Below are 57,671 nucleotides of genomic sequence, written 5' to 3'. Positions count from 1 at the left end.
TGTTAATTCTAAAATTTCTTTATCATCAAAGTGATGGCGTATACCATTCACCTCTTGATATTTCTCATGTCCCTTTCCTGCTACTACAATGATATCTCCTGGTTTTGCCAATTGATATGCAACTCGAATTGCCTCTTTGCGATCAGCAATAGAAAGAACTTTACTTCTTTGTTCAACGGCAACACCAGCTTCCATTTCTTTAATGATGGTAAGCGGATCTTCCGTTCTCGGATTGTCAGATGTAATAATCAAACGATCAGTATAACGCAATGCAGCTTGTGACATTTCTGGACGTTTAGTTTTATCACGATCTCCACCACATCCCAATACAGTAATGATATGTTGGCTTTGATTACGTAATTTTTCAATCGTCTGCAAGACATTCTCCACAGCATCAGGTGTATGTGCGTAATCCACAATTCCAAAAACACCATTTGCTGCCTTTAAAGTCTCAAATCTACCCTCAGCACCAGTCAGTACACTCATAGCTGTCAATACACGAACAGTCTCTTGCTCCAACAAAATTGCTGCACCATACACTGCCAATAGATTGTAGGCATTAAATCCTCCCACCAATTTCACCCACACATCATGTCCGTCGATATTCATCAACATACCATCGAAATGACTCTCGACTATACGCGCACTAAAATCAGCTCCTGAATGTAGTCCATAAGTTTTTTTATGAGCAAATGTATTTTGCAACATGACCTGACCATTACGATCATCTTCATTGGTCAACGCAAAAGCAGCCGTATCTAAATCATCAAAAAACTTCTTCTTTGCCTTAATATAGCTACTAAATGTTTTGTGAAAGTCAAGATGATCATGTGTGATATTCGTAAAAATAGCACCCGTGAATTTCAAACCTGCTATTCGCTGCTGTACAACCGCATGCGAACTTACTTCCATAAAACAATAATCACAGCCTTCCTCAATCATCTCACTCAATAAGTGATTCAATTGAATGGGGTCTGGAGTGGTATGCGTAGCAGGAATAATCCTATCGCCAATTTGATTCTGTACGGTAGACAAAAGTCCAACATGGTATCCCAACTGTGTAAATAGTTGAAATAATAAGGTCGCGACAGTTGTTTTACCATTCGTACCTGTTACACCGACCAACTTCATTTTCTTTGATGGATTATCATAGAAGTTGGCAGCCACTATACCCAATGCAAGAGCAGAATCCGCTACAACAATATAGACAACAGAGTCCAATGTCTCCAAAGGCAACTCTTCGACAATAACTGCTCTAGCTCCAAAAGCAATCGCTTTATCAATAAACAAATGTCCATCTGTATGGACACCTCTGACAGCAATAAACAAACTTCCGAATACAACCTGACGAGAATCGAAGCAAAGCGATACTACCTCAACATCTAGTTGACCCACTACCTCCTGTACAGGAATAGCATGTAATATTGATTTTAAATTCTTCATTCTATTTCAGTTCTATTGTTACAGCTGTACCAATTGGTAACTTTTGACTTGCAATCAAAGATTGCCTGATCACCTTTCCTTTTCCAATCACGCTTGTTTTAAATCCAGAATTCTCTAGCGCAAACAATGCGTCAATCAATCCCATTCCCATAACATTTGGCACTACACCTTCTTTTATTTGATATTCCACAAAAGGAACCCCAAGTGTTGAACTTGTTGAATCATTCTGTGCAATTGTATTCCAATTCACAATTTTCAACCCCAGCTGCTCATACACTTTTTGCGTCGCTTCGCGTGAACCTTTTAGAGTAAGCGCCTTCGTGTTTAATGCTGAAGTGTTCAATTTTTTCTTATTAAAGGCACTATGCATATTCAAATCATTTGCATACACCATATCAGCCAACTCTTTAAAAACTGGTCCCGCAGTTGAAGCACCATAGTATCCATTTCTTGGATTTCGAATCACAACAATGATCGAATACTTTGGATCTTCAGCAGGAAAATATCCTGCAAAAGAAGATTGGTATTTCCGATTACGATATCCCATCGCTCCGTCAGCCATTTGTGCAGTTCCGGTTTTACCACCTGAAGTATACAATGGATTTCTTAGGCTCTTCCCTGTTCCATCTTTCATTGTCCCTTCAAGCATTCCCCTAATTTGACCTAAAGCTTTATCAGAAGCAATCTTTTCATTAATTACTCGAGCTTCAAATTTTTCAACCGTATTACCCAGATGTCTGATCTCCTTAACAAATAATGGGGAGATCATCTTACCGTTATTAGCCACTGCATTATATAAAGTCAGCATCTGTAATGGTGTCAACTTCAACTCATAGCCATATGCCATTTGTACAAGAGACAACCCACTCCAGCTTTTACTCTTTGGAGTTTTTATTAGAGGAGCTCCTTCTCCCGTTATTTGCAATCCCAATTTACGATCCAAGCCAAAAGCATGTAGTTTAGACGTAAATTTAGCTGGATTATCTTTGTAATGCTCGTATATCAACTTCGTAATCCCTACGTTTGAAGATTGCTCAAAAGCCTCTTGCGCACTCATCACAGATTTTTTTGGAGCATGTGAATCTTTAATCGTGTGACGATAGATAGGCCAATTACCATTCCCAACGTTTACATGAGTACTTGAATCAATCACCCCGTCATCAATAGCAGCAAGATAAGAAGCCAACTTAAACGTCGAACCTGGTTCAGCACTTTGTGCAATTGCGATATTCATCTTTTCACGATAGACACCATCTTTGTCTTTCGTAAAATTGGCCACTGCACGAACCTCTCCAGTCTTTACCTCCATCATCACCACACAACCCTCATCAGCATTACTCGCTATCATCTGCTTTTCCAAGGCTCTTTGTGCCATGTCTTGCATATTAATATCAATCGTCGATATAATATCTGCGCCATCAACAGGAGCCACTTCAATATCACGGTTTACTGGAATCCATACACCACCCGCAATACGCTGCATCAAACGTTTACCGCTTTTACCGTCAATATATTCACCATACGCACCTTCCAACCCGACATGAATATTCTCCTTGACATTCTTATATCCAATAGTACGAGCCGCCAAATTGACAAATGGAAGAATACGTTTATTCTGACGTTCTGTAATCAAACCTCCAGGATAACGCTCTTTCCCCACACGCACCGATTTAAACAAAGGGTAATTTTTAAGCACCTTTAAATCTTGATGCGAGACTGCTCGCTTAATCAAAACATAACGTTGCTTTTTATTTCTAGCCTGTTTCAATAATGTCAAATACTGCCTAGAAGATTTATCTTTAAAAAATCCAGACAATTTAATTGCTAAAGAATCGACCTTTAAATTGAAATAATCGTTTTCTTCTTCAGGAATAGCCATTGCATCGAATCGCAATTCATATTCAGGAACCGAAGTTGCCAATAAACTGCCATCATTGGAATAAATATTACCCCGAGCAGCTTCAACTTCACGCTCTTGAATGGACAAACTATCCGACAGTGCGCGCCATTTATCTCCATCGACATATTGTAAATGAAAAAGCTTCGCAAACACAGCAAACGCCACAAGGACGATTAAACCGAATGCGATATAAACACGAAATAGAATGGTAGTTCTGATATTCATAAACGTCTCCTACTTCTTTTTTTCTTTTACAATTTCAATCTTAATAGGCGGCTCCACCCGCTCTTTCAGACCTAAAGAATCAACACGCTTCGCAATCTCCGTTTGAGTAGACATCTTCATGAGCTCTGCTGAGAGCGATTTATGATCCCAACTCAACTCTTTAACCTCTTTACCTAACTTATCTATATTACGAATCGTACGTTCTGCAAAATGCCTGTTTGTAATGTAAAGCAACATCAATAAAGTAACAAAACCAATAAATGGCAAGTAATTCACAATGGAGTAAATAGACAAATTACCAGCAGTAAGTAAAGTCCTAAGAAACTTTTGCGTTTCCTCAGCTTTTTCCTCAACCGCTTCTTGTAGTTCCTCTTGAACTTCTTCGCTTAATCCCTGCTGTTTTATTGTATTTTTACCCATATCGATACTTCGATTAAAGCATTAAGCTATTTCCAACTTTTCAGCAATACGCAGTTTCGCACTGCGCGATCTATTATTTTCAACCAATTCCTGATCGTCAGCAGTAATTGCCTTACGACTGATCACATGAAATGGCTTGATTTCATTTCCAAAAAAATCTTTCTCTACATCACCCCTAAACTTACCTTTAGCCAAGAAATTCTTCACCAAACGATCCTCTAAAGAATGATAAGACATCACGACCAAGCGACCTTCCGCCTTCAAAACATCTACCGTTTGTAGCAAAAATTCCTGTAGAGCTTCCAATTCCTTATTAACCTCAATGCGTAAAGCTTGAAATACTTGCGCATGGTATTTATGCTCCTTTCCTCTTGGTACCAATTTTTTGATAACCTCTTTCAACTCCGCTACCGTATTGATAGGCGTTGTCAAGCGAGCAGTTACAATTGTTTTAGCCAAAGTTTTGGCATTCACAATTTCTCCGTACATGCCAAAAATGCGATGAAGATCCTCCTCCGAATAAGTTGACAACACCTTGCGGGCATCAACATCAGAAATTTGATCCATTCGCATATCCAAGTCTGCATCAAAACGTATGGAGAAACCACGATCAGCGGCATCAAACTGATGAGAAGAAACTCCCAAATCAGCTAAAATACCATCTACCTGTTTCACACCATTTAGACGAAGATTATTTTTTAAAAAACGAAAGTTTTGATGAATCAACGTAAACCTTGAATCATCAATCACATTATTCAATGCATCTGGATCTTGATCAAAAGCAAACAACTTGCCTTCAGGACCCAAGTGTTTCAAAATCTCCCTCGAGTGCCCTCCCCCACCAAAAGTAACATCCACATAAATACCATTTGGCTTAATCACCAAAGCATCCATGCATTCTTTCAACATCACTGGTACGTGGTAAACATTATCCATTCGCTAATCCTCCTAAATCAAAACCTCCCATTACCTGTTCAGCCAAAGCAGAGAAATCCTCTCCCAAATCACCATTCATAAAATCCTCATACCCATCTTTGGACCAAACTTCAATTTTATTAACCTGACAAGCCAAAACAACTTCTCCTGTGATACCCGAATAATCCAACAGACCCTTTGGCAACAAAACACGACCAGCAGCATCCAAACTCAACTCCGTTGCTCCCCTTGTGAAATTTCGAATAAACATTCTATTTTTCTCAACGTACTGATTCAACTGAGCCAACCGTGCTGTTATCGCATTCCATTCCTCGCGCGTATAGATCACCAAATGTTTTTCAAATCCACGATTGATTACAAGCCCCTCACGCTCAACATCAGGCAATTGCCTTTTGAGCGCAGCAGGCAACACCATTCTTCCTTTGGTGTCTAACTTGCATTCATATTCGCCAATTAAAAAACTCATTTTGTACACATTGGTTTCAAATTCAATGTAAAAGTATACACTTTCACCCACTTTTACCCACTTTTACCCACAAAAAAGTTTTCCACATAGTGGAAGCGCTACATTTAATTGACTAAAGCTTGACATAATAGCAAACAAAAAGCTAGATATCAGCGGTTAAATTAGGTTTTTGAACCGTTATTCAAAATGGTTCAATAAGAAATAAATCACTAATTTAGAGTTGCTTTTTTTCTTCAAACAGGAAGATAAATACGCTAAAAAACAAATTTTTTACAAAAATATGATCAACCAGGGGAGAAAGTGGGGCTTTCACCCATCAAAAAAAGTAAGTATAAATAAAGATTAAATTTCTGAATTTCTGACCAAAATTGGATCTATAAAAAGACCTAAAATCGGCGAATATTTTGCGCAATAATTTCAAAACTTGACCATGTGTAATCCAAAACTAGTTCGCATTTAAAAATTAATCTATAACCTATTCAGAGGAAACCTAGAAAAATACCTCGACTTTTCTTTTAATAAAACAAAATTGCCATTCGTTATTCTCCCTAAAAACAGATAATTTTGTACAAAATTAAAATTGAGCGTATGCATAGAACAAACACGTGCGGAGAATTAACAATAGCTGACTTAGGTAAAACAGTTACACTGAGCGGTTGGGTTCAAAAATCTCGCGATTTAGGCGGAATGACTTTCATAGATGTAAGAGATCGCTATGGCATTACACAATTAACTTTTAATTCGGATGACGATGATTCTTTACGCGCTAGTGCACGTGAATTAGGTCGTGAGTATGTGATTAAAGTTACCGGAACAGTAATTGAACGTTCTAGTAAAAATCTAAAAATTCCAACAGGAGAAATTGAAATCAAAGTTTCTTCTTTAGAAATATTAAATTCGGCAAACACGCCACCATTTACTATTGAAGACGAAACGGACGGGGGCGAAGATATCAGAATGAAATTCAGATATTTAGATTTACGCCGCAAACCTGTTCGTGAAAACTTAATATTACGTCACAAAACGGCACAGGAAGTACGTCGTTTTCTAGACGAGCAAAATTTTATCGAAGTAGAAACTCCGGTATTAATCAAATCTACACCTGAAGGTGCACGTGATTTTGTTGTTCCTTCACGTATGAATGCAGGTGAATTTTACGCATTACCCCAATCACCCCAAACCTTCAAACAACTATTGATGGTATCCGGTTTTGACCGTTATTTTCAAATTGTAAAATGTTTCCGTGATGAAGATTTACGTGCAGATCGTCAACCCGAATTTACACAGATTGACTGTGAAATGTCTTTTGTTGAACAAGAAGATGTATTAAATATATTTGAAGGTCTAGCAAAGCATATCTTCAAAAAAATCAAGAATATTGACTTGGGAGAAGTTCCGCGTATGACCTACGCTGATGCGATGCGCTTATACGGATCTGACAAACCAGATATTCGTTTTGGTATGCAATTCGTGGAATTAAATGAAGTGGCTAAAGATAAAGGATTTCCTGTATTTGATGCGGCTGAATTAGTTGTTGGTATCAATGTTGAAGGTTGTGCGCATTACACCCGTAAACAATTAGATGCATTGACCGATTTTGTAAAACGCCCTCAAGTAGGTGCCACCGGTCTTGTCTATGCACGCTATAACGAAGATGGTACGGTAAAATCTTCTGTTGATAAATTCTACACGCCAGAGCAATTATTGGACTTTGCAAAATTATTTAATGCTAAGCCCGGCGATTTATTCTTAATCATGGCTGGTCCAACAGATAAAGTACGTAAACAGCTGAATGAACTTCGTCTTGAAGTCGCCAATCAATTAGGGCTACGTGACAAGAACAAGTTTGCCCCTCTTTGGGTGTTAGACTTTCCTTTATTAGAATGGGATGAAGAATCTGAACGTTACCATGCGATGCACCACCCTTTTACTTCTCCAAAACCTGAAGATATCGCATTATTGGATACAAACCCAGGTGAGGTAAGAGCAAACGCATACGATTTTGTCCTTAATGGTACTGAAGTAGGCGGGGGATCGATCCGTATTCATGATCGTGAATTGCAATCTCTCATGTTCAAACACTTAGGATTCACTCCGGAAGAAGCCCAAAAACAATTTGGCTTTTTAATGGAAGCATTCACCTATGGAGCTCCTCCACACGGCGGATTAGCATTTGGTTTTGACCGTTTAGTAGCGTTACTAGCAGGAATAGATTCCATTCGTGATGTCATCGCCTTCCCTAAAAACAATTCAGGAAGAGATGTGATGATCGACGCTCCTTCCACTATCCACCAAAATCAACTGGATGAACTAAGCTTAAATTTGAATTTAAAAGTTAAATAATTTGATCGCATCATGCGATAAATAATTTATAAGCGTTATCTTTAAAAGTTGGTAATTTATTACCAACTTTTTTTGTAAAATTAAAAGAATTGGATGTCAGTAAGCTCTGCAGATAAATTTTTAAAAGAAAGTGCGACAAAATCTTTCGACAGTAAACATCGCGATATTATCAATTATAATATCGACAAGTATACCCTTGCTTTCGAAAAAGGCAAGAGTAAATTTATGGATCTGGAGAACTCGCGTTTAGAAGCCAATCTAACAAAATGGAGAGCTATTGAAAACTTAGATAAATATCTATTAGAATTCGAAAGCAAATTTATAGCACGAGGTGGTAAAGTAATTTGGGCGAATGATGCCGCTGAGGCACGTCAAGAAATTTGGAAGATCATGGAACGAAATAACGCCAAGAGCGTTATCAAATCCAAATCTATGGCCACAGAAGAAATAGAGCTCAACCATTTTTTGGAAAATAAGGGAATCGAAGCATTAGAAAGTGACTTAGGCGAGTTTATTATCCAGTTACTAGATCAAAAACCGTATCACATCGTAACACCTGCGATGCATCTAAGCCTCGCAGATATCGCTCAGTTATTCAACGAGAGATTTGGCACACCCCTAGAAGCGACTGCTGAAGAGTTGACGATGAAAGCCCGTGAATTATTACGTGAAAAATATAAAACTGCAGATATCGGCATTTCAGGAGCCAACTTTTTAATAGCTGACACGGGTAGTATTGCCATTACTGAAAATGAAGGAAATGCACGTTTGACAACAGCTTTTCCAAAAATTCATATTGCTATTGTTGGAATTGAAAAAATCCTTCCATCAATCAATGACCTTGATCTATTTTGGCCATTACTTGCTACTCATGGAACAGGTCAAAATCTGACTGTTTACAATACATTACTCAGCGGTCCAAGACAAGCCTACGAGTCTGATGGACCCGAAGAGATGTATGTCGTTTTATTAGATAATGGCCGCACCAACCTATTGGCTCAAAAAGAGCAACGCCAAGGACTTTATTGTATCCGATGTGGAGCTTGCCTGAATGTTTGTCCTATTTATCAAAATATTGGAGGACACACCTATGAAACCACTTATCAAGGCCCAATTGGTTCCTTGATATCACCACACTTAAGTGGAATGAAAGAGTTCAAGCACTTAAGCTACGCCTCTTCGCTCTGTGGTAAATGTACAGAAGTGTGCCCTGTTGGTATAGATATTCAACGTATGCTTTTGTTAAACAGAAGAGATGCTGTAGCAGAAGACTTAGCACCATCAATAGAGAAAAAGGCTTGGAAAGGATTTACCTATCTCATACAAAGAAGAAAATTGATCGATTTATTCGGAGGAAAGATCAAAAACTTCTTTCTTGGAAAATTTTTCAAAAAGACTTGGGGAAGTAATCGACAATTGCCCAAACTCGCAGATAAATCCTTTTCCAAACAGTGGAAAGAGCAACAAAAAAATAAAGATTAACAAAACTGTGTCAATTGATTTCATTGATACGAAGATTTAATTAAAAAAAGATGGTCCGCTCTCACAAGCGGACCACCAAAAGACCAAAAACTAAAATTAAAACTAAAACCTAAAAAACACGTTAACTATTTTTCAAAGACACTTCCTTACTCACTTCTATATTATTTTTACCATCTTTATGATTTTTATCGCTGCGATCACGACGCATTGGGCGATCATCTGATTTACGCATACGGTGTTGTTTACGATTCTCAGCAAAAGATTCTTTATATAGTTTTTGTTGATCAGGACTCAAATTTTTCATCAACTTTTCACGTTGAACCATACGATCTTTTTTCATACGCTCCATGGATTCTTTGCGATCCGCGGCGTGCATTTTATCTTTTTTAGCTTGATCCAATTGCAATGCATAAATTTCCTTGCGCTGTTTATCCGTGAATTTTAATTTTTTATCCATACGATCAGTGCGCAATTGTGCAATTTCTTCTGCCGATTTTTTATCTAACTTAAATTCCTTTTTTGCAGAACGACGACCATCTCGGTTTACCCCCTCTTTAACATTTGATTTTTCTTGTGCAAAACCAGCAAACATAATTCCTGACAGCAACAAACTTAACACTAGCTTTTTCATGATATTTTTCCTTTTAGTACGATAAACATTTATTTCAGTCTGTTTCATTTTTAATATATGATTTTACAGACATTTGTTAAGTAAGATGCTAAAACCGCATTAAAGTTTAAATCAACCACTGTTAAATAAAGTTAAACTATCAAGAAGTATCCAATTTATTGTGAGATTGTATTCAAACGAATAGGCAATGTATAAGCCACTCGAACCGGACGACCATTTTGAATTCCAGGTTTCCACTTCTTAGCTTTGCCGAGCAATTCCACAGCAGCCTTCCCTGTTCCATGGGAAACATCACGTTTGATATTGATATCCGTCAACGTACCATCCTTTTCTACGACAAATGAAACTTCCACTACACCATTCACCCCCTGTTGCAATGCCGATTCAGGATATTGATAATTTTCACCTACCCATTTCATAAAAGCCTTAATCCCACCTTGCGGTTGAGGCTGTATTTCTATCGCTTCAAAATCAACTATCGCATCTGGATTTCCATGTATTGCTCCCTCTTTACTAGTACCTGTAATACCACCATCACGTTTTACAGTGCCAAACTCCCCTCGAGCAACAGAAGTGCCATTTGCGCTGGCTTTCAAACTCATCCGTCCAGCCAATTTATTCGTTTTATTAAGCGCGTCTTGCGTCACAACATCTTCAGTCACCATATGCTTAGGAGCCACTTTAGGTTCAACAAAGCGGACCACTTCCTGCTTCGGTAAATCCATAGCAACCTGTTGTGGCGCTTTTTCTTGAACAGGAATTGGTTCCTCAACTTTCTCTGGCTCTTGATGTTTCTTTTCTAATTCCTCTAGTACTCCCATATCATATTCCTTCATGTACTGAGCAACAGGAAGCTCAGCCTTTTTAAAATACCGATTATAGATCCCATTACTACCAACACCTATCGTAACCACAGCTAGGACAATCACTATAGACCAGTTGGTCGCTTTAGTAGATAGATTACGCAATTCAAAAGCGCCATAAGATTGGTTACGTCCTGCAAAAACAACCTCTAACCATTCTCTTTTGTAAATATTCAATTTGGAGTTTAGCATAGCTTTAAAAATTAAGTTTATATTTTAAACTATGATGCACAACAATTAAAATTCCACAAAAAATGAAAATTTAATTTTCACAAAATTTACCGTATTTTTAAAATATAGAGAACAAGAAAAATATGAGAACAAGAATGAGAACAGCCTTTAATATAGCATTTTCAGCAGGTTTAATTATCTTAATATCAATAAGTTGTACGCAAGAAAAACCAAAAGAAATCAAGCAAGAAGAAAAACAAAGAAATCTCAAAACAGATACTAATCAAGCTTTCATAACTTTTGCTTTTCTTAATGAAAATAAAGATTCTTTAGTTAGTTTGCCTGTCGAAGATGAAAAAATAAAACCAGAACTAGCAACGCATGCGATTATTGAAAATAAGGTCATTCCCATTATTTTTTCGAATACAAAACTAGAAAGTCAAACATCCAATGGAAGACAAACAAGTCGTAATTTCGCAAATAATGGCGGTTCATTTTTCACATTTAAAGAGCCCGTAAAACAAGGAGATTTTGCATTATTAGTCAATCAGGACTTCATTGATCACAACAAAGTCATGTCTTTCATCAAGAAAGACAAAAAGACCGATGAACCGACAACATCCATATTATCAAAAAAATATAATCGAAAAATAGCAAAAAGTGCTACCATCGCTGAATTAGAGGATCAATCACAAATCATCTTAACATTATTTGAGGTTAAAAATGATTCCGCATTAGCAGTGCTCTCTTACCTGCATCATGATCAGTTAATCACATTAGATTTTCCGGCGAAATATGATGAAATGAGTACTTGGCGCGTAGATGATGGAGGAGTATTCGACTTCGAAAATCTGCAGGTATTGTCTGTTTTTCAATCGGATAAATCCATCAAAATAGCAACGGTATTTTGGGGAGCCGAAGGGTACAATCTCAATTTCTACGAATCAACAAACGGAGTTTTTAAAAGTATTGCAGAGGCATATGGTTACAGTGCTCCCCTGTAAAATAGAAAAGACAAGTTAACCAACTTGTCTTTTCTATTTTACAGCATTTGTCCCTATTTTACATATGCATACGTGCCAATGGTCCAACATCTTGTCCAACAAAATCTTGAACCAAATATTTTTGATATCCCGCAATAGCAATCATTGCTGCATTATCGGTACAATATTCAAATTTAGGGATAAATACATTCCAACTATAACGTTCCCCCATTGCAATCAATTCCTTACGCAAACCAGAGTTTGCAGAAACTCCACCAGCAATAGCAATATCTTTGATACCGGTTTCCTTTGCAGCTTTCTTTAACTTATTGAGCAATATAGACACAATACGTGATTGAACAGATGCACAGACATCATCCATATTATTTTTTAAAAAATAAGGATCTGATTTCTCTTCTTTTTGCACCATGTAAAGAATTGCGGTCTTTAATCCTGAAAAACTAAAGTCCAGGCCCTGAATTTGAGGTTCAGGAAGTTTATAAGCGTCAGGATTACCTAACTGCGCATGTTTATCGATCAGTGGTCCACCTGGATACGGCAAGTTCAAGATTTTTGCCGTTTTATCAAAAGCCTCTCCGGCGGCATCATCCAAAGTTTGTCCTAAAATTTCCATTTCAAAATAATCTTTGACCAATACAATCTGTGTATGACCTCCAGATACTGTAAGGCATAAAAATGGAAAACTTGGTTTTGGATCTTCAATAAAATGAGCTAAAATATGCGCTTGCATATGATTGACATCAATCAAAGGTATATTTCTGGCCATTGCAAAAGACTTGGCAAATGAAGTTCCAACCAGTAAAGCACCTAATAATCCAGGACCTCGTGTAAAAGCTACTGCATCTATTTGATTTTTATGTATTTTTGCAATGCGAATGGCTTCTTCAACTGTTGGTATAATATTTTGTTGATGTGCACGCGACGCTAATTCTGGAACGACACCTCCATATTTAGCATGAATCGCCTGAGTAGCAATAACATTAGAAAATATTTCACCGTCGATACAAATTGAAGCAGATGTTTCATCACAAGATGATTCAATACCTAAAATAACAGCCATAGCTTTGGGGTAATTAATATTGTACAAAAGTATCAAAAAAATAATTAAAATAGCACTGATTACATTGGCTAGCATACTCGTTTTGCTAGGTGCATTGATGCTATCGTTACAATTAGAGCTTGTTCAAAATTTTATTTCCAAAAGAGTTGTTTCTTACCTCTCAAAAGAATTAAATACAAAAATTGCTTTAAAAAGAATTTATTTCAAACCTTTCCAATCATTAGTCCTAGAAGGTTTTGAATTATACGATACCAAAGGCGATACCATTCTGATTGCTGAAAAATTAAATGCAACCGTCAATCTAAATCAATATTGGGATCACAATAAAATTGTAATCAATAAACTGAGCTTAGAAAATACAACGGCCTATTATCAGGTATATAAAGATAGTTCCAATATTAAATTTTTATTAAATTACTTTAGCTCTCCTAAAAAAAACGATCAAAAATTAAGTAAAAAACTAGATATTGATTTAAAACAATTGAAATTGGTCAATAATCAATTTCGTTATATCGATCATACCAAGAAGCACTATGCGAAAGTGGTCGATTTTGGAGATCTTGACGTTAAACAATTAAATGCTGATTTTCAAAATATAAAGCTTGCAGACAATTCCATCCAAGTTGATATAAAGCAATTAAATCTACGTGAAAAAAAAGGATTACAGGTTAAAGGATTAGTTGCAAACGCATTGGTAAGCAACAAGAAAATTGAATTGAAGAAACTTTTATTAATCACGAATAAATCCACTGTAAAAGACTATGTAAAATTAGAGTTTAATACTTTCGATGACTTTTCAGATTTTAACAATCGTGTTGATGTCAGTTTACGGATCAAAAATTCAGTACTACATTCGGAAGACATTGCTTTCTTTTCTTCTACCATGCATCGTGTCAAGTTTGATCTAAAAATAAAGCAGGCGATTGCACAAGGTAAAGTAAATCATATTGACGCTAAAAATGTACATATTGAAACTGAAAAATCTACTCAATTAAAGGGTAATGTTAGGATTTTGGGACTTCCCGATATCGATCAAACCCATTTTAAATTAACGAATCTCAAAATACAATCTACGTTCGAAGACTTACAGTCTATTCTGCCCAACCTGAGTAATAACAAAAACTTCAAGCTTCCACAACTTGTAAAATCATTAAATACAATTTTATACCAAGGAGATTTGGATGGATTATACAACCATTTTCAAATTCATGGAGAATTAAAAACAGATTTAGGTACCATAAGCACAAAATCTTCCTTAAATTTTCAAAAAGAGATTGATTTTTCGGGTCTTTATCAGTCCAAATCTTTTGATTTTGGAAAATTATTGAACAATAATCTTTTAAAAACTACTGGTTTTAATCTTGATCTAAAAGGCAGAGGCAGCAGCTCAAAAACACTTTCATTAGCAGTAGATGGAAGCTTAGAAAATTTTGATTTCCGAAATTATCGCTATCAATCCATTCCTGTTAAAGGATCAATCGTCAACGAAAAGTTTACAGGGTCTGGTGCTATACATGACCCTAATGCTAAAATTAATTTTCAAACAGATATAGATTGGTCCAATCCCGCTATTCAATATAATCTGGATGCAACTATACAGGAGACAGACCTCTATGCGCTACATCTGGTACAACAACAAGGCATCCTTATTCACAACACAGCAGTCCAAACTAATCTAACTGGAAGTTCAATCAATAATCTAGTCGGAGATTTACATGCTAATAATGTTCAATTCAGCACCAAAAAAGGCAACTTTGATATTAAAGAAATTATATTTAAAGCTGTAGGAGATGAGCGAAACAGGGCATTAACTTTATCCTCAGACGTTGTAGACGCAACTCTTAATGGTCAGATTGACCTCAATACGATCACACCCTATTTTAAGATGCTTGCTATGCGTTATGCTCCAGCAATTGGTTTTGAAACAGAGTCTTATAATAATCAGAACTTTGAACTGAACCTCAACATCAAATCTTTCCAGCCTATCGCTACTTTCTTTAAAAAAGAAATCAGCCTAGATAGCGGCGCCACCCTTCATGCCAAATTTTCAAGTGAAGAACATCATGCGCAATTCAATTTATACAGTCCTATTTTCAACTATAATGGAATAAAGATTTCTAACCTGATTATTGATCAAATTTCAAATACAGAATCCATGGCTGTATCTGCTTCTGCAGACCGTATCAATCTAACCGATAGTACTTATATAAACAATATCAATATTGCGAATATACTTTCCAGCGATAGCTTACGTTTCAACGTCAAATTATCAGAACTCGATGCGAGTAATAATTTAGATCTGAATGGTGTAATTCGTTTTGCACATCAAAAACCCGCGTTCATTAACTTTGATCCATCGACCATTATTATCAATAAAAACAAATGGGCGCTCACACAAGGATCCGAGCTCAAAGTATCCAAAGGGAAATGGTTTCTTCAAAATTTAACCTTAAAACATGATGAACAAACCGTATTACTGAATGGTGTACTGTCCAATGAAGAAAGTGATCAGTTAAATATTTTATTCAAAGATTTCAACCTCAGTTCTTTAAATGGAATCACAAAACCACTTGGTATTAATATGCTTGGTGAGATGAATGGTAATCTTGAAATTAATTCGCTATTCAAATCACCGTATTTTATTGCCAACCTACAGACAAGCCCTATTATTTACAATCAACTTCCAATCGGTCAATTGAGTTTAAAAGCTAATTATGACCAAAACGCTAATGTTGTTCATCTTGACAGTAAAATTGAAGATGGTAACAAGCAGATAACACTGGCTGGAACATATAATATCAAAGAAGAAAATGATAAAATAAATCTAAAGGCTTCTTTACAAAATACAGATCTCATTCTTTTTCAGCCATTTCTTAAATCACTGGTTTCAAATTTACATGGAAAAGCGAATGCCGAACTCGAGATTAAAGGCGATATCAATAAACCTAAAATAAGCGGAAATGCCAGTTTTAATGATGCCACATTTGTTATTAATTATTTAAAAACGCCCTATCACCTCACCGATAAGGTTATCGTAGTTTCCAATGGCATTTTTCTTAAGAACCTAAAAATTCTAGATCCGAAAAACAATGAAGCTATCGTAAATGGAATGGTAGATTTAAATCAACTTTCCGATCCCAATATCGACATCAAAATTAAAGCAAATAACTTCTTAGCACTCAATACTACCCTCAAAGATAATGACCTCTATTATGGTACAGCCTATGCGAGTGGTGATTTCAATTTCAAAGGATTAACATCAGCAATCAATATAGATATCAAAGCAAAATCCAATGATAACACCATCATAAACATTCCATTTAATAGTGCCATGACAATCACGGATAATGATTTTATCTATTTCATTTCTCCGGATAGTTTAAACAGTTCCAAGCAGATAAAACGAAAGAGTTTCAACGGTATTACGATGAATATGGATCTTTCCTTAAGCCCAAATGCGGAGATGAATTTGTTTACTTCTTTAGGCGGTGTATCTGGACGTGGAACTGGTAATATCACGATGAACATCACTTCTTTGGGCGATTTCGGAATGTTTGGAGATTACATCATTAGTTCTGGAAAATTCAATTTTAAAGCACAAGATTATTTAAACAAAATTTTTGATCTCAAAGAAGGGGGAACGATTCGATGGGCGGGAAAACCTGCTGAAGCCAACATTAATCTAACCGCGGTCTACCAACAAAGAACTTCCTTATCTCCTCTTTATAATGCTGCAGGACAAACGGACAATCCGCAACGTATACTAGCGCAAGCAGATATGAATTTAAAAGGATTATTGAGTCAACCTGAAATAAATTTCGACCTCAATTTCCCACAAGATCCATATGTCAAAGATGAACTTCAGGGTTATCTTTCAGATGTCAATAATATCAATCAACAAGCCCTCAGTTTAATTGTTCGAAGAAGCTTTACACCAGGCTCTCAGACCGATTTTGGAAAAGAGGTCAATAATACCCTACTATCCGCTGGTACCGAGATTGCTTTCAATCAATTGAACAATATCATTGCAGAATCTTTAAATATTAATTTTTTCGATATCAATATTAAATCTCTTAATGATGCCTCAGCATCGCTCAGACTCTTTAATGACCGTTTAATTTTGACCGGAGGTATTACAGACAATAGAAGTAATCAATTGACTGACTTAAATGTATTTTCAGATCGTGTATCTACTGATGCCGAAGCTTTGTTTTACCTTCGTAAAGACGGTCGACTTTTATTAAGAGGCTCCAATCGCTTAAATACACGAAACTTTCTTATCAATCCCAATAGTGAGGATTATGTGAGCGCAATAGGTTTGGTATACCGTCAAGAATTTAATTCATTTTCGGAATTCTTAAAACGGATGTTCCCTTTCAGAAAAAAGAAAAAAGAGACACCATAATACATCTCCAAAACACGACGTCCAATTTGTGTAATGCCGATCTCTTCTTAATCACACATGAAAAATAGAACAGTATTTAAATATTGCGGCATCACAACTAAACCTTTATAAATATAAAAGCAGTGTATCATCAGCATGATCCTTCAGAATCAAACTGAACGTAAACAACAAAAGCCTTTCCAAAAAATGGAAAGGCTTTTTTATAATAATCAGAAGTTAACTAGCTTACGCTAATTTTTCGAATGCTGCGTACTCGATCTCTTCTTTATTGATTTTAATTTGACCTTTTAAGAATTCAAACACTTTAAGTGCTTTTGCTTCTTCAAACAAACGGTTACCTTGTTCTTTATCTTGCAATAACTGAATCGCATATTGTGACAATTGCTCATCACTAGGCTCTTCGTTGATATTGTACATTTTGATTTGTGCATAGATACGTTCTTTTGCTAAATTGATGACTTCATCATATTTAACTTCAAGACTATTTTCAGTAACTACACGGTTTTCAATGATTGTCCATTTCAAGTTGTTCAAGAAATCAGCAAAACCTTCATTCAACTCTTCATCCGAGATGCTAGGGTTAGTTGCTTTTAACCATCTTTTCAAAAACTCTTCAGGGAAAGCTACATCAACTTTTTCCATACCGAACGTATACATATCATTACGTAGACGTTGATCAGAATTTTGTTTGAATAAGTTTTCAACTTCTTCTTTTACCTTTGTTCTGAATTCAGCTTCTTCAGTAACTTCTCCTTCAGCAAACAATTTATTAAAGAATTCCTGATTTAGATCAGACTCTTCTAAACGGTTAATGTTTTTTACCGTCAAATCAAATTTAGTTACATCTAATGCTTCAACTTCTTCTGGAGTAATACCTAAGATACGAGCAATGTCCTCATCTTTGAATGCTTTTTTGATATCAATTTTAACAACATCATCTTGTTTAAGACCTACCAAAGATTTTTTAATCTTTGCATCTTCGATGATATCAGTACGTACTGAAGTTGTTTTCTCAATACCTTCTTCTTTATCTTGTTTCAATGTAGCATATAGTACATCACCTTCTTCAGAAACTTCTGGGTTGGTCATTTTACCGTAGCTACGACGTAAATTTTTGATACGAGACTCTAAAGTTTCTTCATCAGCTTTAATATCATACTCTTTAAATTCAGCGTCTTTTGTAAAAGGATTTACAAATTCTGGAGCTAAACCAATTTCGTAAGTAAATTGGAAGTTATCTTTATAATCCCAGTTATAGTTAGCAGTTTCTTCTACCGGAAGAGGTTGTCCTAAAACTTCTAATTTATTCTCGCCGATGTAAGCTGTAATTTTATCATTGACAATTTTGTTGACTATATCTAACAAAATTGATTTACCATAAGTACGTCTAATGTGTGCAGCAGGCACTAAACCAGGACGGAATCCAGGTAATTTCGCCTTTTTAGCTTGATCCTTGATTTCTTTGTCTACTTGTGGGTTATAATCTTCTGGCGCTAAATCAACTTTAATTACTGCGTTGATCGCGTCAACTTTTTCGTGTGAAATGTTCATACTCTTTCTAAACCGTTACGCATTATTTTGATAAAAAAAATCCTCCCGAGGATTTAAATTCGGGAGGACATTCAAGTGCGGAAGAAGGGACTCGAACCCCCACGTCTTGCGACGCCAGATCCTAAGTCTGGTGCGGCTACCAATTACGCCACTTCCGCATTAGGATTTCTTGTTGGCACAAAGATAGAAACGATATGCATACTATGCAAGTCTTTTCTCAATAAATTTTCATTATTTTTTTATTTATTTTGTTGAGCAAAAAATAAATTTGCATAATTCATTCTTATTCATTTACTTTGAAAAACAAAGTACTTTTATGAAACAAGAAGATTTAGTAAAAGAAATAGCAAGTATTCGAAATTTGATGGAAAAATCCAGCAAATTTATCTCCATTAGCGGAATTTCAAGTGTCCTAATCGGTACCTATGCCCTGCTAGGTGCTGCCTATGCTTACTATGAAATTTATGGATTTGATAGCCAAATGGGATATCGGGATCATTATGTTAACGAACCTGTCATTATTGTAAAATTACTCGTAACAGCAATGCTCGTTTTATTTGCTTCCATTTTTACTGGAGTATACATGGCTATCAAGAAAGCAAAATCAAATAGGCAAAGCATTTGGAATACCACCAGTCGATCTTTATTATATGCTATGGCTGTACCCTTATGTACTGGCGGATTATTTGCTTTAATATCCATATCTAAAGAAAACTACACTGCAGTTGCCTCCATCCTATTGATTTTTTATGGATTAGCACTCACAGCTGGCAGCAATTATACTTTTAATGAAATAAAAGGACTTGGAATTTTAGAAATTGTGCTAGGACTATTAGCTTTGCTTTTTCCTGGAAATGGAATTATCTTTTGGGCTTTGGGATTTGGTGTCTTACACATCATATATGGAATAATCGTTCATAAAAAATACGAATAGTGAATTTTGACTTAACACAGTATAATAAAATATTTGAAAATAAAGTCCGTCTCCAGATCATGAGCGTATTGATGGCTAATGACGAATATGATTTTAATTCATTGAAATCCATATTGGATGTCACGGATGGTAATCTAGCGTCTAATCTGAAGACATTAGAAAAAGAAAATTACATTGAAGTTTTCAAAACATTTGTGGACAGAAAACCAAATACCAGGTATAGAAGAACGATCGAAGGTGAAAAAGCTTTCGAAGAACATCTAAAGGCTCTTGAAAAATTGATTAAACAACAGTACAAATAATTTTTTTATCCATTTACTTTGAATTTCAAAGTACTTTTAAAAACAAAAGAAATGAAGATACGATTATCCATTATGCTTGTCTTGTACAACAAGAGTCAAAAAATTTATACTCAGCTATTCAAGCAGCATAAACGAGCTTGGAATATCAGTAAAGAAGATTTTCTAAATTTTCCGAAAGGATCGCTAGGACATCACCTTGGCATATTCTATCAAGAAAAAGGCTTTGACGTTGTTCCTAAATTAGAAAATCATGATGTATTTCACCTCATCACAGAATCTGGCACCGACATACAGGATGAAGTCGCCATGCAATATTTATTATTGGGCAATGGAAAGGTCAGCCTCTATCAAATTGCTATGATCGCAATTGGTACATTCATCTACCCCGAACACTTCAACATATACCTAAAAGCTTTATCAAAAGGTAATGCCATGCAAAAGTTTCATGATTTAGATTTCGAAACTTTATTAAACATTCCATTACATGAAATTAAAAGCTCCTTGGCATTTGACTTAAAAAAACATCTCAATCATCAAAATTTAACAACATTATAAAATCCAAAATCATGGAAACAAATAAAACACCCCTCTTAGACCGTATTGGTACATCAGTTTTCACCAAATTAATTACCATTTTAATTCTCGTCTTATTACTACTCATCCCTTTATTCTGGGTCAAAGACCTTATTGAAGAAAGAAAGAATCGGCAATCTGAAGTCAGTAATGAAATTGCTTTTAAATGGGCTGGTCAACAGGTAATCTCAGGTCCCATCATTGCCATCCCTTACCAGCTTGTAAAAGAAATTGTCACAACGGATAAAAACATCGTCTCTACCAAGAATACTTACGTCACACAATACGTATACCTATTACCAAAAGCATTAAACATCAACAGTACCATTTCAACGGAATCATTAAAAAGAGGTATTTACAAAAGTGTCGTATACAATGCGCAACTGGATCTAAAAGGGTCTTTTGATGCGATCGATTTTAATAAAATAGATTTGAATGGAGTTGATCTCGAATGGAAAAATGCGAAAATATTAATTGGTTTAAGCGATCTTAAGGGACTTGGAGCTTCTCCTACTCTAGTTTTCAACCAACAGCAAATTGAATTTGAACCTAATATGTCTGCATTAAATCCTTTTGAGAATAATATGATCGCAGCCATAGATCTCTCTGGCACCAAAACAACCTTAGGTGATTTCCAGATCAAGTTCAACGTAAGAGGTTCTCAATCGATTAATTTTCTCCCTCTTGCAAAACAGACGACTATTAAAACAAAAGGAAATTGGGGAAATCCAAGTTTCAACGGAGCAATTTTAGCAGATGATCGAAAAATAACAGCCAATAGCTTTGAAGCCACATGGAATATCCCGAGTTTCAACCGTAAATTTTCGCAACAGTGGGCCGGTGAGGCAGAGAAGCTGTATGAAATTAAAAACAATTACGAAATTAACAATGCTATCCATGAAGGGTATAGCCAAATGACAGAGCCCGCTGCGGCTACTGATAGTAATATCGCGACAGAAAAAGATATGATTCAAATCAACTTCTTGGAAGAAGTCAATAATTATCAAAAAACTACACGCGTAGCCAAATATGGAATATTGATTATTATTTTAACCTTTGCAGCATTATTCTTCACAGAGATCATCAAAAAGCAACGTATCCACCTTATCCAATATCTGTTGATCGGATTTGCGATGGTACTATTCTATTCTCTTTTATTATCCATTAGTGAGCATCTGGGCTTCAATATAGCCTATTTATTAGCTGCTATTGCCACTATTATTTTAATTGCATCATTTATTAAATCCATTACAAAAGACAGCAAGTCCGCTTTTATATTTTCTGGAATTTTAGCCGTTTTCTATAGTTTTATCTTTATCCTGATGCAATTGCGTGATTATTCGCTGATCGTAGGTACAGTAGGTGTTTTTATTATATTGGCTATACTGATGCGCGTATCCACAAAAATCAACTGGTATCAATACGATAAACGATGAGATTAGCTACAGAAGGTATCAAGATGTATTTGACATACATCTTGATACTCCTTAAAAGAAAATGATAAGATATCGTATATTGTTTTTCTTTATACACACCCCCCATAAACAGAGTCAGACAATCGATCATGAACGATATCATAGAAACCGACATAGATATGAATTTGATCACCTCTACTGAACAAATTATCCTCCCATACCAATTTTCCTGCTGTGGATAATGCACCACCATCATTCAAAGCAAAAAAATCTTCAATAACATAAGCCAATACCAGCACCGCAGATGGATGCTCTCCTTTACAGGCCTCTTTATTCCATTCAATATAAAGTTTATTGTCCTTTATAGTTACATGGATGAGTTGAGGAGGTGGCATATCCCCCCTAAAAACCATTACTTTTTCAGGATTTACATAGGGGTTATTATCTGCATCATAATCAATCGAATTGTGGAGTAAATAGGATTGAGCGGATTGAAAAGTACCCACACGGCTACCTTTAGGTGCCATATTTTTATAACCAAAAGCTATTGGTTTCTTAATAAATTTTAAAAATTGAGATACGACCTTCAAACGCTTGCGATTGATGAGCATCAATTCGCTGGGCGGTTTTTTTACTATTGCTGGTAGAGAACGAATAACGGTTTGACCATTTAGTTCATAACCTACCACACTTCCTACTTTACCTGAAAAAGGACCATTTATACCTGCTTTTAATATTGCCATAATGGTTTATTTATATTGGAAATTTATTAAGATATATAACCTGCTATGGGCGCATTTATATAGCATTAAATTCTAATTTAATCATTATAGTGATTATATACAAATTATATAGAGGGTTTATAGAGGTTTTCTAGTGTTTTACCTATAGCAACCCTATAGAAACCCTCTATAATAACTCTCGTATATCTATGTAATATAATAATATTTTATCCATCTATTTACAACTATATATATCATGATCTCTCCATGTGTGATGACCAGATACTTCTTTCCTTTAATCAATTTTGATAGCATGAAATGTAGTAAAGGGGAGGGCTATGATCTTATTTCTAATAAACATGGTTGATGAACCGTATAAAATGTTCCCTTAGTTTGTTTACAAGAGGCAATCATGTCAGTTTTTCATGTAAAATTTGTCATTTTTTATGAAAAAATTTCAGTTTCACGAGATCGGTATTTTTTTTGTAGAATATTGAATACAGTCGGCCGACTGAATGAGTTTAATAATTAATTTTTCACTTCATAAAAGGAGGTTATTATGAAACTTGCAAAAAGAAACTTGAACAATTTTTCAATTTTTTCGCCCATGTTTAATGATTTCAACAGAGAACTTTTAAACTGGGGTAATAGTAACTATTCTTCTACGAGTACCACCGTTCCTTCCGTTAATATTAAGGAAGATGGCAATACTTTCGAAGTAGAAGTCGCTGCACCAGGAATGTCAAAAGACGATTTTAAGATCACGCTAGATGGCAACCTATTGACCATATCATCCGCAAAAGAAGAAAAAAATGAAGAAAAACGGGATAACTACACCCGACGGGAGTTTAGCTATCAGTCCTTCCAACGCAGCTTTGAACTTCACAGAGATGTAGTCGATCAGGATAATATCGAAGCTCGTTATGAAAATGGTCTGCTAAGGTTAACCATTCCTAAGAAAGAAGAAGCAAAACAAAAAGAGCCTCGACTTATCGAAATATCATAAGTCATAAAATAGTCCATATATAGGATAGCCTCCGTTGGGAGGCTATCCTATTTTATTAAAATATTATTTTTAAAATATGGAACGATCAAATTATCATATTGAAGTTCAGATGTACTGTCATGATAGTTACATCCAAATTGCCAGATTTGATTTGAGCAGTTGTGAAAAAATAGTTCAGGAACTATTTGACGAATTAAAGTGGGACAGTCAAGCATCGGGCAATAGACTTTTACGCATCGCGCTTATGCGGAACGAGAAAAATAATACAAAAACACAATTAAAGTCATTGGATTGCACACTGGATGAACTGGGAGAAAATATTAAAGCCATTATAAAAAAGACTTTTAGGGCAGTTAACTTTGATTAACCCCTAGGTACAAAGTAAATTGAAAAAACTTAAGTAAACATTATTTTACAATTATTTTTTGATTTTTCTTGATTTTTTTCAAATTGATATTTAATTTGGAACCGTTTTTTTAAGGTAAGTACTACCCTAACCAACATTTTTTTAAAGCTAATATTCTATTTAAATATAAATTTTAGTTATTGGATCATGTTAAACAAACTACTAATTACACGCCTAGGTCTATCTTTTAGACCATTATTTATTTCATTTTTAATACTGGCCAACAGTCTCTACCTATCGGGGCAAACGGTCAGAGCAACAAAGTCAAGCTTTGAAGCAAGATTGCTCAATATTGAAGCGCCCAGCAATGAGCCTTTTCGATACACGACCACATTGACCAATGGGTCATCACAGACAGTTACTTACAATCTAAACGCCCAATTACCAGAGGGATGGCAGATCAGTTATCGAGTAGAGGGATCCCAGGTGACTTCTCTTCAAATGCAAGCAAACAAAGTCCAAGAAATAAACATCGAAATTAACTGCCCGCTGACTACAAAGCCCAACACATATAAAATTCCGTTAAAGGCTATATCCCCAACAGATACACTGCATCTCGATCTAGAAGCTGTTGTAAAGGGTTCCTATGCTCTCCAACTCACCACACCTAGTGGAAGACTTAGTGATGAAGTCGTATCTGGCAGCAACAAGGAAATCCTCCTTCAAGTAAAAAATACAGGAACTCTTCCTTTAAACGCGGTAGAACTGAGCGCTCAGTTGCCCAGCAAATGGGAAGCTACTTTTTCACCTTCAACGATACAGCAGCTAGAGCCTGGCAAGTCGACAGATGTAAAAGTTGACTTGCGCGTACCCGATAAAACCATAGCTGGCGACTATGCTGCAAAATTTGATGTTAAATCACCGAACAGTACTGCTGACATTTCATTTCGTATGATAGTCAAGACCTCTTTACTTTCAGGCTGGGTCGGCATGCTGATTATCCTATTGGCTATCGGGCTGATTTATTATCTTATTCGCAAATACGGAAGACGATAGCACTATTTCATTCAATAAAAAAGATAATCATCATGAAGGATCCTATCATCCAATTGACAGGTTTGACAAAAAACTATGGAAAGGCAAAGGCTGTTGATCATTTAGATCTCAACATATATAAAGGCGAGGTATTCGGTCTTCTCGGTCCCAATGGTGCCGGCAAGACGACGACTATCCTGATGATGCTTGGACTAACCGAGCCGACCACAGGAACAGCTTATGTCTGCGGTCATAATGCCACCCGAAATCCAATAGCTGTTAAAAGAAAAGTGGGCTATCTTCCAGATAATGTGGGTTTCTATCCTGAAATGACCGCATTGGAAAACCTGACTTTCATAGCTGAATTAAACGGACTTCAAAAGTCTAAAGCTAGGTCTGGCGCGCAAGACATCTTAAATCAAGTAGGACTGGGACAGGACATCCATAAGAAAACAGGAGACTTTTCGAGAGGTATGAAGCAGCGACTCGGCCTTGCTGAAGTCCTCATCAAGACTCCTGAAGTTGCTATTTTGGATGAGCCTACCTTAGGTATAGACCCACAGGGTGTAGATGAATTCCTCGAATTGATCAAGCGACTCAGCAGAGAACAGAATCTGACAGTTCTCCTATCTTCGCATCACCTCCATCAGGTACAGCGCGTTTGTGACAGAGTGGGTATTTTTGTTGGTGGAAAGCTACTAGCAGAAGGCTCTATTGATAGTCTTGCACATAAGCTACAGCAAAAAGAGGGCATAACAACATGGATTTCATTTGAAAAAACAAATGCAAACGTAGCGCTATTTGAAGAAGTATTAAAAAACTTGCCTGCTATCAGAAAGCTTTCTGTTGGCGATGACTCGATCGAGATCAAAACAGATGGCGATATAACTGCCACGGCAGTACGTTTACTTGTCAACAACGGTGCTGACATCCTATCTGTACAACGCCATGATTATGCACTCGACTATATCTATAATACATATTTTGAGAACAGTAAAACAAGCAACTCTGAACATGAAAAATCCCACAGTCTCCTCCACAATTAGCCACTCATCGGTTCCAATTCAGGTACTGGTAAATAAGGAAATTGCCTATCATATTCGCAGCTGGCGTTTTATCATACTGATCCTACTTATTGTACTGACATTTGGAGCCTCATTATACGTATCTTCCACCGGGTTGAAAGAGGCTGTCAACAATATGAAAGATCCTGATCAATCATTTTTATATCTCAAATTATTGACCACGACGGACAATTCGATTCCACCATTTCATGTTTTCCTGAATTTTCTAGCGCCACTACTTGGCATAGCACTCGGATTTGATGCGATCAATGCCGAATACAATGGGGGCACATTAACACGTCTGATAGCGCAACCTATCTACCGTGATAACCTCTTGTTTTCAAAATTCTTTGCTCCGCTCACTGTCGTGGGGACGATGTTTATCGCGTTAGTACTTCTAATGATTGGCGGTGGCTTATTAGGTACAGGGGTACGGATCGAGCCTCAGGAACTTTTGCGGATTATAGGTTTTACCCTTATCAGTGTTATATATGTCGCCTTTTGGTTGAGCCTATCGATACTATTATCGATACGGTTTCGCCAACCGGCAACCTCAGCTTTAACCGCAATCGGTATTTGGCTATTTTTTACTGTATTCTTCCCGATTCTTGTCAATCTAGCCATCAGGCCATTTTTACCGAATCCAAACTATATTTCGGAACAGGAATATCTGAGCTACAATGAATTGATATTAAACTTGCTTCGATTATCACCGAGCCAACTATATCTGGATGCGACTACAACCCTGCTCATGCCATCTGTACGGAGCCTCGGTCCTATTGCTATGGAACAAATGATTGGCGCCATTCCTGCACCTCTATCATTTAGGGATAGTTTCTTGATGGTCTGGCCTCAAGTCAGTGGTCTTTTAGCAGCAACGATGACCTGCTTTGCGTGGTCCTATTATATTTTTATGCGAAGAGAAATACGGAGTTAAACGCCGTATATAGGATGAACAATGCACGCTACTGGTACAAACATAGCGTGCATTTTTGTACACTTCAGGAAGTTGCCCATAGCAGATTTAATAGAGATTTAAATAAGCCTCTTGTCTCACTCATTAAAATTGGACTTTTACTCCTATAGTGTACATTTGATTGTGGAAAGATATTTAATAGCGTAGCTTCAAATCTAATCGGCAATTGACTTTTGCCTTTAAAATCACTCAATTCTATAAAATGACCCCAATCTGAATAAGAATCCTTTTCTGATATTCTAGCTAAATTAATGTACAAATCGATATCAACAAGGTCTATTTTTTTGATCTCATTATCAATTTCCAAATACAAATACTTTTCATTAATACGACAGAAATATTCCTTTTTTAATATTTTAATTCTGACTAAAACAAGAATAAATAAAATTAGAAATACAAAAAACAAGGTCAATGAAATAGACTGAACGATCGATTTAATTGAGTCAAAAAAAGAAAACTCAGCTATACAGCCTATTGATAAATTCAAAAATGCTGCAAAACAAAATAAATTTTGATACTTTTTTAATGCATTAAAATTCCTTGGTGATAGCACGACTAAGATTATATCTTCCATTATATACGCTGAATATTGACTTTGAACCTTGTACTAAGCTTACTCTTAGCTCCTTCTCTTAAATAGTATTCATTGCAGCAATATCTTGTCGATCAAGGCGTATCCAAACTTTGTAAAAAGATTATATTACTTATCGCCGCTATTCTATGTACAATAATATTATGCTATCTTTTCAAAATATTTTTCTGGGCTATCATTTGAGTTACGCAATTGTAATTATAGTATTCAGTCTTTTCATACTTCAAAGATCGGTATTACTAAGTGATACCATTCGAAAATGGTGCTTATAATACATTATTTTTCTTTAAGATCTTCCTATCGATTGCGATATAGAGAGCGGTTTGAAATATGACGGAGAACAAAAATAAAACGAATAAGAAGGGCTTCTTATCAAGCCAAGGGGATTCTATCATTAGAAGTAAACTTCCCCAGCCAGTTATCAACACAAAAGCTATATTAAATAGAATATAAAACCCTATGGATTTTATATAAAAATTGTGATCAAATTTATAAAGCCATTTTAATTTTATAAACTGAAATGGCAGTAGGTTTATGAGTAAGAATATAGTCCCTCCCAGTCCAGCTCCATCAAAAACACGTATTAGAAAATCACTTAGAGAATTAGTCCGAATATAAGGTATTTCATAATTTCCACTAATAATATTACCCCAATAACGGTGAATATAAATAATTGGAAATAAAGTGTAGGCTATTACCACATTTATAAAAAATATTGTCTTTCTCTTCATGCTCTAATTATTAACAATCGCTCCTCAAAGTTGATATGGGTTTAATTCCTTTAACAACTCTTTCAATATCAACCCAATCAGGCCGCTCAATTTTAGGACTTACAATATTTGCAACACCACCATGTTGATTAACATAAGTACTTACCTTATCTTGGAAAGACTTCCATAAATTATCTATTATACTCCTTAGTATAAAATGCATATTGAAATGGTTATTTTAGAGCCTAGATCAAGTTAAGATCTATAAAGATATAAATTTAGAAAAGTAAGTTTAGGTCTATTCATCGTAATTCTTCGAGCTTAGCAATTCCCCTGATTCACTGTAGTTTTTCCATAATCCGCTCGGCTCTCCTTCAGTATAATGTACAACATCCCTCAATTTTCCGTTGTTGTAATATCTTTTCCATTCGCCTACCATTTTATCATGCTGATAGTTTCCTAAGATTTCCAGTTTTCCATCATCAAAATAAGTTTTCCATTCTCCGGTCTTTTCTCCTCTAGTAGGAGGATATTTCCCTTCTATGAGCGGTAAATAGTCTTTATACTTTCCAATCTCTTTTAATGATCCGTTATCATGATAGAATTTCCATTCACCTACCTGATATCCATCTTTATAATTTCCCGTTGATTTTAATGTACCATCCTCATAATAGTTCATCCATTCTCCAGTTTTATCGGAACTTACCTGATTACCTCCCAGCCCGATCAAATGTCCTATAGATTTCAATTGTCCATTCTTATAGTGTGCTTTAAATCCGTAGATATTTGTTTTCTTATCTACTAATCCGATCTCAAAAGAGGAGCCATCGTCAAGGGTTGTTTTCTCTTGTGCAAATCCTGTGTAGACTGCTAGTATAAATAAGATAGTACTAAATATTTTTTTCATTATAGGTTTTTTGTAGTTTTAATTTTATAAAAGGTGACCGTCTGATTCTATAAAAGACTTATAAGTGATGATCCTGTTTGCCCTAAAAGATCATAATAGAAGCGTGCGAGGATTTAACATCCACATACATAAGCGCTCGATTATTCAGCACTTTGCTAACATAGGTTTAAAAAATATAAAGTCAAGGTTTTAATGAGCGTCTGTAGAAAACAAAATTCGTTCTTTTCACTGTCAAAAACAATACGTCAAAAGATGTATTTTTTGGATTAAATCTTCATGAGTTCCTGCAAGGTTTATTCAGTAAATTATTTTAGCGTCATTCCAACACCGATGCGAGCAGATTGCCGAATTATCTAAAAATAGTTGATAGTATTTTTGTGAGATCTGGGTTTATGATGATGTAACTAGTCTTAAACATCATATCTAAGACCAATTATATCATTATTTGGAAAAATACTCCATAAACTCATTCTGTACAGAAAAGCCGTAGGAGTCTTGTGCTTTAATGCGAATGATTTTATTCCTATTAGCATTCAACTGTGGCATCGGCAATTCCCAAAGATGGCTAGATTTTCTTTTTCGGAGTGGATTGGCCGTACTGCCAGGACTTGGATATATCTTTTGATTGTTTTTTTCTATAATATGGGCGACAAGCGGATCTATGCTTTTACTAAGTTGCATCTGTAGCCATTCTCCATCATTTAGTTGAACCAGAACTTTGGTACTATCTCCAGCCCCAAATATATTAGCCTGCAATAATCCGTCATTCAAAGTAATATGCATTTGCTTTTTAGCATCCTGTCCAATTGCCTTATACTTAAAAGTATACTGATTATCTTTAATATGGATCACAAAATATCCTCTCGGGCTACCGCATTGCATCATGGCATCTGGCACACCAAAAGCATCCTTTTCTCCTCGCCACCAATTACCACAAGTAGCACCGGCCCCCAGTTCTTGTATTGCATGACTTTTAAAAAAATATCGATCCACCTGATGGGTATGCCCGGACAACAATAAGACATTCTCATATCCTTCCAACTGTTGGAGCACCTCTGCTTTATTTCGTGTAAAAGCCATTGGTATATGCTGACTGAGGACAACTAAAACATCTTTTGGAACATGTGCCAAATCATTCTTTAAAAACGTCAATTGATCGTCGGTCAATCTTCCTTCATAAGAATTTTTGCCCGTAGCAAAGACATTATTCAATACAATAAAATGCGCATGACCATAATTGAAAGCATAATTATCTGCTCCAAACACCGTATTAAAACGGTCATTCATATAAGCTGGATGGTCAACATTACGATCATGATTGCCGACCATAGTCCATGATGTCATCGGAAGAGTCCCAAGAATGTTACCGAAATCAGGCAATATATCCATATTATTATTGACCAAATCGCCTAAGACCAGGTTGAAATCAATATCATTACGTTCAAGAAGCTCCGAAAAAATACTTTTAGCTGCAAATCCGAGTTCTTCTTGATCACTAACCTGAACATCTCCAATTGCTGCAATATTAAAATCTTTTGGTACACTTTTCCTTTTTTGCAAGGGCATGTTATAAACCAGCGTATCCGAAATATGGTTATTTGGATTTAGATAATATGCATTTGCATTACCAATTTTGTTGGCATTTGCATACTGATATGCTGACGGATGGATAGAAAAGATAGATTGTCCAACTTCTGCTTCAAAAGCATAAGCTCCACGACTGTCAGAACTTATTACATGGACACCATTGGATATCAACACCTTGGAAAGCCCCTTCTCCCCTTTATCCTGCATACCATTATTATTTTTGTCTTCAAACACATGACCTTTGACCCATACACTTTTTGCAGATGGGCTTTGTGCCATTGCTTCCACAGCAAATAATACTGCCAAAGCCAACAAATAACTTATTCTATTAATCATATAGTATTAAATCTAAAAGATCGGACAGATATGTTCTGTCCGATCTATTGTTATTACAATCCTGGAATATCGTATTTAAAGAGTGTAGCTTTATTGTTTATGACTGTTATTAGATATGGGATACCCTCTTTACTGATTTGCATAACAAATTTATTCCCATTTTCTGCCGATATTTGTGTAGCGGCATTCCAATTCCCAATACTTTCATTAAATGTACACACTTTGATACCGTTGATAGCATCTCCATAAGCTAAGAAAACGCGACCATCCGGATGTATAGAGATGGCAACATTGTCTCGATTGGCAGAACTACTTGTGGATTGGCTAATTCCATCGCCAAACTGTTTCCAGGTACTACCATTCCAATGCATCACAAATGTTTTATAAGCTGGCGAATTAGATTGATAAACCATATAGATCTGACCATCTGCTGTCACATCAAGATCTATATTTATACCGCCGGAGTTGGACTCAGCAGGACCTACGTTTACATTTCCTACTAGATTCCACACACCATTGTCCAACCTATAAACCGAGGGCTTACGTGTAGCAGTGCCACTTGTTAAATCCATTACAACATAATAAAGCTTACTGTCGCCTCCTTTAAACATCTTAGCATACCACCCAGTAGACGATTGCGCAAAAGTCTGTCCGGACCAAGTAGATCCATTAAAAGATTCTACATAGGTACCTCGATTTGGATAAGGAGATGAAGCACGAGTAAAGACATATCCTTGATAAGGAATATCATTTTCATCCAATTTTAATGTCAAGTAGTTAACTCTATTGAAAGAACCCTGTTGATTTCCAACAAATGACCATGCGTTATTTTCATACTTCATTAAAGATGCATACTGCGCATTAGTTCCTGCTGTATAATCTCTAAATGCTACATAAGGTACCCCTTGTTTCGAAAAGTCAAGAGAAATAAGATCTGCTCGAGTTGGTGTAAAACCTGTATTTCCCCCAAGCGTTTCCCATTGCTTGGTATCGGCATTCCATGTCGTGATCAGCCCCTTACGTAGATCGTCTGTACTTCCAGAAAATTGCACTGATACATAGGGCTGTCTGTTTACAGGGTTAATTTCAAGTCCTGCCTCCGCGACATTATTGATATTTAAAAAATCTGGTAATTGTACAGTAGACCACACAGGAGCAGTAAGTCGACCCACTGTAACGACAAAGTTTTCCGAAGTGCCACTTTGCACATCTTGTAGCTCCAAGCTTTGTGGTAAGGTATAGTCCAATACGGTTTCTTTACTTACGAAATCAGTACCATTATACTTTAAAATGGTACCATTGCTTTTTGTATACCGAGCTACCAATTTCGTCACATCAGCATCTACTGGTAAGTCAACTTTAATATCAAGCTTCGTTATGGTTGCTGGGTAATCTCTAAACAAGTATTCTGGATTGTCTGCGGCATAGAAACCGAAAGACACGATAGAACCGGCCTTTTCAGCCGTCACACTGTACTCCGACATTCCATCGGGTGTCACAAATCGATAGACAACTGTTTGTGTAAAATCAACAGCGCTGATGCCTGATTCTTGAACTTTCTGACCAACATAGGCAATCAATTTATCTGAGCTACCATGAAAAGAAGGTATAGCTTTAGTGATATCGATTGAATTTGGTACCGTAATATGAATCTGCTGACCTTCAATAGTTCCAAATACTGCCTCTTTTAATCCAGGATTGGCCGATGGATCAAAAGAAAAGGATTGCAACTGAACATTATCGGCCAGTAACGCATCTTTTTTACATCCGAAAAGGATTAGGCTAGAGATGGCCATCAACAGATATAAACAATAGTTTTTTTTCATCCTAATATTTTTTTATAGCGATGTGATCATCAGATCTACTTCATACCGCAGCTGGTTTGAAAATTCCGATGATCTCATCTAAATTAAATTATTTTTTAAAACTCTCTGGCAGTAATACTGCCTTCACTTGATAGGCTTTACTCATTTTACTATTTGTGTAGTCCGCAATATCAGCAGCTTTAATTTGGTGTAGCATCTGCTTATACGTAGTAAAAAATGACCAATTAGCAAATTGAAAATAGATGTGATTACGAAGCTCTGCACTCCAAAATGTATCCTTACCCCATTGTTTTTCATAAGCTTGGTATATTTGAACCTTTGCATTTTCAAGTTCTTCAGTAAAATAAGACGGATCTTTTGCAATCTTTGCAAGCTCAACTTGTACCTGCTCTATTAAAAAATCTGCTCGACTAGGTTCACAAGTAAAATTAATCCGCGTACGCATCAATGCTGTTGGTTCGGAAGTCGCACTGACACTCACGCCTACACCATATACCCCAGACTGCTCTTCCCTTAGATTTTTGCGCAATTTTACTTTAAGCACATTCTCCATCAATTCATTTTTGAGGATATCAGGATAATCATACTGAATGGAAGTGGTCTGGTAAAACAGATTTACTGTAGCTTTGTCGGCTTGACCTGCATATTGAATAATTTCTTGATTTTCGCGCTGTGTATATTCCGGAATACGTTGTTCGGAGGTATAAGGACCGCTAGGAAGACCTCCTATATACTGTTCAACCAATGGTTGAATACTATCGGCATCAAAGTCTCCCACCAGCACAAAATCAAAATCTTTAGCCGATTGAAAACGTTCTTTAAATACCGGCACAATACGATCCAGCTGTAGACCTTTTTCAATACGGTCAGCAGATAGATTGCTTTCATCTAGATCATCCGCTCCGATCGCTTTATTGATGGCCAGGTTATAAGCCTCCATGACTTGGAACTTTTTATTTCTTGCAGCATCCAAGCTCTGTTTTTTGACACTACCAAAGATCTTACTATCGACACGTGGTTGTGTCCATTTTAAGTATAGTAATTCGAACATCGTTTTGATATCTTTCCTATTTGCCGAAGCAGATAATCCTTCACGATTGGGTGCAATCATAAAGGTAGCGGAAGCCGAATTTCCATTCAAATATTTGGTCAATGCCGCTCGTGTAAATTCACCTGCACCACTAGCGCCAATGATATTTTTTGCGAAAACGGCATTTACATAATCTGCACTGTCTACCGCGATAAAACCGCCTTTTCTAAATGCCGTCAATTGAACATGGTCTTTTCGACTGTCATTTTTCTTCAGGTAGACTTTTGATCCATTGGAGAGTTCCCATTTAGTTACGCCGATCTCATTGATCGATTGTTTTTGTATGACCTGACCACTTGTCGGCTTATCGCTCAATAACTGTGTTGGAATTTCAATGTTATCCGTCCACCTCTTCAGATCAGCCTGTTTAGCCTGAGCAAATAATTGGCGGAGTGCAATTTCATTGGGGATTTTAGATCCTAAACGCTCTGGAGCAGTAAGCATGACAGCTGTGTTCCCTGGCTTAAAATAACCTTGGAGATGCTCCAAAAGATTTAAAGAATCCAATCGATCGATATCACGCAAGACCTGCTTATTGCGTTCATCCTTATCCATCAATACCTGTCCCGTAAAAAAAACATCCTTTAACTGGCTCAACATCATATTGGCATTCAATTCATTATTTTGGGGCGCCCGCTGTAACTGTTTCTTATATTGCTCTCTATAATCGTTCAGTTCGGAAGAGTTAAACCCATAACGCAACAGTCGCTCACGCTCTTTCAGAAATTTAGCGATGCCTTCTTGTACCTGCCCCTCATACAAGGTAGCTCCACCAACAGATAATCCATTGTTGAGCAAGAGATCTGATACTGACATAGAAGCACTTTTGTAACTATCATCCAATTGTCCAATACGATCAAACCTCTTCTTGATCAGCGTATTGACAGCATTACGTTTTAAATTTTCAAAAAAATCAGCTTCCGTTTTCAAAGCTTTAGACGCTGGTAAAATTCCGATATAGCTAAAATCGATGGTACTAGCCTCTTTGTCTGTGTAGATCTTGATCAGCGTATCTGCATGATTTGACAAACGGTAGGCAATTCGTTTTGCTTCTGGTTTTCTGTTTTTAGCATCTCCAAATAGCTTTTTGACCATCTTTTCAACAACTTTAGGGTCCTGATTGGTGACCACTGCTAGCCCCATCAGATTTGGTCTATACCATTTATGGTAAAAGTCGACCAATGTTGATCTTTGAAAATGGCGGAGTATATCTAATGTACCAATTGGTTTACGGTCGCCATAACGAGAATTAGCAAAGATAAGTGGTAAAGTTTGGTCACTTAATCGCGCAGAAAGACCTTCTTTTGTGCGCCATTCTTCAATGATAATACCACGCTCTTTTTCAATCTCGAGCGAATCAAAACTTAAATTAAAAGCCCAATCACTGACGATGTCCAAGGCCTTCTCCAAGTTTTCATTCGTTTTACTATTGATAGTAATTTTATATACCGTCTCGTCATAAGAAGTGTGTGCATTAAGATCTGCACCAAATTTCACTCCCAGAGACTCTAGATAAGTAATGACCTCATTTTTGGGGTAATGCTTACTTCCATTAAAGGCCATGTGTTCAACAAAATGGGCTAATCCCAATTGGTTGTCTTCTTCTTGCAAACTGCCAGCATTTACAAAAAGTTGGATAGCAGTTTGTTGATTATTGGTGTGATTTGGATAGATAAAATATTGAAATCCGTTTTTCAATTTTCCACGCAACAACTTCGGATCCTGCTTCAGATTCTGAGCCTGCAGAAATCCCGTCGAGACAAGAATAAAGGTCAATAATCCTATTATTATTTTCACAAATGCCATACCCATCTAGATTTTAGTAATTTTTAAGCTCGACTGTTTATGGTCGGGACCTGGCATACCGATCGTAATATCCTTGTCGTTGCTAAGCAATCTGATGATTAATGTATTGTCCTTTTCTTCTTGGATGGGATGATTGATCCAACGAATCGTGATAGGCATCTCTACATATCCAGGTTTAAACAGTAAAGAAGAGCTTGTGTTCAAGATTTCGTAATCAATACCTTCTTTAAGGCCATCACCTACAATGATCTCATATGTTAACGTGACAGGCTCAAACTGAGTTTTAGTACTTAAATAAACCTTATAGTCCACGGGTTCATTTCGATTAGACTGTACGGTTATTTCTGAATCATTATTTTGGTGTATGTAGAAAAAAGGGTGGTCATAAGGTGTCTCCAGCTCTTTGTTACAAGAAACAGATAACATCATCATAAACCCCATTAAAAGTAGCATCTTTTTCATGTCTTATTTATTTACAGTAGGATTTGGTTTAATTGATGGATTAGCGTCCAGTTCCGTTTTCGGAATCGGTAAGATAAAGAGATCATTGGGGTAGTTGACAGTGCAATTAGCTGCTCCGCAATCCGTACCACGGTTGAGACTTTCTTTATAACGCATAATATCATAGATCCGTTGACCTTCAAACGCGAGCTCTTTACGGCGTTCCATTTTGATCTGCTCTAGCAGTTCTTCTGGAGAACTATATTGTACGATGATGTCAGCCACATTCTTATTGAGCGCTCTAGCTCTAATCATTTTAATATCCTCCTCTGCTAAGCTATACTGTTTAGTATGGTAATAAGCTTCGGCACGATTGAGGTATAGTTCAGAAGAGCGGATCACTTTAAAGTTGACCGGCCAGTTGATATCTGGTATAGCAATATTTTTTGCATTTTTAAGCGAAATAGAATTTCCCGAACTGGCTTGTAGTTCATATAGGTTTCTCCTCACATCAGTAGTCTCAAAGAAATTTAAAAATGCTTTGCTTGGGTACGCCAAAAAGGATGTGCGATCTGAATAAAAGCTAGACATATAATTTGCTGATCTCGTATTAAGATTCAATTGCCAGATAACTTCAGACTTGATGCTGTTATAGTCTGATAACTGACTCTCTGCTATAAACATGTCTTTATAATCAGCATTTTTGACTAATGGATAGCTTCCTTTTGACACGACTTCAGAAGCGTATTGGATAGCTTCATCATAACGTCCCATATATAAATAGATACGAGACAATAAGGCACGAGCGGCGTCTGAAGAAGCATAGATACGTGTAGCGGGACTCAAATTATCTAGATACTGTATCCCAGTCTCCATATCTTTTATGATTTGCGCGTAAGTGTCCTTCATCGTTGCACGCGGTAAATTTTGCGATGGTAGAGGCGTTGCTGTTGGAATAGGAATTCCTGGATGGCTTGCATCAGCTGTATAGGTATAGTGTTGTGCATATACATTAGCAAGTGCAAGGAAAAGTAAGCCCCGGATGATGTGGCTCTGCCCTAAATGTCTATTAAAATCATCCAAGCTACCATTCAGAGTAGGTCGAATACCTTCTGCAGAGTTGATGATATTATTGATGTTATTTAAGGCTTCATAACCTGAAGACCAGATAGCCATGGTTCCACCGGTTCCATCCTCTTCATCAACATTATAATTGTAGTCTGTCAACATATAATTTTGAGTTGATGTCGTGCTACGCTGTACATCGTCGCCACGCAAATCACCATAGATGCCGTATTGAGACTGAAAAAAACGAGAAGTTAGACTATAACTACCCATCAAGGCATCACGCATGCCATTGACATTTGAGAATAACTGTTCTTTGCCCAATTGCCCGATAGGCGCTACTTCTAAAAAAGAGCTGCCACAACTTACTAATGAAAAACAGAGTGCAGCAAACGTATATTTAAATAATTTCATTTCAAATTCTTATTTTAAAAACCAATATTGATATTCAAAGAATAGTTAAGCACTCGGCTAGATTCTGAAAGCATGTTGGCATAGGTATTATCTACGACACTACTGCTTGTTACACCGTATTGCTTAGCTAATGTTTCATAATTCTTGATTGTCCCTTTTTTTGCTGAATAGGGTGTCCATATCGCCAAATTGCTGGCCATAGCGGTCACTGAGATATGACTTAGTTTTAAGCGTTCTATTAATCCGGCTTTAAAAGTATAACCTAAGCTGATGTTGTCCAATTTGAGGTATGTCCTATCCAATAAAAAGCGAGTAGAATTCATGATGGACGATGTACTTGTATTCGAAAGCCTAGGTGAAGTGGCCAACTGTCCTGGAAAACGCCAAGAATTTAACATATCAATGGATTGATTTCCACTTAAAATACTAAGACCATCCAAACCATTGTTTCTGCCTGCTTGATCAAAATAAAGCCCTCCTTTTGCATATTTAAAAAAGACAGAAAAGTTCCAGTTATCATATGTGATATAGTTAGTCAGACCACCATAATACTTGTGTGTCGCATCACCAGCAATGACCCGATCATTGGTATTAAAAGTTTTGGTAATATTGCCATTTACGTCATACCACATCGGATCACCAGTAGAAGGATCTACGCCAGCCCAACGTACTAAATAATAAGATCTTGAGTTATAACCAGGACGCATAATCGTAGTTCCCGATACCCGATCGATATCTTCATTTAACTCCAATACTTTATTACGATTGGAGGATAGGATAAAACTGGCACTCCAATTAAACTTTTCTTTTTTGATGATATCTCCGTTCACACTCAGTTCGATTCCGGTATTCTGCATTTTACCTACATTTTCATAGGTACGGCGAAATCCTGTTACCATCGAGACATAGGCATTGTCAATCATATCATGCGTTACATTTCGATAAAATTCTGCGGCAATATTAAATCTTTCAAATAATCTAAAATCTATACCCGTGTTGAGCATTTTGGTTGTTTCCCATTTCAGTCCGTCATTGACACCTCTTGTCATCGTTGTACCAGAATTACCGCCATAACTATAGTCGGCATCGTATTTATAAATACCGCTGGCATAAGATGAATTAAATCTAGAGTTACCATTGTTCCCGTAAGACACTTTAAATTTCAAGAAATCGATCACTTTATTTTTAGGCCAAAAAGACTCATTACTCGCAGTCCAGGCAGCGCCTACAGAACTAAATGTACCCCATTTAACATCCTTTCCGAAATTGGAACTTCCATCTTTTCGATAGGTGTAGTTGATCGCATAGCGTTTGTCATATACATAACCAGCTCGCCCAAAATAAGAAAGTAGAGTCTGTTTGTCACGACTTGTTGTTCCTACACGACTTGTTACTGCCACAAAACCAACTTCTCGGATATCGTCATTGGGAAAATTGCTTCCTGTCGCAGAAACAGAACGACGCTCCTCTTTTCTCGCTTCGGTACCCACTAAAAGGTCAAAATCTCCACCAAATATCTTCCTATCAAAAGTCAATGTATTGGTACTGATTAAATTGAGCACTTGTGACTGTCCTCGATATGCACTTCCATTACTTGAGGCACCAGAATAATTATACATCGAATTATACATATCCTCATTGACACTGGTAAAATCAGCTCCATTCAGATTGGTAAACTTTAATCCATCCATTAATTGATAGCTGAATCCTAATGATCCAAGCACATGGGCGGCTTCTTGTTTCTGATCATTTTGATCAGATAATCCCGGCATATTTTGCAACAAATTACCATTTGGATCTCGTTCTATATAACTTCCATTAGGTCCATAAGGACTGATGAGTGGACTGTATTGAAAATAGGCATTTCCAGGATTGAACATATCGTCTTTGGTATAGGAAGCCGATAGGGTTGAATTGAGAATCAAGCGTTTTCCGACATTACCACTTACATTGGAACGTACATCATAGCGCTTGGTGGTGTTGCCAATGATCATGTGTTTTTCATCGTACACATTGGCAGCTAGGAAATAGCGTGCTGCATCTGTGGAGCCCGAAAGACTTACATTATGCAAGGTTGTCAAGCCAGTACGATTGTAGACATCTGCCCAATTTGTATTTTGATTGGTATCTAATTTACCCAGTTGATCCATCATTCCCATATCTTTGACGAGATTCAGGTATTGAAGACCGTTGAGCTGGTTGAGGTATGTCGTGGGACGTTTATTGATCCCTGAACGGAATGTATAATTAAGTTTTGGTGCTCCCTTACCTTTACGAGTGGTGATCAAGATTACCCCATTTGAACCATTGGCTCCATATATGGTCGTAGCACTTGCGTCTTTAAGGACGGTCACGCTCTCGATATCATTGGGATTTATATAGGTCAATGGACTGATCGAGTTCTGCATCCCGGGGATCGAATTGGTCGTTCCACCGGTATAGAGCGGTACGCCATCCACCACCCATAGAGGCTCATTGGAAGTTGTTCCACCTACCGTGGACGATTCACCACGTATGCGTGTACTGTAGCGTGATCGGGCTGAACTATTCGTGCCCGCATCTTGTGAATTGAATTCAATTCCGGGTACAATACCTTCCAACAAAGCATCAAGACGAAGTGTAGGTCTATTTTCCAATTCCTTTCTTGTGATCACAAAAGCAGATCCCGTCTGATTTTCACGCGACTCTTTGGTTCCATAAGCCGTGACAATAACTTCATCCAGGTAATCCATACTCTTCTCCAATACAATCCGCGAGTTTTTCATGATCTCCTTGACAGGTATTTCCTGCGATTTATATCCGATATAGCTGATGATCAACGTACCTTCCACAGGTGCTACGATATTGAATTCGCCACGATTGTCCGTACCGATCACTTTGCTCGTACCTTTTAAGGCTACACTTACACCGGCTTGATTGGCAGCTGTTTTTCCGTCTTGATCATCAACCACTACCCGCCCCTTCAACAATACAGTAGAGCCCTGCTTTACTTTTGGCTTGGTAAGTGTAATCGTTTTATTGACAATCTTATATTCAACATCTAGTGCTGTGGATAATTTTGCTAGCGCTTCCTTAATCCCATTTTCATTGAGCGCAAGCTGTACAGCAGGATCGTTTTCCAAAATATCAGCATCATAGACAAAAGAATAACCAGATTGGTCTTCGATCTGCTTTAAGACAGTTTTTAAAGGTTTTTTGGTACCATCTACTTGAATTTGCTGTGCAAAACTATGCTGAGAAGTACAGGTCAGCAATCCAATGGCCACCAAGGTAGTGAGTTTAACCGAAAGCAACTCGGGCTTTAAAAAAGCCGGGCTTCGTTTAAAGAATTTTTCATTCATTGTATTTAAGGTTAATTATTTGCAAAAGTTACATACAGAAGATTTCCTTTAAGCTGGAAATTTCCATTCGTTAGGTTTTTCATGATCTCAAGCACATCGGCGGTTTTGGAACCATTTGCTATTTTACCGGAAATATGTTGATTAGGTATAGATGTCTGATATACAACCTCAAAACCATACCAAGCGCTCAATTGGTCTAGGACTGATTTAATAGATTCGTTATCAAATTCAAAATCTAGATTGCGCCAAGCCTCCTTATCCGATCTGGTTAGTTTTTCACGAATGAAGGAGCCATCTGTATTGAGCACCATGTCATTTGGTTTTAAAATCAAGCTTTGACGACCATTGGTCAATTCGATTTTACCCTCATGCAGTGTGGTTATTGTTTTTTCAAGGTCGGCATATGCTTTTACATTGAATTTTGTTCCGAGAACTTTTATTTGCTGATCTGAAGTTGTGACCACAAAGCTCCGTCCCGGAATGGTCGTTACTTCAAAATAAGCCTCGCCTTCCAAGGAGATTGTCCTTTGGGAAGAACTAGCATAATCTGGGGATAGAGAAATTTTAGATCCCACATTTAAAGTTACTTTGGTGCCATCAGGAAGAATGGCTTTTGTAAATTCACCTTTTCCAGTTGCTAATGAGCTCAACGATTTATAGTTCCTCAGATCCACATAATTTGCTGTATCAAGAAAATCCTTTAGGTCGCCACTGATCTCTTCGCTCTGACCTGTATTATCTGTTATTAGAACTGCTGATCTAAATATCGGTTTATCAACGTCAGATTGTTGGTTTAACCATATCCAAGCAACAGCTGCTGAAAAAAGCACGATGGCTGCTGCGACTTTCCATAACCATTGTATCTGCTTCATCTTCACTGGAGCGATACGATTGTTTATATTTTCCCAATGTTTCTGTTGGAGTTCAACAAGAGGGACATCGCTATCAACCTCGGTCTGACTATCGTCAAAACTATTATACCAAAGCTGAAATTGGCGGATCTCATCCTTAGAAGCCGTACCTTGGTTGATACGGGCAATAATTTCTTTTATTTCTTGTTGCGATTTCATATGATTAACAATCGTGGTCTATAATAGAAGTACCACAAGTATCAATCAACGCACGCCGAAATTAAAAAAATAATAAAGATTTCAAATTATTTATAAAAATCCTCAAATGTTTTAGACTTTTACTTATTTGATTTTCAACAGTACGAGGTGAAATATTCAATTTTTCAGCGATTTCCTTACTATTGAGATTGTCGATTCGAGAATAATTAAAGATAATTTTGGTCTTCTCCGGTAGTCGTTCTATCTCCTGAAAAATAAGTTGCTGAAGTTCTTTTGAATTCAAGGTATCATCCAAATTAAGTTCTTCTATCCGATCCAACAGACCATAGGAGGTATGATCAATATATTCAACTCGAGATGATCGGTTTAAATATTTGATAATAGAGAATTTTGTTGCCTGAAACAAATAGGCTTCAAGATTTTGAATTTCGTCAAGTTTGGGGTTTTTCCAAAGAGAAACAAAGATATCCTGTAAAAGATCTTCCGCAATATCTGTCTGTGGAAGCCTGTTATTACAGATTACAAATATCTTATCCCAATACCTTTCATAAATGATCTTAAATGCTTCTTGGTCTCCAGCTCGGATCAACTTTTGTAAAGTTAAATTATCGAGTGAGCTATAGTTGTTTTTCATTTTTATCCCCGTTCTGTCGAATATCGACAAAACGAATCCATGTGATGGGCCAAAACTACAATAATAATTAAAAGAAAACAAGACAGTTAACCATTGAGAACTCGGGTATTCGGTATTTTACCCCAATAAAGGAATCGCGTAACTGCATCAAAAAAATATCCATATAAAACTTGATCATGAAGCTATAGCAAAATCTATGTAGGTAAGCATAGACCTATGCTAGAAAAGAATAACATCTAATTATTTTAAAATAAATTTTGATTCAAAATAAAATCTACTAACTTTGTAGAGTATTCAGAATTGCACGATGCAATACCAACCGAGTTAAGTAACCGCGGTGGTAAATTAATATGGGTTTCGACCAAAAATATCTGGATACAGTTTATGGTTTAATCCTTTAAATTTTTAAATTGTATGTCAACACCAAATCTTTATCAACACTTACTGGAAAAATTCAGTTATTACACCATCAACGAACTGATACAACTCAACAATGATACGGTATCGGAAAAAGGCTGGGGTTCCTCCAAATCCACATTTCGCACGGCTCTCATCAGTACTTTTTCTAAAAGAGGTTTAGACCTTTCCAACATTATTTCAAGAGAAGATGGTTTTACCTCCGTCAAGTATGTAGCAGTGCGATTAGAAAAAAATACGCTGATTCCAATTGTTCAGTAAGAAAAAGTAACTTTCAAACAAGCTATCTAATTGACTTTATCTGTTAATGAGAATCAGATTTAGTAAACGATTTTGTCAGCGAATGAGGATAAATTAACATAGGATAAAGTGAAAAAGCTATTAAGTGTACTACTTTCACTTAATAGCTTTAAAAAACTACTCCATATCTTTTAATAGTGATTTATCTAAAGTTTATTTCTACTTGATCGGACACAAGCCCTTTTGATTTCGCTATTAAGCGGCAAATTCCTTTTTTAGAACCTTTTACAATAGCTAAAGATTTTCCGTTAAAAGTCCTTCTTTTAGTTGATTGAAAGGATGTATGATCTGTTGTACTACCATTATCAGTGGCTACAATCTCTCCATCACGACCTAATATTGAAAATTCTACTTCATTTGTAGCCATTGGAACGAGATTCCCTTCCTGATCAACAACAGTTGCCTGCGCAAATGCCAATTCATTTTCATCCAATTTCAAATTATTTTGCTCCAAGGTCAACTTTATTTTATACGCAGGCTTCGCTGTAACGACAGTGCACGTTTTCACTTCTTTACCATGGAGATAAGAAATGGCTTTTAATTCTCCTGGTTCAAAAGGTATACCTTTAAATACAGCATCATAACGATCTACACTTTTAAACTGCTCTCCGATTTTTCTGTTATTTAAATAAAGGTCTACACGGTCTGCTTGATTAAAATAAACAACAACATCTACATGATCATTTTGCTTCCAGTTCCAATGCGGTAAAATATGTAACACTGTTTTATCCGACCAAACACTTTGATATAAATAGTAAACATCTTTGGGGTATCCTGCAAGATCTACTATACCAAAATAAGAACTTCTAGCGGGCCAAAGATATGGAGTGGGTTCACCCAAATAGTCAAAACCTGTCCACACAAACATACCTGAAATAAAGTCATTCTGTTCAAATACACGCAAACTTGTTTGATGGTTTGAACCCCAAGGAGCATGTACATGATCATATGCAGATATATTTTTATCTGTATTACCTCCGTTAAATGGAATATCCCAACGCTCTGGCCAAATACTCATGGAGTCCACCGATAATAAATCATATTGACCTCGACTTGCTAGTGCTGATGTACTTTCAGTCACAATGAGTTTTTTACCCGGATGATCTTCATGGAAAGTTGACCACTTCTGGTGGTTATAGTTGTATCCTACCAAATCTATGGCTTCGGACATTAGTACAGGGTTGTTCTTAGACATTTCATTATTAGCAATTGTAGTGGGGCGTGTGCCATCCAAGCTATCCACAAGAGAAGCTAATATTTTGGGAATCCTCATTCCGTCTGCTTTGGAATGCCACTGCTCTTGAGCTTCATTTCCTAAACACCAGATAAATAATGAAGGATGATTGCGGTCTCTTTTGATATGGTCTTCAAAATCTCTACGAAACCAATTATCCCAATATAAATGATAATCATAAGGATTTTTTTTAAACTTCCAGACATCGAAAGTTTCATTCATCACAATAAATCCCAGGCTATCGCATAGATCCAAGAACTGTTCTGAGGCAGGATTGTGGGAAGTACGGATACCATTTACCCCCATATCTTTCATTATTTTCAACTGCCGCAGTGCAGCAGACTTATTAAAGGCCATTCCGAGAGCACCAAGATCACTATGCATACAGACACCCCTAATTTTTAAATGCCTGCCATTAATCATAAAACCTTGATCCTTGTCAAATATAAAAGATCTTAATCCAAATTTGGTTTCATGGCGATCCAATACTTGATCACCTTTCAGTATCTCTACAACAAATTTATACTGTTGTGGAGTATCCATATCCCAGAGCTTTGGGTGATCTAGCGTAATCTCTTTCGAGAATAGTGAATTTTCATTTCCTAAAAGTTTTAATCCTTGTTTAAAAGATAGCACTTGAACACCCTGTGGAGAAAATACTGATGATCTAATTTGAATATTTTCAATCTTCCGATATTTATTGTCGACTGTTACTTGCAATTGAACATCAGCTTTTTGTGAATCAACATGCAACGATTTGACAAATGTACCATGATACCCCACACTAATAGGATTGCGTATCACCAATTGAACAGGTCGGTATATTCCCGATCCACTATAAAATCTAGTATTAGGCTGTTTGCTATTATCAACTTTTACGGTTATGACATTTTTTTTTCCTTCCCATAGCATATAGTCGGTTAGATCATAACTGAATCCGATAAATCCATTTGGTCTTTTCCCAACACTGTGGCCATTGATCCAAACCTCACTTTGCTCATAAACACCTTCAAATTCAACAAATACGAGCTGCCCCTTATCCTTATCAGGCAATGTAAACTCTTTTTTATACCAACCTATACCTCCAGATAAATATCCACCACCACTACTTGCAGGACTGTGGTTATCAAAGTTCATTTCAATGCTCCAATCGTGCGGTAGGTCAAGTCGACGCCACTTCGAAAAAAGAGAATCGTTCAAATAAGATTGAGTCGAATCCAATTTAAAAAACCAATCTTGATTGAAATTTAATTGTTTTCTTATTTGTGCTACTGAGGATAATATTGTAACCAAAAACAAGAAAAATATCATAAATGCTCGAAAATAATTCGAGTGCAACAAGCGATTTAACATAAAAAAATATTAAGCGTTAACATTCACGATCATTAGTTAGTAGCATAATCAAACCAGTCATAAAAAGCATGAGCTTTTGTTTTATATCCATTAGAAGTCGAATATAGACCAATCATTACGCCTGTAAATCCACCGGCAACCTCAGTACTCAGATATCGTGTATCTATTTTACCTATGGTTATATATGCTCCGTTTTTAGCATCTATATAACCAAACTGGTATTCTAGCGCTGTTCCTTTGATTTTCAATTCTACTTTATTTGTTGAGATTTCCTTTTCAGCAACAATATAATTTAATGAGCCAACCATAGCCCTCAACTGGACGACATATCCCTTCCCTTTACGTCTAAGAAAAAAATCATAATGATGAGAGCTCGTCTGAAACAAAGTCATACCAGCTTCTTCATGCTCTTTATCGGAGATGAATTCAAATGCTGTACTTGCCTGAAAATCATGTTCTGTTTGTCTTCGACCAATAAAAGAAAGGGGTTTAGCTTCATTCAGAGTAGTCGTGCTGCTCTGCATACGTAAATAACCAGTACGCTCAGTCAAGGAATAATTTATAGCTTCTGGATTACGTAAGTATTGCCAATGAATATTGATTTTTTCTCCATCAAAATCATCCCTAATTGCTGCATCTGAAAAAGGTTGTTTGGGTAAAGGAGCAACATCCATATCCAATTGAATAATACCATTACCATTAATCTGAGGCCAACCATTTTTTGGCCAGCTCACAGGAGCTAAAAATGTTTCTCGTCCTAAAATATGGTAATACGTATAGGGCTGAGTCACTCTGAATCCTAAAAATACGGTCCACCATGAACCATCTGCTAATTGAATAAAGTCTGCATGCCCTACTCCTTGAATAGGACTTGCCTGCCCCATTCTGTTGGAATGACTTAGAATAGGGTTTAGCGGACAGGATTCATAAGGGCCCCATATCGAACGACTCCGTCCAATACTTGCGCTGTGTGCATATTCAGTTCCTCCTTCTCCAAGTAACAAATAATAATAATCGTCTTTTCGGTAAAGGTGTGGTGCTTCTGGAAAACGACCTCCCGTTCCTGCCCAAACTAGCTTTACATCAGAAAGTAATTTTCCTGAGCTAAGTTCGATCTCGGTAACACCGATACCTTCATTGCCTTGAGTCACGAAATAACTTTTACCATCTTCATCCCAAAAGATATCAGGGTCTATACTCTTGATATCGACCCAAATGGGATCACTCCATGGTCCTGCAGGATTTTGTGCTGTGCAATAAAAATTACCCTTATCCGAAATATTGGTACCTATCACATAAAATAGTCCATTATGATAACGGATAGAAGGAGCAAATAATCCGTTGGAAGATGGTGCGTTATGCAATTTTAATTGCGATTCACGAGTCAAGCAGTGACCTATCTGCTCCCAATTTATTAGATCTTTGCTATGATAAATCGGCAATCCTGGAAAATATTCGAAAGAAGAGGTGACCAAATAAAAATCATCGCCAACCCGACATATGCTAGGATCGGGATTAAAGCCTTTGATAATTGGGTTTTTAAATCCTGTCTGCCCCGATACTAGTTGTATACAAAATACCATGAATAGGGTAAAGACACTGAAGATAATTCTTTTCATATGGTGAATATCATGTTGTATGCGATGCTGAAAAGGTTTGTTAGAACTGTAGTACAGCATACATTCCTTTTTAAACTGCAATTATTTTAATGTAATTTGAAAATACAGGGTTTCCTTAATTTGATGCTTCCCAGCTATCATAGTAATCTTTGCTAATAAAATTAAAGGTCAACATAGCTGCACTGTCGTTAGAAAGAACTGGATCTCTTAAGACTGCCAATTGCATCGTATTTTTAGTGAGGGACATAATCCGAACATCTCCCCAATCGACCACTATACCATCTTGCGGCTGCCCATGTAATGGCGAAGCATCTACCATCCGTATCGTTTTAGTATCGATATCGATTAAAAATGTTCCCTTTTGCTTTTTACCCAACATATTATGGTTGACGATGACATTTGCACCTCCTTTTAAATTAAAGGTCATTTCACCATAATCACCAGCTGGCATAAGCCAAGTATTATCTTTCCATTGGGGTTCCCAAAGCCACGAATCGCTATTCAAAGGTTTTCCGTTAGCATTGATATTTCCCCACCAATCACCTGTACCATAAAAATACATTGGTCCCTTAAAAGCTCTGGATACTCCATGTTGATCAAGATCTAGATACCAAGTTTTTTCTTCTCCTGCCCCACCTGCCAGCATAGTCCAAATTTCATCACTTATAAATTCGGCATACATATCATCGATCGTAAAAGTTACTGGCTCTCCATAAACTATTCCTCCACGGGTTTCAACCCCAAACTTCACGTTATATTCTCCAGGGAATGGCATTTTTAAGGTTACCTTTTTGTCCTGACTGTGACCTTGAGGATGATCCCATAAGGGGGTATATTTTGCATCCATCAAACTGGTTAAGTAAATGATATTTGGATTGTTTACATCATGTTCAATTTTATAAGAAGATCCTTCTACCAATTGAGCCGAAGTTACGTCGATATCGCCTAATGTATACTTTTCAGGGGCGCATGCGCCTAACAAAACTATCCCAAAAAAGAAATAGATGCTATACTGTAATATTTTTTTCATCGTTAAATCATATTTTATCTAAAGAATAAGAAGCTGTCAGATTTATTAGACACAAAGGATCATTTGAATAAATCTCATACTTCCATCACTTACTTTACTATGAACTTAATTCCATCCGTCATTTTGTTTGAGTACGCCATTGGATAAGGTGATCTGTTTATTAGGAATCTGCATAAAACCTCGTGTTTTTAAAAAGTTATCTTTTGTGACGGAAACTTTCTCTGGAACAGAACCGCTAAGTACTTCCTCAGAAGTTTCAAGTATGACCGCAGCATTATTTAATCCCTGTCTTAAAACATCCCAATAACGAATCCCTTCGAAAGCAAACTCAAATTCTCTTTCTCTTAAAATAGCAGTCTTGGATACCGCAGCAGGTGTGAAATTAGTTTTATAAGCTCTTTTACGCACATCATCAAAATACTTTTGAGCATTTCCCGATCCTAATTCGGCAGCCATTAGCAATACATCTGCATAACGGATCACGAAATAATCCTGATCTTGAGACAACTGCATATCTTTATCTCCTCCTGTATTGGTAGTACCATCTGGAAATGCGGTAGGAGCATATTTTTTTACCACAAATCCAGTATATTCACGTTGATCTTTCAGGTCAAATCCAGTGATTCCCTCTCCATCAATATCAATTATCGAAGCAACTTTTCGGGTATCATGATTATCAAATTTATTAAAGAAGTTTTTACTGACCGTACAAGCGCCCCAACCCTGACCATATGGTGACCAGCTTTTACCTCTCAGTCCTAAGAAAACAATCCAGCGATTGCCATCAACATATCCATTGTAATTGGAAGTATTATTAAACTTCTGGGCAAATACAACTTCCGAATTTCCTTTTCCTGCATATTTGGATATATCCAATGAGTTGTTACTTCCGTTTGGAATATAGCTAGCCGCAGGCCAGAGTGTATTAAAGTTTTCTACTAAAGCAAATTGACCACTACTAATCACCTCTTCTAGCCCGGTCAATGCTTCCGCTTTTGTGATGCCAATATCTTCTGTGCCATAATATCCAGTATAGAATAAATAAACACGTGCTAATAATGCCTTTGCCGCTAGAGGTGTTGCTCGCCCATCGTTAGTTCCTGCTGCCGATTTTGGATAGGCATCTGCAGGAATATTGCTTGCCGCAAATTTAAGATCCTCCACAATTAATTTGTATACCTCCTTAGGATCTGCTTGAGGAATATTATCACTTGTAGGAGTGGTCAGTAAAGGAATATTCTCAAATAAACGAACCAAATCAAAATACATCAGAGCACGCAAAAACTTAGTTTCTCCCTCTATCCGTGCTCTTGCAGTTACCTGATTAGCAAAGTCAGTCCCATCCAACTTACTTAGCAAGGTATTCGCTCTAAAAATACCGACATAGTAATCTGACCAAGTACCGTCAAAAATATTATTATCAGACGAAGATTCAGCAATATTAAAACGATCAATTGCCTGAAATACACGACCATCGGTAGTACCAGTTCCTCCAAAACAATGATCTGCTGCTACCTCTGCTGTTAAATAAAAGGATTGGTGACCATTGGATACCGTCAGCTGGTAGCCATCATAACAACCGACTAATGCCATATCTGCATCGGCTACTGTCTTATAGAAATTACTTTCTAAAACACTTGTCATAGGTTCTACATCGAGAAAACGGGATGAACAGGAATTGAACAATAATGCCGTCATTAAAAGTGAACTGTATATATAATGTGATTTATTCATGATTTTAGTATTTAAAATTTAACATTTAGACCAAACAACACACTCTTTGGTCTTGGATAATAACCTAAATCTATACCTGAAACCCAACCATCCGTTCCATAACCAATCTCTGGATCCATACCGTCATACTTCGTAAAAGTGAATAGATTTTGCCCCTGAACGTAGAAACGAATTTGATTGGCATATTTCCAATGGATAACTTTAGATAAGTCGTAACCCAAAGTAATGTTACTGATTCGGAGAAAATCTCCATCTTGTAAATAAAGATCCGAGAACTGCCAGTTAACATTTGTTTCGGTAACACGTGGAATGGTATTAGAAGTTCCCTCTCCAGTCCATCTGTCCAAAATACGAGTCGTATAATTTCCTTGTTTATTGGCATGATTACGATAAGATTGTACAATTTTATTTCCAACGGATCCATATGCTTGGATGGAAAAATCAAATCCTTTGTAATCTAAACCAAGGTTAAAGCCATAAGTAAAATTGGCCATACCAACACCTAGATTCGTTTTATCGGCAGCATTGATCACACCATCACCATTTTGATCCACGTACTTGACGTCACCCGGTTTTACAGCAGCTTGTAGAATACCCTTTCCTGCATCTCTCCAGGCATCAATCTCAGCTTGGTTTTGAAATAAACCGTCGGTCTTATATCCCCAAAAATATCCAATGGGCTGACCATTTTCAGCACGATAAAATTCTTCTGAATTGTCATATAGCATTCCTGTACGTCCATGGATAATGCCATCTTCTGTCGGAATTTTGCCCACTTTATTTTTATTATAGGCACCATTGATACCTAATCGATATTTCAGATCATTGATTCCATCAGACCAATTTACAGCTAGCTCAACTCCCCTATTTTTTACGTCCCCACCATTGATATAAGGAGGCTGTGTTCCTGTCGTTGCTAACACGGGGGCAGTTACCAACCAGTCTTTTGTTGTTTTGACATAAAAGTCAGAGACAACATCTAAATGATTATTGACAAACTTTGCGTCGAAACCAATATTAATTTGTTCTGATGTTTCCCAAGATAAATTTGGATTAGATAACCTACTTGGATAAGCGCCAGCAATATTAGTATTACTTGTTCCAAATACGTAGTGTGCTCCAGGATTGTTAGGTGTAATACCGGTTGAAGTACTTATTGGTGCAGCATATTGAAAGTCATCAATATCTTGATTACCGACCTGCCCCCATGAAGCCCTAAGTTTAAAAAAGTTGACCACACTCCAATTTTCTTTAAAAAAATCTTCAGCCGACACCACCCAGCCTACGGATACCGAAGGAAAATAACCCCAGCGATTGGCTTTAGAAAATTTTGATGAAGCATCAGCTCTTAATGTTGCATTTAAAAGATACTTCTCTTTATAATTGTAACCCATACGCCCAAAATAAGATACCCTGCGGGTTATATTCTCAGGTTTACCAGCTACTGTGCGGGTCTCTACGACATTACCTTTCTCATCGAGGTGTGCTTGACCGGTTGTATTATCTAAGTAAGCATGCGAAAAGTCATTAAATTGCGACAAAAGATTCCAATTGGATGCAGATAGATAAGTTCCTTGGTAACGCAGGGACTCCATACCTATCATCGCTGAAAACCTATGGTCAGTGTTGATATCAAAATCATAAGATGCTGTATTTGTCCATGTCAACGTATGCCCTTTGCTCATGTTTTGAGAAGTAGTCGTATGATCTTCGTTGTAGGTATAGATTGAAAAGCGATACATTGGCGTAAAGCTTCTATATTCGGAGGCAAAATAATTAAACCCTACTAGTGAACGGAGTTTCAAACTTTTGATTGGTTCCATTTCAGCAAAAACATCGGCTAACAATTTCTGAGCATCATTGCTATTATTGGAATTGGTCATCATGCTCCCATATGGATTGCTATCGCCGTTGTACCAAGGTGAATTGGAAGTATCATTATAAGGACTTCCATACAATCCATTATCCGAATATACTGGAGATAATGGCGAGGTGCTAAATGATCCTCGCAAGGTATTGTTATATTGATCACCGACGCTCACACCTCTGTTTTTGATGTAATTGAAATTGAGATGTTGACCAATTTTCACAAAATTATTCAATAATTTATGTTCAGAATTACTACGAAATCCATATCGTTCATAGTTCGAAACAGCTCTACCACCGACGATCCCTTCTTGTGCAATATAATTTAATGACATGGCATAAGTTGATTTTTCAGATCCACCGGTCAATCCAATGTTATAATTATCTGTTTTGGCATTATCTTTAAACATATAATCCAACCAATTGGTATTAGCCAAGCCATCCATCGCTTCAAAAGCAATAATTCCTGCTCCAGAATTAAGAGACTGCTCATTCATGATGACTTTATACTGATCAGCATTCAGCAAATTTGCCTTTCGTGCTACATTTTGAATACCTGTATATCCATCAAAGGATAGGATACTTTTACCAGCTGCACCCATTTTTGTGGTTACCAAAACGACTCCATTTGCGGCTTGGGATCCGTAAATAGCGGCAGATGCAGCATCTTTTAACACATCTATTGATTGAATATCAGCTGCGTTCAACACCGATATATCGCCACCTGGCACTCCATCAATAACATACAGAGGTCCTGAATTGCCTATTGTACCTAAACCACGAACCACTACTTTCATATCTGCACCTGGCTGCCCTGATGTTGACGTTATGGATACCCCAGGAGCCTGACCTTGCAGCGCTTGTAGCGGATTGACTTGGTTACGCTTTTGCAAATCTTCCCCTTCTACTTTCAAATTTGCTCCCGTATTTAATCTCTTCTTTTGAACACCATAACCAATCACTACTACCTCATCCAAATCGGAGATCATAGGTTCCAAACGAATGATCGTATTTGTACCCGTGACGGGAATCTCCTGAGTTTGATATCCAACATAAGAAACTACTAAAATAGTCCCCTTGGTTGCAGCTATTGAAAATTTACCAGCTTCATTACTACTTGTTGAGATCGTCTGATTCTTTATCCTTATACTTGCCCCCCCGATTGGTAAGTTGGCATCAGCAGAAACAACCGATCCCGTAAAAGATTGTGCACAAACAATCGAGGTCATGCCCGTCATGAAAACGATGGCAATTCCCTTGTTAAACAATTGCTTACTTATCATATTATTTAATTTAAAATTGGTTTTAATTATTATAATTTGATCTTTAATGCTTTACCTGAATAAGTGATCATTTTGGATCGCTTAGCTTTCATATCGATACCCGTACTATGGGCAGCATCAACAAAAATGACATTGAATTTTCGTTCATTCAACATACCATCAAACACTCCGGTACGGTCAGCTAGGTACAACGTTTTGCTTTTGTGATCAAAAGTGATATCGATATGGCTGTATTTTCCTTTTTCATAATTGTAATTAATGCCCTCATCCTCATAAAGCGAAAATTGACCATCAGCGCCATCGTAAACATATAGATCAATCAAGTCTTGTTTTTTTTCGGTCGTATATTGAATGGAAGGACCTATAGGTAAAATTGATCCCGCTTTTACAAATACAGGAATCCTTTCATAAGTAGCTGGAGCGATGATATCTTGACCTCCTTGATTCACTTGTCCAGTATATAAATTATACCAATCTACTCCTTCTGGTAAGTGTATTGATCTAGATGTGGCCCCTTTTTCTGTAACTGGGTTAACCAATAAAGATGGACCCCATAAGTATTGGTCATTAATATTAAGACCATTTTTATCTTTAGGGAAGTCCATCGCCAACCCGCGTATCATCGAATAATCTTCAAAAAATGTCTTTGCGGCCATGCTATAATTATATGCCAACAGTTTATATCTCAAATTGATATAATAAACGATACTTTTATAAGCAGGATGAGTGTCTGGAGCAATATTAAAAGGTTCGCGATATGGAAATTGACCGTGTGCACGGAATATGGGTAAAAATGTTCCATATTGATACCATCTGGTATTCATTTCACGCCATTCCTCCTGATCAGCTGGATTGGGATTATGAAACCTATTCTCTACTAAAAAACCACCTGCATCCATGGTCCAATAGGGTGTTCCAGACATTGAAAAATTGATTCCTGCAGAGATCTGGTCTTTCAAGTCATGCCATCTTGAAGCAATATCACCACTCCACGCCGCGGCAGCATACCGCTGTTGGCCCGCAAAATAAGAACGTGTTAAAATAAATACACGTTTATTAGGATCCGTTTCTCTTTGTCCCTCATAAATTCCCTTCGCATTTTGGAGTGGAAAAGCATTGTAGTAGCGGACAGATGATCCTATAAGGGGTTGGAATACGGACTTCCGTTCCTCCAGGTCGATGTTTGAATGAATATCGGGTTCACTGGCATCCATCCACCAAGCATCGACACCAATTTGAAACAGATTTTTATCAAGCAATTGCCAAAATGCATCTCGTGCTTCTTGATTAAAAGGATCATAAAAAGTCGATGTATAGCCTTTTCCAATCCAATCTTTTCGCCCGTCATATATATTTCTGGTATAAATCCACTTGTTATCTCTAAATGACTTGAATACAGAGGACTCTTCATTGATTTTTGGCCATGCTGAAATCATCAATTTATAATTTTGATCATGCAATTTTTTAATCATCCCAGATGGATCAGGGAAACGTGTCTGATCAAATTGTTGACTTCCCCAATCGGGTTCAGACCAATAAGACCAATCTTGTACGATATTATCAATAGGAATTTTTCTTCTGCGGAATTCAGATGCTACGCTTTCAATTTCAGCTTGTGTTTTATAGCGTTCCCGACTTTGCCAGAAACCAAAACTCCACAAAGGCATGATCGGTGCTTTTCCTGACAATCGACGATATCCTGAAACGACGTCATCCATTGATTTTCCATATACAAAATAGTAATCAATAGCATCACCTGCTTCAGAATTAAAAGAAAACATGCTTTTGCGTTTTTCTGGGACAGGACTCTGCCAGTTAACAGTAAAATATGATTCACCTCCATCTGGCAACCACTCCATACGAATATCGTGATCCACATCTTTATTAAATTCTTGTTCAATTTCAAAGGTTCCCGCATTCCACGACTGTCTCCAGCGATCGGCAACCAATTGTCCATCAATCCAAACTTTCATATAACCGGAGTATTTAAAATGAAGAACATGCTTTCCGGAGTAGGATGAGGAGATACGGCCTTCATAGATAACTTTACTATCGACTAGTTTGACATCTTTGGGAAACTTGTGCTGATCGGTCAAATAGCTATATTCAATGATGGATTCAGGACGTGTGATAAAAACTTCATCGGGTTTATGTTTATTGACATAGGTAGCTGTCAGCCAACCTTTTTCACCTTCCTTTGATGTTAATTTAAAAGCATTGAGAGGCAGTAGTGGGCGTATATCTCCAGCTTTGGTTATCGAGTAGTTGTGCCATAAGATTCCATAATTGTTTGTCGAAACCAAGAAGGGGATTCCAATTTCAGTATTATATTGTAGCAAAGTCACTTGTTTACCACGATTGTAATTCATGATCGCATTTTGGTGCTGTCCTAATCCATAAATACCCTCATCTGGGTCTACAACAAAATCTTGAGTCAACTTATAAAAAGCATCACCACCATAACTATCTGCTATAAATGCATCTGAATTTCTTTTGGATTCTGTAAGCACGCGTTTTCCTGATAAATCAAAAAATCCAACTTTCCCGCTGACTAGGGATACTTTTGCAATCAGATCTGCCGTTGTTAGGTTGATCGTAGAATCGGTCGATTGAACTTCAAATTTTTTAAGCTGTCTATGCAAAGAATCAACAATGACTAAACTTGATTGGGCAGGAAATGGATGACCATAAGGAAGGGCAGTGACACGAATAATTTTATCCGTAATAACATCTAGATATACATCTTGATCTAGGGCAGTTTCAGAACCTTTAAAACTGACTTTGACACCCGATTGAGTTTTAGTAAAATTTGATTTATTGCTTTGCGCATTTACATGATGGACGAGAGCAAAGAGTATAATACCGCTCAAAGCAAACTTTAAGTTTTGCATATATTAAAATAATTTATTGGTTTATTATATTGGTGATTTTCCCTTTTATCATACCAATTGGTAGGATCAAATATAAGTATGTATAGGGCTGCAAGAGGGGTATAATTGGTTAACAATTGGGGTATGGTATGTTAACCCAATTAAAAAAAGAAGTTCAGACCAAACACATAAGAAACTTACTTAAAGCTTCTTACGATAATAAGATGGCAAATTATCAAAAGTGGCTTTAAAGTATTTAGTGAATTGTTTTGGATTACCAAAACCGACTTCGTAAGCAATTTCTGAAATAGATAAGCTTGAATGCTGTATCAGGTGCATCGCTCGTTTCAGACGGATATGTCTGATATATTCCGTTGGAGAATAGCCCGTAATCGCCAGAATCTTTTTATAAAGACCAACCCGTGTCATATGCATATTTCCAGCTAATATTTCGACAGATAATGTGGAGTCTGTCAAATCTCGCTCGACTTCTAAAATGAATTGACGGATGAATTTTTCATCAGCAGATTCTACCTGTGGTTGGCTGAGGGCGATAGTAATCTGTTTTTGATATTTTTTTACGAGAGATGATTTTTGATCCAGCACACTCGCTATTTTAGATTTCAATAATTCAAAATTAAATGGTTTTAAAACATAATCTGAAGCACCTGCACGAAGTGCCTCCAGTTGTATTTTTTGATCCATTACTGCAGTTACCATAATTACTGGGATATGTCTATAGCGATCTAATGATTTTAAATAAATACAAAAATCTATACCACTTTCACCTGATAGCTGGATATCAGCGATCACTAAATCATATTCCTTTTTTGTTAAATAGTCTTTTGCTTCCTTCACAGAACAAACGCCATC

General features: G+C 36.9%; 41 protein-coding genes, 1 tRNA gene and 1 riboswitch (2 of these 43 cut by a window edge). Of the genes, 14 read left to right on the top strand and 28 right to left on the bottom strand.

Features of this window, described 5'->3' with window-relative positions:
* The 5 genes in view from C8N37_RS20165 to mraZ are tightly spaced (at most 21 nt apart) and all read right to left on the bottom strand, a layout consistent with a single transcriptional unit that may run on beyond the window.
* Nucleotides 1–1,443: the 5' portion of a UDP-N-acetylmuramoyl-L-alanyl-D-glutamate--2,6-diaminopimelate ligase gene (locus C8N37_RS20165; protein ID WP_108160622.1), read on the bottom strand. It extends 15 nt beyond the left edge of the window; 1,443 of the gene's 1,458 nt are visible here — the first part of the coding sequence; it begins with the start codon at nucleotides 1,441–1,443; its stop codon lies off the left edge, out of view.
* 1 nt (nucleotide 1,444) lies between these two features.
* Complete coding sequence (locus C8N37_RS20160) at nucleotides 1,445–3,568, bottom strand: penicillin-binding protein (protein WP_108160621.1); 2,124 nt, start codon at nucleotides 3,566–3,568, stop codon at nucleotides 1,445–1,447.
* Nucleotides 3,569–3,577: 9 nt separating this feature from the next.
* Entirely contained in the window at nucleotides 3,578–3,988 is a 411-nt protein-coding gene (locus tag C8N37_RS20155; protein WP_108160620.1) for an FtsL-like putative cell division protein, read from the bottom strand.
* A 21-nt stretch (nucleotides 3,989–4,009) separates the two neighbouring features.
* Nucleotides 4,010–4,924: a 16S rRNA (cytosine(1402)-N(4))-methyltransferase RsmH gene (gene rsmH, locus C8N37_RS20150; RefSeq protein ID WP_108160619.1), complete on the bottom strand. Its 915-nt coding sequence runs from the start codon at nucleotides 4,922–4,924 to the stop codon at nucleotides 4,010–4,012.
* Entirely contained in the window at nucleotides 4,917–5,390 is a 474-nt protein-coding gene (gene mraZ / locus C8N37_RS20145) for a division/cell wall cluster transcriptional repressor MraZ (RefSeq protein ID WP_108160669.1), read from the bottom strand. The genes rsmH and mraZ overlap by 8 nt, the downstream gene beginning before the upstream one ends.
* Nucleotides 5,391–5,978: 588 nt before the next feature.
* On the opposite strand from mraZ, the gene aspS reads away from it, so the two are divergent.
* Together aspS and C8N37_RS20135 are read left to right on the top strand one after the other, a co-directional pair.
* Entirely contained in the window at nucleotides 5,979–7,733 is a 1,755-nt protein-coding gene (aspS, locus tag C8N37_RS20140; protein ID WP_108160618.1) for an aspartate--tRNA ligase, read from the top strand.
* Nucleotides 7,734–7,826: 93 nt separating this feature from the next.
* The gene (locus tag C8N37_RS20135; RefSeq protein WP_108160617.1) at nucleotides 7,827–9,215 is read left to right on the top strand and encodes a LutB/LldF family L-lactate oxidation iron-sulfur protein; all 1,389 of its coding nucleotides are present in this window, start codon (nucleotides 7,827–7,829) and stop codon (nucleotides 9,213–9,215) included.
* A gap of 121 nt (nucleotides 9,216–9,336) precedes the next feature.
* Here C8N37_RS20135 and C8N37_RS20130 read toward each other — a convergent pair whose 3' ends face one another.
* Nucleotides 9,337–9,846: a hypothetical protein gene (locus tag C8N37_RS20130; protein ID WP_146171114.1), complete on the bottom strand. Its 510-nt coding sequence runs from the start codon at nucleotides 9,844–9,846 to the stop codon at nucleotides 9,337–9,339.
* Between the two features lie 155 nt (nucleotides 9,847–10,001).
* Nucleotides 10,002–10,901 carry an energy transducer TonB gene (locus C8N37_RS20125; RefSeq protein ID WP_108160615.1) on the bottom strand — a complete coding sequence of 300 codons (900 nt, stop codon included), beginning with the start codon at nucleotides 10,899–10,901 and terminating at the stop codon, nucleotides 10,002–10,004.
* A gap of 122 nt (nucleotides 10,902–11,023) precedes the next feature.
* On the opposite strand from C8N37_RS20125, the gene C8N37_RS20120 reads away from it, so the two are divergent.
* The gene (locus C8N37_RS20120) at nucleotides 11,024–11,884 is read left to right on the top strand and encodes a hypothetical protein (protein WP_146171113.1); all 861 of its coding nucleotides are present in this window, start codon (nucleotides 11,024–11,026) and stop codon (nucleotides 11,882–11,884) included.
* Between the two features lie 58 nt (nucleotides 11,885–11,942).
* On the opposite strand, the gene tsaD is transcribed toward C8N37_RS20120, so the two are convergent.
* The gene (gene tsaD, locus C8N37_RS20115; RefSeq protein ID WP_108160668.1) at nucleotides 11,943–12,944 is read right to left on the bottom strand and encodes a tRNA (adenosine(37)-N6)-threonylcarbamoyltransferase complex transferase subunit TsaD; all 1,002 of its coding nucleotides are present in this window, start codon (nucleotides 12,942–12,944) and stop codon (nucleotides 11,943–11,945) included.
* Between the two features lie 64 nt (nucleotides 12,945–13,008).
* Here tsaD and C8N37_RS20110 point away from each other — a divergent pair, with 64 nt between their 5' ends.
* The gene (locus C8N37_RS20110; protein ID WP_244914486.1) at nucleotides 13,009–17,349 is read left to right on the top strand and encodes a translocation/assembly module TamB domain-containing protein; all 4,341 of its coding nucleotides are present in this window, start codon (nucleotides 13,009–13,011) and stop codon (nucleotides 17,347–17,349) included.
* Nucleotides 17,350–17,574: 225 nt separating this feature from the next.
* Here C8N37_RS20110 and C8N37_RS20105 read toward each other — a convergent pair whose 3' ends face one another.
* Together C8N37_RS20105 and C8N37_RS20100 are read right to left on the bottom strand one after the other, a co-directional pair.
* Nucleotides 17,575–18,900: a trigger factor gene (locus C8N37_RS20105; protein ID WP_108160612.1), complete on the bottom strand. Its 1,326-nt coding sequence runs from the start codon at nucleotides 18,898–18,900 to the stop codon at nucleotides 17,575–17,577.
* Between the two features lie 76 nt (nucleotides 18,901–18,976).
* Nucleotides 18,977–19,058, bottom strand: a tRNA-Leu gene (locus C8N37_RS20100).
* Between the two features lie 158 nt (nucleotides 19,059–19,216).
* On the opposite strand from C8N37_RS20100, the gene C8N37_RS20095 reads away from it, so the two are divergent.
* Genes C8N37_RS20095 through creD form a run of 4 tightly spaced genes read left to right on the top strand, consistent with a single transcriptional unit; the run spans nucleotide 19,217 to nucleotide 22,145 of the window.
* On the top strand, nucleotides 19,217–19,834 hold the full coding sequence (locus C8N37_RS20095; RefSeq protein ID WP_108160611.1) for a hypothetical protein: 618 nt from the start codon (nucleotides 19,217–19,219) through the stop codon (nucleotides 19,832–19,834).
* Nucleotides 19,834–20,136, top strand: a complete 303-nt coding sequence (locus C8N37_RS20090) for a winged helix-turn-helix domain-containing protein (RefSeq protein ID WP_108160610.1) — start codon at nucleotides 19,834–19,836, stop codon at nucleotides 20,134–20,136. Before C8N37_RS20095 ends, C8N37_RS20090 begins: the two co-directional genes overlap by 1 nt.
* A 51-nt stretch (nucleotides 20,137–20,187) precedes the next feature.
* Nucleotides 20,188–20,691 (top strand): Coq4 family protein, encoded by a 504-nt coding sequence (locus C8N37_RS20085; RefSeq protein ID WP_108160609.1) that lies wholly within the window; start codon nucleotides 20,188–20,190, stop codon nucleotides 20,689–20,691.
* 11 nt (nucleotides 20,692–20,702) lie between these two features.
* A complete protein-coding gene (gene creD, locus C8N37_RS20080) occupies nucleotides 20,703–22,145 on the top strand; it encodes a cell envelope integrity protein CreD (protein WP_108160608.1) in 1,443 nt (480 codons plus the stop codon).
* 89 nt (nucleotides 22,146–22,234) lie between these two features.
* On the opposite strand, the gene C8N37_RS20075 is transcribed toward creD, so the two are convergent.
* A complete protein-coding gene (locus C8N37_RS20075; RefSeq protein WP_108160607.1) occupies nucleotides 22,235–22,867 on the bottom strand; it encodes a DUF6266 family protein in 633 nt (210 codons plus the stop codon).
* Between the two features lie 538 nt (nucleotides 22,868–23,405).
* Between C8N37_RS20075 and C8N37_RS20070 the strand changes: the two genes are divergently transcribed.
* The 5 genes from C8N37_RS20070 to C8N37_RS20050 all read left to right on the top strand — a co-directional run bounded on the left by C8N37_RS20070 (nucleotide 23,406) and on the right by C8N37_RS20050 (nucleotide 27,234).
* Nucleotides 23,406–23,852 carry an Hsp20/alpha crystallin family protein gene (locus C8N37_RS20070; RefSeq protein WP_108160606.1) on the top strand — a complete coding sequence of 149 codons (447 nt, stop codon included), beginning with the start codon at nucleotides 23,406–23,408 and terminating at the stop codon, nucleotides 23,850–23,852.
* Between the two features lie 76 nt (nucleotides 23,853–23,928).
* Entirely contained in the window at nucleotides 23,929–24,219 is a 291-nt protein-coding gene (locus C8N37_RS20065) for a hypothetical protein (protein ID WP_108160605.1), read from the top strand.
* 186 nt (nucleotides 24,220–24,405) lie between these two features.
* Nucleotides 24,406–25,254, top strand: a complete 849-nt coding sequence (locus C8N37_RS20060) for a COG1470 family protein (RefSeq protein WP_108160604.1) — start codon at nucleotides 24,406–24,408, stop codon at nucleotides 25,252–25,254.
* Between the two features lie 32 nt (nucleotides 25,255–25,286).
* Nucleotides 25,287–26,279 carry an ABC transporter ATP-binding protein gene (locus C8N37_RS20055; protein WP_108160603.1) on the top strand — a complete coding sequence of 331 codons (993 nt, stop codon included), beginning with the start codon at nucleotides 25,287–25,289 and terminating at the stop codon, nucleotides 26,277–26,279.
* A complete protein-coding gene (locus tag C8N37_RS20050) occupies nucleotides 26,248–27,234 on the top strand; it encodes an ABC transporter permease (protein WP_108160602.1) in 987 nt (328 codons plus the stop codon). The genes C8N37_RS20055 and C8N37_RS20050 overlap by 32 nt, the downstream gene beginning before the upstream one ends.
* Nucleotides 27,235–27,298: 64 nt before the next feature.
* Here the strand turns inward: C8N37_RS20050 and C8N37_RS20045 are convergent, their stop codons facing one another.
* From C8N37_RS20045 to C8N37_RS19990, 10 genes are all read right to left on the bottom strand, one after another.
* On the bottom strand, nucleotides 27,299–27,847 hold the full coding sequence (locus tag C8N37_RS20045) for a hypothetical protein (RefSeq protein WP_108160601.1): 549 nt from the start codon (nucleotides 27,845–27,847) through the stop codon (nucleotides 27,299–27,301).
* Between the two features lie 1,026 nt (nucleotides 27,848–28,873).
* A complete protein-coding gene (locus C8N37_RS20030; protein ID WP_108160598.1) occupies nucleotides 28,874–29,482 on the bottom strand; it encodes a toxin-antitoxin system YwqK family antitoxin in 609 nt (202 codons plus the stop codon).
* A gap of 441 nt (nucleotides 29,483–29,923) precedes the next feature.
* Nucleotides 29,924–31,405 (bottom strand): calcineurin-like phosphoesterase C-terminal domain-containing protein, encoded by a 1,482-nt coding sequence (locus C8N37_RS20025; protein ID WP_108160597.1) that lies wholly within the window; start codon nucleotides 31,403–31,405, stop codon nucleotides 29,924–29,926.
* Between the two features lie 53 nt (nucleotides 31,406–31,458).
* Nucleotides 31,459–33,231 (bottom strand): hypothetical protein, encoded by a 1,773-nt coding sequence (locus tag C8N37_RS20020; protein ID WP_108160596.1) that lies wholly within the window; start codon nucleotides 33,229–33,231, stop codon nucleotides 31,459–31,461.
* Nucleotides 33,232–33,319: 88 nt separating this feature from the next.
* The gene (locus C8N37_RS20015; protein ID WP_170114573.1) at nucleotides 33,320–36,127 is read right to left on the bottom strand and encodes a M16 family metallopeptidase; all 2,808 of its coding nucleotides are present in this window, start codon (nucleotides 36,125–36,127) and stop codon (nucleotides 33,320–33,322) included.
* 6 nt (nucleotides 36,128–36,133) lie between these two features.
* A complete protein-coding gene (locus C8N37_RS20010; protein ID WP_108160594.1) occupies nucleotides 36,134–36,589 on the bottom strand; it encodes a hypothetical protein in 456 nt (151 codons plus the stop codon).
* Nucleotides 36,590–36,592: 3 nt separating this feature from the next.
* Nucleotides 36,593–38,047, bottom strand: coding sequence for a RagB/SusD family nutrient uptake outer membrane protein (locus tag C8N37_RS20005; RefSeq protein ID WP_108160593.1), 1,455 nt, complete (start codon nucleotides 38,045–38,047; stop codon nucleotides 36,593–36,595).
* A 14-nt stretch (nucleotides 38,048–38,061) separates the two neighbouring features.
* Nucleotides 38,062–41,388 (bottom strand): SusC/RagA family TonB-linked outer membrane protein, encoded by a 3,327-nt coding sequence (locus tag C8N37_RS20000; RefSeq protein ID WP_108160592.1) that lies wholly within the window; start codon nucleotides 41,386–41,388, stop codon nucleotides 38,062–38,064.
* Nucleotides 41,389–41,399: 11 nt separating this feature from the next.
* The gene (locus tag C8N37_RS19995; protein WP_108160591.1) at nucleotides 41,400–42,458 is read right to left on the bottom strand and encodes a FecR family protein; all 1,059 of its coding nucleotides are present in this window, start codon (nucleotides 42,456–42,458) and stop codon (nucleotides 41,400–41,402) included.
* Nucleotides 42,459–42,519: 61 nt separating this feature from the next.
* A complete protein-coding gene (locus C8N37_RS19990; protein WP_108160590.1) occupies nucleotides 42,520–43,092 on the bottom strand; it encodes an RNA polymerase sigma-70 factor in 573 nt (190 codons plus the stop codon).
* Between the two features lie 285 nt (nucleotides 43,093–43,377).
* Nucleotides 43,378–43,471, top strand: a riboswitch (SAM-I-IV-variant riboswitch).
* A 35-nt stretch (nucleotides 43,472–43,506) separates the two neighbouring features.
* Here C8N37_RS19990 and C8N37_RS19985 point away from each other — a divergent pair.
* Nucleotides 43,507–43,770, top strand: a complete 264-nt coding sequence (locus C8N37_RS19985) for a hypothetical protein (protein ID WP_045752720.1) — start codon at nucleotides 43,507–43,509, stop codon at nucleotides 43,768–43,770.
* 181 nt (nucleotides 43,771–43,951) lie between these two features.
* On the opposite strand, the gene C8N37_RS19980 is transcribed toward C8N37_RS19985, so the two are convergent.
* From C8N37_RS19980 to C8N37_RS19950, 7 genes are all read right to left on the bottom strand, one after another.
* The gene (locus tag C8N37_RS19980; protein ID WP_211322314.1) at nucleotides 43,952–46,336 is read right to left on the bottom strand and encodes a glycoside hydrolase family 2 TIM barrel-domain containing protein; all 2,385 of its coding nucleotides are present in this window, start codon (nucleotides 46,334–46,336) and stop codon (nucleotides 43,952–43,954) included.
* 92 nt (nucleotides 46,337–46,428) lie between these two features.
* Nucleotides 46,429–48,015: a glycoside hydrolase family 43 protein gene (locus C8N37_RS19975; protein ID WP_108160667.1), complete on the bottom strand. Its 1,587-nt coding sequence runs from the start codon at nucleotides 48,013–48,015 to the stop codon at nucleotides 46,429–46,431.
* A gap of 115 nt (nucleotides 48,016–48,130) precedes the next feature.
* A complete protein-coding gene (locus C8N37_RS19970; RefSeq protein WP_108160588.1) occupies nucleotides 48,131–49,045 on the bottom strand; it encodes a hypothetical protein in 915 nt (304 codons plus the stop codon).
* 105 nt (nucleotides 49,046–49,150) lie between these two features.
* Nucleotides 49,151–50,779: a RagB/SusD family nutrient uptake outer membrane protein gene (locus C8N37_RS19965; protein WP_108160587.1), complete on the bottom strand. Its 1,629-nt coding sequence runs from the start codon at nucleotides 50,777–50,779 to the stop codon at nucleotides 49,151–49,153.
* Between the two features lie 11 nt (nucleotides 50,780–50,790).
* Nucleotides 50,791–53,928, bottom strand: coding sequence for a SusC/RagA family TonB-linked outer membrane protein (locus C8N37_RS19960; RefSeq protein WP_108160586.1), 3,138 nt, complete (start codon nucleotides 53,926–53,928; stop codon nucleotides 50,791–50,793).
* A gap of 29 nt (nucleotides 53,929–53,957) precedes the next feature.
* Nucleotides 53,958–56,819: a glycoside hydrolase family 31 protein gene (locus tag C8N37_RS19955; protein WP_108160585.1), complete on the bottom strand. Its 2,862-nt coding sequence runs from the start codon at nucleotides 56,817–56,819 to the stop codon at nucleotides 53,958–53,960.
* Nucleotides 56,820–56,999: 180 nt separating this feature from the next.
* Nucleotides 57,000–57,671 carry the end of a two-component regulator propeller domain-containing protein gene (locus C8N37_RS19950; protein WP_170114572.1) on the bottom strand. The gene runs 3,228 nt beyond the window's last position, so only the last 672 of its 3,900 coding nucleotides appear in the window; the start codon falls outside the window, past its right edge — the gene reads right to left on this strand; its stop codon occupies nucleotides 57,000–57,002.

It is taken from the genome of Sphingobacterium faecium, assembly GCF_003054045.1.
Classification (GTDB): Bacteria; Bacteroidota; Bacteroidia; order Sphingobacteriales; family Sphingobacteriaceae; genus Sphingobacterium; species Sphingobacterium faecium.
Note: the sequence above shows the minus strand (reverse complement) of the source record. Positions and strands in the feature narration are given on the sequence as shown.

Coding starts and splice junctions, on each gene's coding strand:
- C8N37_RS20075 (WP_108160607.1), bottom strand. CDS start 22,867: ATGGCAATATTAAAAGCAGGTATAAATGGTCCTTTTTCAGGTAAAGTA.
- C8N37_RS19965 (WP_108160587.1), bottom strand. CDS start 50,779: ATGAATAAATCACATTATATATACAGTTCACTTTTAATGACGGCATTA.
- C8N37_RS20005 (WP_108160593.1), bottom strand. CDS start 38,047: ATGAAATTATTTAAATATACGTTTGCTGCACTCTGTTTTTCATTAGTA.
- aspS (WP_108160618.1), top strand. CDS start 5,979: ATGCATAGAACAAACACGTGCGGAGAATTAACAATAGCTGACTTAGGT.
- C8N37_RS20045 (WP_108160601.1), bottom strand. CDS start 27,847: ATGGAAGATATAATCTTAGTCGTGCTATCACCAAGGAATTTTAATGCA.
- C8N37_RS20130 (WP_146171114.1), bottom strand. CDS start 9,846: ATGAAAAAGCTAGTGTTAAGTTTGTTGCTGTCAGGAATTATGTTTGCT.
- C8N37_RS19970 (WP_108160588.1), bottom strand. CDS start 49,045: ATGAAAAAAATATTACAGTATAGCATCTATTTCTTTTTTGGGATAGTT.
- C8N37_RS20055 (WP_108160603.1), top strand. CDS start 25,287: ATGAAGGATCCTATCATCCAATTGACAGGTTTGACAAAAAACTATGGA.
- C8N37_RS20065 (WP_108160605.1), top strand. CDS start 23,929: ATGGAACGATCAAATTATCATATTGAAGTTCAGATGTACTGTCATGAT.
- C8N37_RS19955 (WP_108160585.1), bottom strand. CDS start 56,819: ATGCAAAACTTAAAGTTTGCTTTGAGCGGTATTATACTCTTTGCTCTC.
- C8N37_RS20050 (WP_108160602.1), top strand. CDS start 26,248: ATGAAAAATCCCACAGTCTCCTCCACAATTAGCCACTCATCGGTTCCA.
- C8N37_RS20015 (WP_170114573.1), bottom strand. CDS start 36,127: ATGGCATTTGTGAAAATAATAATAGGATTATTGACCTTTATTCTTGTC.
- C8N37_RS20120 (WP_146171113.1), top strand. CDS start 11,024: ATGAGAACAAGAATGAGAACAGCCTTTAATATAGCATTTTCAGCAGGT.
- C8N37_RS20060 (WP_108160604.1), top strand. CDS start 24,406: ATGTTAAACAAACTACTAATTACACGCCTAGGTCTATCTTTTAGACCA.
- C8N37_RS20155 (WP_108160620.1), bottom strand. CDS start 3,988: ATGGGTAAAAATACAATAAAACAGCAGGGATTAAGCGAAGAAGTTCAA.
- C8N37_RS20010 (WP_108160594.1), bottom strand. CDS start 36,589: ATGAAAAAGATGCTACTTTTAATGGGGTTTATGATGATGTTATCTGTT.
- mraZ (WP_108160669.1), bottom strand. CDS start 5,390: ATGAGTTTTTTAATTGGCGAATATGAATGCAAGTTAGACACCAAAGGA.
- C8N37_RS19985 (WP_045752720.1), top strand. CDS start 43,507: ATGTCAACACCAAATCTTTATCAACACTTACTGGAAAAATTCAGTTAT.
- C8N37_RS20085 (WP_108160609.1), top strand. CDS start 20,188: ATGAAGATACGATTATCCATTATGCTTGTCTTGTACAACAAGAGTCAA.
- C8N37_RS19960 (WP_108160586.1), bottom strand. CDS start 53,928: ATGATAAGTAAGCAATTGTTTAACAAGGGAATTGCCATCGTTTTCATG.
- C8N37_RS19975 (WP_108160667.1), bottom strand. CDS start 48,015: ATGAAAAGAATTATCTTCAGTGTCTTTACCCTATTCATGGTATTTTGT.
- C8N37_RS20025 (WP_108160597.1), bottom strand. CDS start 31,405: ATGATTAATAGAATAAGTTATTTGTTGGCTTTGGCAGTATTATTTGCT.
- C8N37_RS19995 (WP_108160591.1), bottom strand. CDS start 42,458: ATGAAATCGCAACAAGAAATAAAAGAAATTATTGCCCGTATCAACCAA.
- rsmH (WP_108160619.1), bottom strand. CDS start 4,924: ATGGATAATGTTTACCACGTACCAGTGATGTTGAAAGAATGCATGGAT.
- creD (WP_108160608.1), top strand. CDS start 20,703: ATGGAAACAAATAAAACACCCCTCTTAGACCGTATTGGTACATCAGTT.
- C8N37_RS20105 (WP_108160612.1), bottom strand. CDS start 18,900: ATGAACATTTCACACGAAAAAGTTGACGCGATCAACGCAGTAATTAAA.
- tsaD (WP_108160668.1), bottom strand. CDS start 12,944: ATGGCTGTTATTTTAGGTATTGAATCATCTTGTGATGAAACATCTGCT.
- C8N37_RS20160 (WP_108160621.1), bottom strand. CDS start 3,568: ATGAATATCAGAACTACCATTCTATTTCGTGTTTATATCGCATTCGGT.
- C8N37_RS20020 (WP_108160596.1), bottom strand. CDS start 33,231: ATGAAAAAAAACTATTGTTTATATCTGTTGATGGCCATCTCTAGCCTA.
- C8N37_RS20125 (WP_108160615.1), bottom strand. CDS start 10,901: ATGCTAAACTCCAAATTGAATATTTACAAAAGAGAATGGTTAGAGGTT.
- C8N37_RS19990 (WP_108160590.1), bottom strand. CDS start 43,092: ATGAAAAACAACTATAGCTCACTCGATAATTTAACTTTACAAAAGTTG.
- C8N37_RS20135 (WP_108160617.1), top strand. CDS start 7,827: ATGTCAGTAAGCTCTGCAGATAAATTTTTAAAAGAAAGTGCGACAAAA.
- C8N37_RS20070 (WP_108160606.1), top strand. CDS start 23,406: ATGAAACTTGCAAAAAGAAACTTGAACAATTTTTCAATTTTTTCGCCC.
- C8N37_RS20095 (WP_108160611.1), top strand. CDS start 19,217: ATGAAACAAGAAGATTTAGTAAAAGAAATAGCAAGTATTCGAAATTTG.
- C8N37_RS20030 (WP_108160598.1), bottom strand. CDS start 29,482: ATGAAAAAAATATTTAGTACTATCTTATTTATACTAGCAGTCTACACA.
- C8N37_RS20000 (WP_108160592.1), bottom strand. CDS start 41,388: ATGAATGAAAAATTCTTTAAACGAAGCCCGGCTTTTTTAAAGCCCGAG.